The 55329-nt window shown below is 68.7% G+C and carries 53 protein-coding genes and 9 pseudogenes (2 of these 62 cut by a window edge); 39 read left to right on the top strand and 23 right to left on the bottom strand.

Annotation, left to right across the window (positions count from 1 at the left end):
- A pseudogene (locus OG259_RS40990) lies at positions 1-279 on the top strand (transposase family protein); it begins 440 nt to the left of the window's first position.
- 36 nt (positions 280-315) lie between these two features.
- On the opposite strand, the pseudogene OG259_RS40985 reads toward OG259_RS40990, so the two are convergent.
- Positions 316-603 (bottom strand): annotated as a pseudogene (locus OG259_RS40985) (IS5/IS1182 family transposase); the annotation flags it as partial.
- 198 nt (positions 604-801) lie between these two features.
- Between OG259_RS40985 and OG259_RS40980 the strand changes: the two are divergent.
- Together OG259_RS40980 and OG259_RS40975 are read left to right on the top strand one after the other, a co-directional pair.
- Entirely contained in the window at positions 802-1026 is a 225-nt protein-coding gene (locus OG259_RS40980) for a hypothetical protein (protein ID WP_328946911.1), read from the top strand.
- A 329-nt stretch (positions 1027-1355) separates the two neighbouring features.
- Complete coding sequence (locus OG259_RS40975; protein ID WP_328946910.1) at positions 1356-2105, top strand: transposase family protein; 750 nt, start codon at positions 1356-1358, stop codon at positions 2103-2105.
- Positions 2106-2831: 726 nt separating this feature from the next.
- Here the strand turns inward: OG259_RS40975 and OG259_RS40970 are convergent.
- Positions 2832-3353, bottom strand: a complete 522-nt coding sequence (locus tag OG259_RS40970) for a hypothetical protein (protein ID WP_328946909.1) — start codon at positions 3351-3353, stop codon at positions 2832-2834.
- Between the two features lie 253 nt (positions 3354-3606).
- Entirely contained in the window at positions 3607-4182 is a 576-nt protein-coding gene (locus OG259_RS40965) for a hypothetical protein (protein WP_328946908.1), read from the bottom strand.
- Positions 4183-4716: 534 nt separating this feature from the next.
- Between OG259_RS40965 and OG259_RS40960 the strand changes: the two genes are divergently transcribed.
- Together OG259_RS40960 and OG259_RS40955 are read left to right on the top strand one after the other, a co-directional pair.
- The gene (locus tag OG259_RS40960; protein ID WP_328946907.1) at positions 4717-5256 is read left to right on the top strand and encodes a hypothetical protein; all 540 of its coding nucleotides are present in this window, start codon (positions 4717-4719) and stop codon (positions 5254-5256) included.
- 48 nt (positions 5257-5304) lie between these two features.
- Positions 5305-5809: pseudogene (locus tag OG259_RS40955) on the top strand (IS701 family transposase); the annotation flags it as partial.
- A gap of 198 nt (positions 5810-6007) precedes the next feature.
- On the opposite strand, the gene OG259_RS40950 reads toward OG259_RS40955, so the two are convergent.
- Positions 6008-6622, bottom strand: coding sequence for a TetR/AcrR family transcriptional regulator (locus tag OG259_RS40950; RefSeq protein ID WP_328946906.1), 615 nt, complete (start codon positions 6620-6622; stop codon positions 6008-6010).
- Between the two features lie 105 nt (positions 6623-6727).
- Here OG259_RS40950 and OG259_RS40945 point away from each other — a divergent pair, with 105 nt between their 5' ends.
- The 4 genes from OG259_RS40945 to OG259_RS40930 all read left to right on the top strand — a co-directional run bounded on the left by OG259_RS40945 (position 6728) and on the right by OG259_RS40930 (position 8471).
- Entirely contained in the window at positions 6728-7228 is a 501-nt protein-coding gene (locus OG259_RS40945; RefSeq protein WP_328946905.1) for an alpha/beta fold hydrolase, read from the top strand.
- A 104-nt stretch (positions 7229-7332) separates the two neighbouring features.
- Positions 7333-7587 (top strand): hypothetical protein, encoded by a 255-nt coding sequence (locus OG259_RS40940; protein ID WP_328946904.1) that lies wholly within the window; start codon positions 7333-7335, stop codon positions 7585-7587.
- Positions 7588-7624: 37 nt separating this feature from the next.
- Positions 7625-7876, top strand: coding sequence for a hypothetical protein (locus OG259_RS40935; RefSeq protein WP_328946903.1), 252 nt, complete (start codon positions 7625-7627; stop codon positions 7874-7876).
- A 70-nt stretch (positions 7877-7946) separates the two neighbouring features.
- A complete protein-coding gene (locus OG259_RS40930; RefSeq protein WP_328946902.1) occupies positions 7947-8471 on the top strand; it encodes a GNAT family N-acetyltransferase in 525 nt (174 codons plus the stop codon).
- Between the two features lie 130 nt (positions 8472-8601).
- Here the strand turns inward: OG259_RS40930 and OG259_RS40925 are convergent, their stop codons facing one another.
- Positions 8602-9141 carry a hypothetical protein gene (locus tag OG259_RS40925; protein ID WP_328946901.1) on the bottom strand — a complete coding sequence of 180 codons (540 nt, stop codon included), beginning with the start codon at positions 9139-9141 and terminating at the stop codon, positions 8602-8604.
- 236 nt (positions 9142-9377) lie between these two features.
- Positions 9378-9698: a hypothetical protein gene (locus OG259_RS40920; RefSeq protein WP_328946900.1), complete on the bottom strand. Its 321-nt coding sequence runs from the start codon at positions 9696-9698 to the stop codon at positions 9378-9380.
- Between the two features lie 15 nt (positions 9699-9713).
- Here OG259_RS40920 and OG259_RS40915 point away from each other — a divergent pair, with 15 nt between their 5' ends.
- Positions 9714-9848: a hypothetical protein gene (locus OG259_RS40915; RefSeq protein WP_328946899.1), complete on the top strand. Its 135-nt coding sequence runs from the start codon at positions 9714-9716 to the stop codon at positions 9846-9848.
- A gap of 10 nt (positions 9849-9858) precedes the next feature.
- On the opposite strand, the gene OG259_RS40910 is transcribed toward OG259_RS40915, so the two are convergent.
- Entirely contained in the window at positions 9859-11433 is a 1575-nt protein-coding gene (locus OG259_RS40910) for a multicopper oxidase family protein (protein ID WP_328946898.1), read from the bottom strand.
- A gap of 676 nt (positions 11434-12109) precedes the next feature.
- Between OG259_RS40910 and OG259_RS40905 the strand changes: the two genes are divergently transcribed.
- The 5 genes from OG259_RS40905 (at position 12110) to OG259_RS40885 (ending at position 16091) form a co-directional block, all read left to right on the top strand.
- Positions 12110-13339 carry a hypothetical protein gene (locus tag OG259_RS40905; RefSeq protein WP_328946897.1) on the top strand — a complete coding sequence of 410 codons (1230 nt, stop codon included), beginning with the start codon at positions 12110-12112 and terminating at the stop codon, positions 13337-13339.
- A 511-nt stretch (positions 13340-13850) separates the two neighbouring features.
- On the top strand, positions 13851-14288 hold the full coding sequence (locus OG259_RS40900; RefSeq protein ID WP_328946896.1) for a cupin domain-containing protein: 438 nt from the start codon (positions 13851-13853) through the stop codon (positions 14286-14288).
- 70 nt (positions 14289-14358) lie between these two features.
- Positions 14359-14721: a hypothetical protein gene (locus OG259_RS40895; protein ID WP_328946895.1), complete on the top strand. Its 363-nt coding sequence runs from the start codon at positions 14359-14361 to the stop codon at positions 14719-14721.
- A 53-nt stretch (positions 14722-14774) separates the two neighbouring features.
- The gene (locus tag OG259_RS40890) at positions 14775-15344 is read left to right on the top strand and encodes a TIGR03086 family metal-binding protein (protein ID WP_328946894.1); all 570 of its coding nucleotides are present in this window, start codon (positions 14775-14777) and stop codon (positions 15342-15344) included.
- Between the two features lie 447 nt (positions 15345-15791).
- Positions 15792-16091 carry a hypothetical protein gene (locus OG259_RS40885; protein ID WP_063785821.1) on the top strand — a complete coding sequence of 100 codons (300 nt, stop codon included), beginning with the start codon at positions 15792-15794 and terminating at the stop codon, positions 16089-16091.
- Between the two features lie 16 nt (positions 16092-16107).
- Here OG259_RS40885 and OG259_RS40880 read toward each other — a convergent pair whose 3' ends face one another.
- Positions 16108-16989 (bottom strand): IS5 family transposase, encoded by an 882-nt coding sequence (locus tag OG259_RS40880; protein ID WP_328946893.1) that lies wholly within the window; start codon positions 16987-16989, stop codon positions 16108-16110.
- Between the two features lie 167 nt (positions 16990-17156).
- On the opposite strand from OG259_RS40880, the gene OG259_RS40875 reads away from it, so the two are divergent.
- Complete coding sequence (locus OG259_RS40875) at positions 17157-17417, top strand: hypothetical protein (RefSeq protein ID WP_328946892.1); 261 nt, start codon at positions 17157-17159, stop codon at positions 17415-17417.
- Positions 17418-17560: 143 nt separating this feature from the next.
- Here the strand turns inward: OG259_RS40875 and OG259_RS40870 are convergent, their stop codons facing one another.
- The 3 genes from OG259_RS40870 to OG259_RS40860 all read right to left on the bottom strand — a co-directional run bounded on the left by OG259_RS40870 (position 17561) and on the right by OG259_RS40860 (position 18902).
- The gene (locus OG259_RS40870; RefSeq protein WP_328946891.1) at positions 17561-17779 is read right to left on the bottom strand and encodes a hypothetical protein; all 219 of its coding nucleotides are present in this window, start codon (positions 17777-17779) and stop codon (positions 17561-17563) included.
- A gap of 64 nt (positions 17780-17843) precedes the next feature.
- Entirely contained in the window at positions 17844-18707 is an 864-nt protein-coding gene (locus OG259_RS40865) for an RNA repair domain-containing protein (RefSeq protein ID WP_443052101.1), read from the bottom strand.
- 54 nt (positions 18708-18761) lie between these two features.
- On the bottom strand, positions 18762-18902 hold the full coding sequence (locus OG259_RS40860) for a hypothetical protein (protein ID WP_328946890.1): 141 nt from the start codon (positions 18900-18902) through the stop codon (positions 18762-18764).
- A gap of 117 nt (positions 18903-19019) precedes the next feature.
- On the opposite strand from OG259_RS40860, the gene OG259_RS40855 reads away from it, so the two are divergent.
- Entirely contained in the window at positions 19020-19427 is a 408-nt protein-coding gene (locus tag OG259_RS40855) for a hypothetical protein (protein WP_328946889.1), read from the top strand.
- Positions 19409-21556: a hypothetical protein gene (locus tag OG259_RS40850; protein ID WP_328946888.1), complete on the top strand. Its 2148-nt coding sequence runs from the start codon at positions 19409-19411 to the stop codon at positions 21554-21556. Before OG259_RS40855 ends, OG259_RS40850 begins: the two co-directional genes overlap by 19 nt.
- Before the next feature lie 217 nt (positions 21557-21773).
- On the opposite strand, the gene OG259_RS40845 is transcribed toward OG259_RS40850, so the two are convergent.
- A complete protein-coding gene (locus OG259_RS40845; protein ID WP_328946887.1) occupies positions 21774-22928 on the bottom strand; it encodes a serine hydrolase domain-containing protein in 1155 nt (384 codons plus the stop codon).
- A gap of 678 nt (positions 22929-23606) precedes the next feature.
- On the opposite strand from OG259_RS40845, the gene OG259_RS40840 reads away from it, so the two are divergent.
- Positions 23607-26777: an AfsR/SARP family transcriptional regulator gene (locus OG259_RS40840; protein ID WP_328946886.1), complete on the top strand. Its 3171-nt coding sequence runs from the start codon at positions 23607-23609 to the stop codon at positions 26775-26777.
- A 403-nt stretch (positions 26778-27180) separates the two neighbouring features.
- Here the strand turns inward: OG259_RS40840 and OG259_RS40835 are convergent, their stop codons facing one another.
- Positions 27181-28665, bottom strand: coding sequence for an outer membrane protein assembly factor BamB family protein (locus OG259_RS40835; RefSeq protein WP_328946885.1), 1485 nt, complete (start codon positions 28663-28665; stop codon positions 27181-27183).
- Between the two features lie 560 nt (positions 28666-29225).
- On the opposite strand from OG259_RS40835, the gene OG259_RS40830 reads away from it, so the two are divergent.
- The 3 genes from OG259_RS40830 to OG259_RS40820 all read left to right on the top strand — a co-directional run bounded on the left by OG259_RS40830 (position 29226) and on the right by OG259_RS40820 (position 30460).
- Positions 29226-29729: an N-acetyltransferase gene (locus OG259_RS40830; protein WP_328946884.1), complete on the top strand. Its 504-nt coding sequence runs from the start codon at positions 29226-29228 to the stop codon at positions 29727-29729.
- Between the two features lie 93 nt (positions 29730-29822).
- On the top strand, positions 29823-30041 hold the full coding sequence (locus OG259_RS40825; protein ID WP_328947327.1) for a transposase: 219 nt from the start codon (positions 29823-29825) through the stop codon (positions 30039-30041).
- Entirely contained in the window at positions 29963-30460 is a 498-nt protein-coding gene (locus OG259_RS40820; protein ID WP_328946883.1) for a transposase, read from the top strand. Before OG259_RS40825 ends, OG259_RS40820 begins: the two co-directional genes overlap by 79 nt.
- A gap of 53 nt (positions 30461-30513) precedes the next feature.
- Here the strand turns inward: OG259_RS40820 and OG259_RS40815 are convergent, their stop codons facing one another.
- Positions 30514-30705 (bottom strand): hypothetical protein, encoded by a 192-nt coding sequence (locus OG259_RS40815; RefSeq protein ID WP_328946882.1) that lies wholly within the window; start codon positions 30703-30705, stop codon positions 30514-30516.
- 186 nt (positions 30706-30891) lie between these two features.
- Between OG259_RS40815 and OG259_RS40810 the strand changes: the two genes are divergently transcribed.
- From OG259_RS40810 to OG259_RS40800, 3 genes and pseudogenes are all read left to right on the top strand, one after another.
- The gene (locus OG259_RS40810; RefSeq protein ID WP_328946881.1) at positions 30892-31359 is read left to right on the top strand and encodes a hypothetical protein; all 468 of its coding nucleotides are present in this window, start codon (positions 30892-30894) and stop codon (positions 31357-31359) included.
- A gap of 14 nt (positions 31360-31373) precedes the next feature.
- A pseudogene (locus OG259_RS40805) lies at positions 31374-31508 on the top strand (IS5/IS1182 family transposase); the annotation flags it as partial.
- Positions 31509-31551: 43 nt separating this feature from the next.
- A pseudogene (locus tag OG259_RS40800) lies at positions 31552-31760 on the top strand (transposase); the annotation flags it as partial.
- 427 nt (positions 31761-32187) lie between these two features.
- Here the strand turns inward: OG259_RS40800 and OG259_RS40795 are convergent.
- The 3 genes from OG259_RS40795 to OG259_RS40785 form a co-directional block, all read right to left on the bottom strand.
- A complete protein-coding gene (locus OG259_RS40795) occupies positions 32188-32787 on the bottom strand; it encodes a DUF5959 family protein (protein ID WP_328946880.1) in 600 nt (199 codons plus the stop codon).
- A gap of 182 nt (positions 32788-32969) precedes the next feature.
- On the bottom strand, positions 32970-34229 hold the full coding sequence (locus OG259_RS40790; RefSeq protein WP_328946879.1) for a sensor histidine kinase: 1260 nt from the start codon (positions 34227-34229) through the stop codon (positions 32970-32972).
- Positions 34226-34882: a response regulator transcription factor gene (locus OG259_RS40785; RefSeq protein ID WP_328946878.1), complete on the bottom strand. Its 657-nt coding sequence runs from the start codon at positions 34880-34882 to the stop codon at positions 34226-34228. The genes OG259_RS40790 and OG259_RS40785 overlap by 4 nt, the downstream gene beginning before the upstream one ends.
- A gap of 191 nt (positions 34883-35073) precedes the next feature.
- On the opposite strand from OG259_RS40785, the gene OG259_RS40780 reads away from it, so the two are divergent.
- From OG259_RS40780 to OG259_RS40765, 4 genes are read left to right on the top strand one after another with little or no spacing between them, the layout of a single operon-like run.
- Entirely contained in the window at positions 35074-35601 is a 528-nt protein-coding gene (locus tag OG259_RS40780) for a hypothetical protein (protein WP_328946877.1), read from the top strand.
- A 2-nt stretch (positions 35602-35603) separates the two neighbouring features.
- Positions 35604-36752 (top strand): peptidoglycan-binding protein, encoded by a 1149-nt coding sequence (locus tag OG259_RS40775; protein ID WP_328946876.1) that lies wholly within the window; start codon positions 35604-35606, stop codon positions 36750-36752.
- A complete protein-coding gene (locus tag OG259_RS40770) occupies positions 36749-37453 on the top strand; it encodes an ABC transporter ATP-binding protein (protein ID WP_328946875.1) in 705 nt (234 codons plus the stop codon). The genes OG259_RS40775 and OG259_RS40770 overlap by 4 nt, the downstream gene beginning before the upstream one ends.
- Positions 37450-38643, top strand: a complete 1194-nt coding sequence (locus OG259_RS40765) for an ABC transporter permease (RefSeq protein WP_328946874.1) — start codon at positions 37450-37452, stop codon at positions 38641-38643. The genes OG259_RS40770 and OG259_RS40765 overlap by 4 nt, the downstream gene beginning before the upstream one ends.
- Positions 38644-39352: 709 nt before the next feature.
- On the opposite strand, the gene OG259_RS40760 is transcribed toward OG259_RS40765, so the two are convergent.
- From OG259_RS40760 to OG259_RS40750, 3 genes are all read right to left on the bottom strand, one after another.
- Positions 39353-40843, bottom strand: a complete 1491-nt coding sequence (locus OG259_RS40760) for a hypothetical protein (RefSeq protein ID WP_328946873.1) — start codon at positions 40841-40843, stop codon at positions 39353-39355.
- An 847-nt stretch (positions 40844-41690) separates the two neighbouring features.
- Positions 41691-43055: a glutamate decarboxylase gene (locus OG259_RS40755; RefSeq protein ID WP_328946872.1), complete on the bottom strand. Its 1365-nt coding sequence runs from the start codon at positions 43053-43055 to the stop codon at positions 41691-41693.
- 124 nt (positions 43056-43179) lie between these two features.
- Entirely contained in the window at positions 43180-43698 is a 519-nt protein-coding gene (locus tag OG259_RS40750; RefSeq protein ID WP_328946871.1) for a hypothetical protein, read from the bottom strand.
- Positions 43699-44032: 334 nt separating this feature from the next.
- Here OG259_RS40750 and OG259_RS40745 point away from each other — a divergent pair.
- From OG259_RS40745 to OG259_RS40720, 6 genes and pseudogenes are all read left to right on the top strand, one after another.
- Positions 44033-44787 (top strand): annotated as a pseudogene (locus OG259_RS40745) (transposase family protein).
- Positions 44788-44797: 10 nt separating this feature from the next.
- Positions 44798-44935, top strand: a pseudogene (locus tag OG259_RS40740) (IS5/IS1182 family transposase); the annotation flags it as partial.
- Between the two features lie 450 nt (positions 44936-45385).
- Positions 45386-46972: an N-acetylmuramoyl-L-alanine amidase gene (locus tag OG259_RS40735; protein WP_328946870.1), complete on the top strand. Its 1587-nt coding sequence runs from the start codon at positions 45386-45388 to the stop codon at positions 46970-46972.
- A 723-nt stretch (positions 46973-47695) separates the two neighbouring features.
- On the top strand, positions 47696-48748 hold the full coding sequence (locus OG259_RS40730) for a saccharopine dehydrogenase (protein WP_328946869.1): 1053 nt from the start codon (positions 47696-47698) through the stop codon (positions 48746-48748).
- A gap of 226 nt (positions 48749-48974) precedes the next feature.
- Positions 48975-49355, top strand: a pseudogene (locus OG259_RS40725) (integrase core domain-containing protein); the annotation flags it as partial.
- A gap of 406 nt (positions 49356-49761) precedes the next feature.
- Positions 49762-51369: a serine/threonine-protein kinase gene (locus OG259_RS40720; RefSeq protein ID WP_328946867.1), complete on the top strand. Its 1608-nt coding sequence runs from the start codon at positions 49762-49764 to the stop codon at positions 51367-51369.
- A 62-nt stretch (positions 51370-51431) separates the two neighbouring features.
- On the opposite strand, the pseudogene OG259_RS40715 reads toward OG259_RS40720, so the two are convergent.
- Both OG259_RS40715 and OG259_RS41920 read right to left on the bottom strand, forming a co-directional pair.
- Positions 51432-51914 (bottom strand): annotated as a pseudogene (locus tag OG259_RS40715) (transposase); the annotation flags it as partial.
- On the bottom strand, positions 51842-52579 hold the full coding sequence (locus OG259_RS41920; RefSeq protein WP_443052100.1) for a transposase: 738 nt from the start codon (positions 52577-52579) through the stop codon (positions 51842-51844). The pseudogene OG259_RS40715 and the gene OG259_RS41920, both read right to left, overlap by 73 nt.
- 88 nt (positions 52580-52667) lie before the next feature.
- Between OG259_RS41920 and OG259_RS40710 the strand changes: the two genes are divergently transcribed.
- The 4 genes from OG259_RS40710 (at position 52668) to OG259_RS40695 (ending at position 54533) form a co-directional block, all read left to right on the top strand.
- On the top strand, positions 52668-53048 hold the full coding sequence (locus OG259_RS40710) for a hypothetical protein (protein ID WP_328946866.1): 381 nt from the start codon (positions 52668-52670) through the stop codon (positions 53046-53048).
- Positions 53049-53317: 269 nt separating this feature from the next.
- The gene (locus OG259_RS40705) at positions 53318-53878 is read left to right on the top strand and encodes a bestrophin-like domain (RefSeq protein ID WP_328946865.1); all 561 of its coding nucleotides are present in this window, start codon (positions 53318-53320) and stop codon (positions 53876-53878) included.
- Between the two features lie 97 nt (positions 53879-53975).
- Positions 53976-54215, top strand: coding sequence for a hypothetical protein (locus tag OG259_RS40700; RefSeq protein ID WP_328946864.1), 240 nt, complete (start codon positions 53976-53978; stop codon positions 54213-54215).
- 69 nt (positions 54216-54284) lie between these two features.
- On the top strand, positions 54285-54533 hold the full coding sequence (locus tag OG259_RS40695; RefSeq protein WP_328946863.1) for a hypothetical protein: 249 nt from the start codon (positions 54285-54287) through the stop codon (positions 54531-54533).
- A gap of 381 nt (positions 54534-54914) precedes the next feature.
- Here the strand turns inward: OG259_RS40695 and OG259_RS40690 are convergent, their stop codons facing one another.
- Positions 54915-55329 carry the 3' portion of a hypothetical protein gene (locus tag OG259_RS40690; RefSeq protein WP_328946862.1) on the bottom strand. 146 nt of this gene lie beyond the right edge of the window, so only the last 415 of its 561 coding nucleotides appear in the window; its start codon lies beyond the right edge, outside the window; it ends in the stop codon at positions 54915-54917.

The following is a 55329-nucleotide window of genomic DNA, read 5'->3' as shown; positions in this document are numbered from 1 at the left end:
ACGGCCGTTGCCCGGCAACCGCAACGACTGCAAGGCATGGGAACTGTCCGGAGCCAAGGACGGTGTCGGCCGCACCGCCACGAGCGCGGACAACGAGAACTTCCGGCCTGGAAGGAAGAGCACAACACCTCCCACCGCCAGGTCCGCGCCCGTGTCGAGCACGCCTTCGCCCGCATTAAGACCTGGAAGATCCTCCGCGACTGCCGCTTGAAGGGCGACGGCGCCCATCACGCGATCAGTGGAATCGTCCGGCTGCACAACCTTGCCCTCGGCCGATAGGCGAGCAGCAGCCGATCACGGTCCCACTAGGCCTTTTCAGCGTTGCCTCTCCAGAGTGAGGACGACCTTGGTGATGACGATCATGCGGTTGGGGCGGATGCGGGATCTGCGGAAGATCTGAATGACTTCAGCTGTGCCATGCCGGGTTCGACCAGTGCTCGTGCCGCGGCCAGGGCCCGGTTGGCGGTGCGCTGGGTCAGGGTGAGTTCACCCCAGTGGCAGTTTGAGGCCGGTGGTGACCCAGGGGCCGGCGCCCTGGGAGGCGCGGCCGGCGAGGATCGGGACGCCCTGGCGTTCACAGATCCGGATGATGCGGTAGGTGCGCCGCGGCAGCTCGTAACGCAGCATAAGCTCAGGTCAAACGCCAAGTGGGGAGCATTCGTCTCAATGATTAGCGCACGCATTCGCCTCCCCGGGGTGGAGGCTGGCCGCAGCACTGGCCGACTCGTGTTCGCCATTGCGGAGTCCGCCGTCACGGCAATGTTGTCGTTGTGCTGGCTACTGCTGTCCCTAGCGATGTACATGGAGTCGTACGACCTCGACCCCAGCGCCGCGGGACAGCCGCGCGGCCAGGCGCAGCTGGCCTGGCTCGCGGTTGGCGCCCTCGCCTCCATCGGCCTCACCCGGCTTCTCAGAATCTCCCGGAAGTCCAACGTCCGGCTGACCGGCGACGGGCTCATCGCACTGCGGCTGCTCGTCGTTGTGGTCGTAACTGGATTCCTCACCGTCGATCTGCTCGACGGCTGAGGACACCTCACCGCCTCGGGCTAGGTGGGCCAACATCCGCTGGGCTCGAAAGGCGAATGGCATAGTCGGGGTTCCAAGGAATCATCCCCCGGGATTGCCGACTCGCTCTTGCATGAAGGGTCCGCCAGCTTGCTGGCGGACCCTTCCCCTCGTTCGACGTGGCCTAGAGAGTCCCGGACCATGAACCACCTGCTGCAGGCGAGCGCGACACAGTGAGCTTTTCAGAGCGGCCACTGATCGGGTGACGGGCGGAGGTTCCGCAACGCACGAGGCTCCTGTGCCGTTGAGAGAGAGGTTCGACGTCTCAACTCACCAGCGCAGGAGCCTCGTTGGTTCCCTATCCTGCCGCACTCGACCTGCCGCACGCCCTGGTCGAGTGGGCATCCATGCTCATCGTCACCCGTGAGGTTGACCGCCGCTGCAAGCTCCCGCCCCACCAGCGTGCCCTCGTCGGCCTGATCTACCTTCGCCGCCACGACACACTCGCGCAGACCGCCGCCGGCTTCGACATATCCGTCGGCACCGCCCACGCCTACGTCAAAGCCGTCGTCGAGCACCTGTCCCACAGGGCGCCCGGCCTGCTGCGCGTCCTCAGGGAGGCCGATCCTGATCACGTCCTGCTCGACGGGACCCTCGCCGAATGCGACCGCGTCGGCGACAGCCGGGCCGACTTCTCCCAGAAGCACCGCCGTCACGGCGTGAACGTGCAGGTCGTCGCCGACCCTGCGGGCAAGCTGTTGTGGATCTCGCCCGCGCTGCCCGGCCGCACCCATGACCTGACCGCGGCCCGCACCCACCGCATCATCCGGATCTGCGAACGCCAGGGCGTTCCCGTCCTCGCCGACCGCGCCTACATTGGCGCGGGCCCCTGGGTGACCACACCGATCAGGCGGCTCCCCGGCCGGAGCCTCACCGCGACTCAGCAGACGATCAACCGGACGCTGTCAGCGGCACGGGCACCGGTCGAACGGAGCATCGCGAGGCTGAAGTCCTGGCGAATCTTCCGCCGGGCCCGCTGCAGCCCCAACCGCATGACCGCCATCGCCGCAGCCATCCTCACCCTGGAGCGTCAACGCTGAAAAGGCTCCGTAATCTCCGGTGCTGTCGCAACGTAGTTGGAGGGGTTGATGCCCCACCCCTCTACGCGGCTCCATCCAGCGTTCGCCTCTGCATCGCGACCGTCCGCGGATGTTACGCGTAGCCATGCCGTGCACTGGTCCGCCCTTCAGCTCGGCTACCTGATCCCTCCATTACATCCAAATGTTCAATGGCGGCTCAATCGCTTGACGGAAGTGGTGCAAACAGTCCGATTGTTGCGCTTTTCCGTGCCAGTGGCGGTTATCTGGGTATGTAAACTCCCCTTGTTGTGACTTTCGGGCGCATTGATTCCTGACGAGCGCCGAGCCTGCGATCGTCGAGATTCGCGAACATCTACTTGGAGGCCTTCATGCCCCGGCAAGGTCCCGATCCACAGGCCCCCCGCTCCCATCCCGTCTGCCGTCGACCCACACACCGTGGAGCAGGCGCAGTGCCGGGCGTCGAGGTGGAGCGCCCAACTGGACGAACGACCTGGACGCCCGGTGCCGCGTCTGCTCGGCTCTGCCTGGGTCGACGTCAGACGGGATGGAGTCCCTCACCACCACACCCCACCGGTCGGCACCCGCGCACGGGCCCCTGGGTTCATGGGCGGATCGCCGCCGGAGTGAGGACGACACTGGGGCCTCACTTGAACGGCTGTGAACGGTGCTGAATGTGACGGAACTGAGTCGCCCGGCAGACCTTGAGGGCCACGCCGACTCTGGCGTTCAGTCCCGTGTCTGACTGTGTTCATCGCGGCTGGATGCAAGTGGGACGAACGGGAGCTCGGGAATGCCAAGCTCCTGACGCATGGCTGCTGCTGCGGCCTGGGCGGCCTTGTAGTACGTGTGCTGTGCGGACTGGAAGGCCCCGTCAGTGACTTGCGCACCGTCTGAGAGAAGGTCACGTTGCGCACGGACGGTGCGGAATGCATCGACGCCCAACTCAACTACACGCGGCGGAGCGAGCATCGTCAGGCCGAAACGCTGCTCGAACAAACCAGATTCGGAGAATGCCGCGCGGACTGCACGCCTGCGTTCTTCCGGCATTTCGTAGGTTCCCTCGGCGGCAAAACGCATGCCATCGGTCGCGCGGGCCAAGTGGGCGAGGTAGGTCACGAAAGTCTCGCGCAGAACGGTCTGCGCCTCAGCCTGTCGGGCGCGTTTCCAGCGGTCTCGGTCCACGACGAACGTTGCGACGATGCCGGCAATCGCACCGGCGATGGCACTCAGAGGTGCAGTCCAGTCCATGAGAGGCACTGTATTGACTTCACTAGAGCTTACCGAAAGCGAGAACCCTACCTGCGGGTGACGCTTTGAGCTTGGGAATCACCGATCTTGTACACATCATCCGGGCGTTGACCAGCAAAAATGGGTGTCAGCCCCGGACCAGCCAACTCGGTCAGGGGCCGTGGGCATGTGGGTACACCGTGATCGCCCATCGCTCCTCGTGCTTCCCCACGCGACCGGGCACACGAGGGGCACGGCTCAGTCAGAAGGCTCTCTAGCGAAGGGCTAGGGCGTGTCCGCGGGCACGCCCTGACTCTGCCGCATCATGCGGCGCATCTCGCTGAGCTGGTCCCAAAGCTCCACGATCTGAGTGTGCGCCTGCTCCAGGGACTCCCCCCCCGGCGTGGCGTGGCGCGATGCCGCCGTCGAGACGCTTGAGGACCCCATACATCCGGCTGAGCCTGCGGTGGACGTCATCAGCGGTGGCGAGCACGTTGTCGGGGACCCGCATCTGCGCCTCGGAATACTGCGCACGGTGTTCGCGCCGTGCGTCGTCCAGACGAGACCTCAGGTCATCCGTGACGCGGCTGGCCCTGAGTGCGTACCAGAAGTTGTTCAGCTCGGAGTGGTAGCCCAGGGAAGCGGTGTTCAGCGCGATGCAGCAGGCCCGAAGGGCATCCTCCATCGCGCGCTTCGTCTCGTACTGCCGCTCCTCGGTGCGCTGTCGCTCGGCACGATCCAACTCCTTGGATTTGGCCTTCTCCGCGAGCCGCTGCGTCATGAGTCCTGATACCAGCGTGCCGACGATTCCCAGGAACGCGATCGCCAGCGGAACCACCGTGCTGCTCATCTGGTACCACCCTCTCTGGACGCTCCGAGCATGGCGGTGCCACGCCGCCATGCCCTGCATCTCGCGACGGTCACAGAGAATCACCCAGGGGCGGAGATCGGCGCTGCTGCGTCAGCCTGGGGGTCTACGCTCGCTGGCGAAAGGCGGAACTGAGTACCGGCGACGACAGCTGATCCGTAGGTCTAGCCAGATCGGTCAACGACGGCCATACCGGCCGCTCTGAGGCCCCGGAGGGGCGCTGTCGGACGGGCGTGGTTGCTGGGGTTGCGGTACGCGACTGCTGTACTCCCCCAGCCAGGAAGAGGGGCGTTGCCGACGCTTAGGCGTATGAACCAGCCGCCCTTCCGGAAGAACCCCTCTGGGCAGCCTCAGCAGGCGGGAACTGTTAGCCCCGAAGATGATGGGGGCATGCCTCACCGCCGCTACGGCCTACGGCTCCGCCCCCGGGTGAGGCCCCGGAGAACCGCAGCACCAACGGACCCCGGCCGACAGCCGGCGCCCGACCGGTCACTGCGCCTGGCGTCCTGGGGCGCGGTGGTTTCGGCGATCGCGGCGGCGTTGGGACTGCTGTTCTCGGGCTCAGTGGCCTGGTTCAGCGTGAGCGCGACGCGGCAGCAGCTGGAGCAGAACCGGCGCCACCAGGCAGGGCGGGTGACCTTCTGGTACACCTTCACGGATACGCCAGACGGCGGATACGGCACCGTGGTGGTGAACCGCTCGCTCGACCCGGTGACCGGCCTCTACCTGGTGTTCCGCGCACCGAAGCAGGGCGACTGGATCGCGAACTACGAAAGCGTCTCACTCGGTTTCGGCACCCTGACGCCCTGCACCCGCCTGACGTTCCCCCCGAGCTCCTTCTACGGCGATCTCAGTCAGAGCCACCAGGTACCAGAGGACATCACTCCCCAGGAGATCCGTTTCACGGACGCCGACGGCAGAAACTGGACCCGGTCCGATGAAAGTCTGCAGCCCGGGCCGGACGATCCCACGAAGGACAGGGTCGTTGATTCCGCGAGCCCAGAGCTCGCGGTCCCTAACGTAAAGCGCGAGCCGGCCCAACACTGCGACGTGTGACAGCCAGGTAGTGCCGCCGATCAGCGACCGATGGGAACCTCGTAGACGATCGACCATCTCGTCGGCCAGGCCCCGCCAGAGGCCTGCCAACGCCTGTCCGCCGGATGTGGAGCAGAGGGCGAGCGCTTCTACGACTGGGCCGCCGCCCGCCTGCCGGCCGTCGGGGAGTTCGACGGCGACGAACCCACCCGACAGCGCTGGATGTTGGCCCGCCGCAGCATCACCAGACCCGATGAGATCGCCTACTACCTCGCCTGCCCGCCCCTGGAAGCCACCCTCGCCGACCTTGTCCGCGTCGCGGGCCGCCGCTGGAAGATCGAGGAGTGCTTCCAGAGCGCGAAGAACGAGTGCGGCCTGGATCAGTACGAGGTCCGCCGCTACGTGGGCTGGTACCGGCACATCACGCTCGCCATGCTCGCCCACGCGTTCCTGGCTGTGATGGCTGGCCAGGAACGCGAAAAAGGGGGTGCCGACCGGGACACACCCGGCCTCGTGGACCTCACACCGGCAGAGATCCGCCGTCTGCTGGCAGTTGGCCCCCGCCACCACCCTCCGGACCGCAGCCATGCCACGAGGTGGTCACGGTGGCGACGCCGCCACCAGGCGCACGCACGCGACTGTCATTAAATGCGGCGCGGCCACCCGTTGGTGGGACGGCCCGCGAAAGACCGTCCCACACCCGGTTCCACAGCACTACACTCCCCACACTCAGGCCTCTGACCAGCGAAAATGAAGAAGCGCTGCTGGAGTATCAGAGATCAGGTTGGGTCAAGGTTGTGCCGTGTAGGTAGGCGGCCAGGATCGTCTGCAGCGAGGCGGTCTCGTTGATGGCGGTCCGGTAGAACACCAGCGAGTCCGTGAGGGCGATCAGTTCCTCGACACGCGCGTCCGAGTCGGGGAGTCCCGTCCTGGCGAGGGCCGACGCCGTCACCTGTCGGGTGATGGCGTGGACCTCGGACTCCGCCGTCAGCTTCGCCCGAAGGTGCGGCGCGTCATCGAGTTCGAGGATGAGGGCGTACCGGGCCCTCATGTCGTCGCGGCGGGACGCAAGGGTCTCGACGAGCCCTGCGATCAGCGCGGCAAGCTCTTCGACATCGAGCCGGTGTTCGCGCTCGGACATCGTACTCAGGGAGGCGGCAAGCTCTTCGGCGTCCGCCTTCGAACGGGCGGCGAGCGCGTCGACGATGAGGTCCACGAGCGCAAGCCGCGTTTTCGCGTGGTAGGAGGTCGATCCCTGCGGTATCCCCGCCTCACGGTCGACAGCGCGATGCGTCAGGGCGCGAACACCGTCGCGGGCGATGATGCGAATCCCGCTGTTGGCGATCGCCTCCCGCCTCTCACTGCCACTTGGCGCTTTCGAAGACACGACTCGATGCTACAGGTGTAGAGTCCGGACCGTAGAAGCTCTACACCTGTAGTGACTGGGTGGGTCAGTCCGACAGGACGCAGTACGGATCAGGAGGAGAGCGCGATGATGATCGACTTCGTTCCCGACCCGAGCCTGTACCCCTTCGACTCACGATGGTTCGATTCCTCGGCCGGGCGGGTCCACTACGTCGACGAGGGGACGGGGCCGCCGATTGTGTTCTGCCATGGCTCGCCCACCTGGAGCTTCCTCTACCGCCACATCGTGAAGGGTCTTCGTGACCGGTATCGCTGTATAGCCGTCGACCACCTGGGCTTCGGCTTGTCCGAGCGCCCGGCCGGCTTCGGCTACACGGTCTCGGAGCACACGACGGTCATGGGTGAGCTGATCGACCATCTGCAGCTCGACGACTTCGTCCTGATGGGACAAGACTGGGGTGGCCCCAAGGGCTCGGTGCTGCGATCACGCGCGCAGAGCGCGTCAGGGGAATCGTGCTGGGCAACACCGCATTCTGGCCGATCGAACCGCTGGCGAATCGGGCGTTCAGCGTCATCATGGGCAGCCGCCCCATGCAACGGCGCATCCTCGAACAAAACCTTCTCGTAGAACAGTTCCTGCTCGGCAGAACCGGCCCCACTCTGACCCCAGTCGAGGCTGACCACTACCGAATGGTGCAACCCACGGAGGCAGCCCGATGTGGACTCACGGTCATGCCCGGGGAGATCCGCGCCGCAGGCCCACTGCTGAAGGAACTCGCCCAAGAGGTGCCTGCCCGCCTCGGCGACAAGCCGACTCTGGCGATATGGGGCATGCGGGACATGGTGTTCCGGCCGAAGTCGTGCATCCCGCGGATTCGCTCCTCATTCACCGACCTGGACATCGTTGAACTCCGTCAAGCGAAGCACTTCATCCAGGAAGACGCACCAGATCGGATCGTGGAAGCGATCACCGAACGATTCTCCTGATTCATCTCCATCGTTCCCTGCTCAGGATGACCCGCCCGTGCGGGTGGACGCCTCCGGGCGGCACATGATCACCCTGACAAGTGATGGACTTCTACGCCCGGTTCACGGCGAGGGCGGGCCTTCCCACCAGGCTCAGTCGAAGCTGCCGGGGGCACGGCAGGCGCCGCGAACCGCGATCGTCCGTGACCGGCTCGGCGACCCCGCCTCCGCCGAGGCGGCCTCCTTCCAGGCCCTGGCCGTGCTGCCGGACTCCATCCGCCGCAACCGGGCCCTCACCACCGCGACCTGATCACCCTCGCCCCCGGCTCGGCCACCGCACTGGACTGGGCCGACCGCTACCGCACCGAATGGAGCCGCCCATGACCCCCGCCTACGCCCTCCGCCGCTACGGACACACCGAGGCGGCCGAGATCCGGCAGATACTCATCGACGTCCACACCGATGCCTTCGCCACCGAGACCGACGAGTTCCACGACCCGGAGCGGTTCGCCTGGTTCGTAGACCACTGGAGCGGCCTGCCCGGATTCGACTGCGTCATCGCCTACGACGGCGACGAGCCCGCCGGCTACGCCTACGGCGCCCCGGCCGTCCACGAACGGGAGTGGTGGCGCGACTACCTCTCCCCCGCCGCCTCCGACGAGACCTTCAACCTGTCGGAACTGATGGTCCGCCCCAAGTGGCCCGCCACCGGCCTGTCGGAACAACTGCACGCCGAGCTCGTCTGTCGGCGGCCCGAGCCGCTGGCCGCCCTCCTCGTCGACGTCTCCCATCCCCGCGTCCAGGCCCTCTACGAGACCTGGGGATACCGCAAGATCGGCGAACGCCAGCCCTTCGCCGACTCCCCGCTGTACGCCGTGATGCTCCGCGGCCTCCCCGACGCATAGGACGAGTCGTCGTCCCCGGGGGGAACGCGATCACTGCCGGACCCACCAGGGGACAGCGAGCCCGGAGGTAGACCCGGTGGCCCTCTCCCACCGCCCGATGTGCTGGTCGCGATCACGCTCGCGCCGTTCGTCACCGCACTCGTGGCGTCCCTAAGTAGGAGCCCGGGCCAGCGGATCGAAGAAGCCGCCGCGCGCACCCTGCGGAACGTAACGCGGGCCGCGATCCTCCGTCGGTCACCGCGGTTTCTCCGGGCGCAGGCAGAGGTCGTGCCGACGGCAAGGCTCGGTCGAGGTCCTGGTCCTGGTCTTGGTCCTGAAGGTGACTCCCGGCAAGCGCGGCGAGCCGGATGCCGACGGTGCGGGTGAACCGGTCGGACCGCACGGCGTCGGCCTGGGCGTTCCAGGCGAAAGCGAAAGCAGCGTGTGGCTGCCCGAGGTCGCGGTGGATCTCGGTGGCGTCCGCCGACTGGCGCGCGTGCGTGAAGTACGCCAGCCACTCGGGGTCCGCGTCGGGGCGGACCCCGAGCAGGTTCTCGGAGAGTGCGAGCGCGGCGCCGGCGGCTTTGGCGTCGCCCGTCCGGCCGTGTGCCCGCGCCTCGGCGAGCTTGGCGAAGGCCAGAACCCGGGGTGCGGCCACGGTCTTGGCGCGCTCGTAGGTGCCTTCCGCCATGTCTGCGGCCTGCTCTGCTGCGGGTACCCGCGCAGCGTGGTCTGCAACGACATCGTGGTCAGTACACAGCAGCCCGCCTGGACATCCCCGGCTGCCCGGGCCAGTCGTAGTGCCTGGACGAAGTGCCGTTGGGCGGCCTCGTGCTGGCCGGTGTCGAAGGCGGACCAGCCCGCGACTCGGGACAGCTCCGCCGTGGCGGAGAACAGCTCCTTGCCGACGGCTTCCGTGGAGGTGCCTTACAGCAGCGGGGCGGCGCGGAGGCGGAGGCACTCGGTGACGGAGCTGGTCTTCCAGTTCCCTCCGCCGAACTTCGAGTCCCACAGCCGGGCCTCGTCGGCGGCCTGCCACAGCTCGTCGAGATCGCCGCGGCCGACGCGTCGGCCGCCGTCGTGGATCGTCGCGGCGTCGGCGGGCTGGGTGAGCCACCGGGTGACGGGCGTGGTGAAGGCGGACACGGCGAAGCCGTTGCGGAGGAACTCTCGGCGGTCCACGGTTCTCCAGTAGACGGCGGCGACACGGATGGCGCCGGAGGGGTCGCGGGGGAAATCCAACCCCATGTCACCCCCGACGCCGTGACGTTCGAACCTGCCGAGTTCCTCGACGGTGTCCCTTCGTCCGAGACGTTCGCCCAGCGCAGCAGCCAGAAACAGCGGGACGGGATCGCGGGGGATCACCCGAGGTTCACCCAATTGGCGACGCTGGTGTGAGCGTGTTGCTCTAACGGTCTACATAGTCGACGACTTGCATCATGCCGAGGTCTTCGTGGTGGAGCTGGTGGCAGTGGGCGATGGTGCGGCCGGTGAAGTCCTCGTACTTGACCAGGAAGGTGGCTGAGTCTCCGGGTTTGCCGCCGGTCAGCCCGATGGTGTCGTGCCAGATCGGCGGATCGAGCCGTTGGCCGTTGCGGTGGGTGAGGAGGACCTGGTTGGTGTGCAGGTGGAAGGGATGGCTGTGCGCCGGCACGGTTTCGTCAGTACGGATGCTCCAGCGCTCGATGGTGCCGAGGCGCAGGGTGTGGTTGGTGTGGTCGGGGTCGAACAGGCCGTAGGCGGGGTCGCGGGTGAGATCACCGTCGGGGTCGGCCGCTGGGGTGGCGCCGGTGCCCAGGATGCGGAAGGCATTCGGGAACGCCCCGGCGAAGACGCGCGCGTCGGCGTGGAAGATCACCTCCCGGTCCGCGTGGGGGTTGGCGATGTCCCTCTCGTCGAGGAACGGCTTGCCCGGCGGAAGCGAGGCAGGCAGTTCCATCGGCGGCTGGCAGGGCTCTCCCGCGACCTCGATCGTCATGAGCGGCCCGGGCACCCCTTCGGCCCGCAGCTCGTACCGGCCGGGGGCGGCGCCCCGGACCAGGACATCGGCGCGGTTGCCCATGGACAGGTCCAGCAGGTTCTGGGCGACGGGCCTGGCGAAGGTGACGCCGTCCTGCGCGATCTGGTGCATCTGCAGGCCTTCGCGGTCTCCGGCGATCCGGAGTCGCAGGGCGGTGAACGCGGTCGCGGCAACCAGCCTCCAACGCTGCACCTCACCGGGACGCAGCCGGAGGGTGGGGTTGACCGTGCCGTTGACGGTGAAGGTCGAAGGGACGCCGGCCACCCAGGCGCCCGAGGTAAAAGCGGGGATCTTGCCGCCTTTGACCTTGAGTTCGTTGATGCACACAACAAGGTCGGCGGCCGCCCTGATCTCGGGGACCTCGTCGACGTCACCCTCGACGATGATCACTCCGGCCATGCCCCCGACGATCTGCTCGGCAATGGCACCGTGCAGATGCGGGTGGTACCAGTAGGTCCCGGCGGGGTGGTCGGCCGGCACGTGGACGGTCGTCACGTACCGCGGCTCCGGGGCGCCGGCGGCGGCCTCGTCCGGGGTGCGTGGCGCGAACTCTCGCAGGACGTTGTCGGCGAGCCCTGACGGGGAGACATGCATCCCGTGGGTGTGCAGATTGAAGCTGTTGGGGTGGTGCGGTGTGTTGTGGCCGCCGGTGTGGGGCGGGTTGGGCGGAAGACCGTTGATGTGCGTAAGACGCAGAGTCTGCCCGCCGCGCACGCGCACGGTCGGGCCCGGGATCGTCCCGTTGTAGGTGCGCGTGGTGATCCGGCCGTATCCCGGCACCGAGACCTCTGTGAACCGGACGTCGAGCGTCTGCTCCAGCACCGGCGATGGCGAATCGGGTGCCGGCTGCGAGGTCGACACAGCAGGCTGCGGGAAGAAGGTCGACGCCGCAGCCTCGCGTCGCCAGCCCAGCGACCCGCTGGCCACCGCCGCCAGACCTGCGACGGGGATGGCCTTCAGCATCGACCGACGGGCGATTCTGTCACTTTCTCCCATAGCCGGGCAATCTAGATCATCTGGATCGCAGGATGCGGGTAACGCACCGTGGGTACTGCGGGCCGGCGCAGACGAGCAACCCCAGACGTTCAGTTCAGACCTCGGCTTGGGCTCTGCCGACACTGCCGAACAACTGCTGCCATTTTCATCTCTGGCACAACTTCTGTGCGCCATGCCCTCGGGCGCAGGCCTGGCTCGTAAGACGTGGGAAATCAGCAGGACAGCAAGATCACCCCGAGGCGAGTACGACTCGGAGACCGTGTCACCCCAGAAGTGGTCGTTCATGACCCTCAACTGGACCTCCGCGTACACCCGTACCTCGCCCCGCTCGAACGTGCGGGGTGGGGGCAGGGGCGGGCCGGCCTCCTCACGCGCATCCGCCCGGCAGGTCCGGGGCCACACAGGTATCCCCTATCCCCGAGGTGAAGACAATCGCCTCGACGCGAGACGCCGGGACCTTCGAGGATCGGCCAGGACGGCGGACGACTGTTGGGGCGGTCCAGATGCCGTGTCCCTTCGAGTGCGCGCCTCGTTCGCATACGCGGGCTTCGGCCGATCGAATACGAGGTGCCTCATGCGGGTCCGGATGGTTTCGAAGAGTGAGAACAGGTCCTGTGCCGGGACGGTGACCCGTACGGGGAGGATGAACGTCCTGGACCGCGCGTTCGCATTGTTCCCGGACCGCAGCCCCGCGCGAGTGACGGTGGTCCACGTCCTGGACTTTCCCGCGGGGGCGTTCGCGCTCGACGACCTGCGCGCACGCGTGGCCGAGCGGGCGCCCGGGCTGGAAGCCCTCAATGTCGCGGCGGTCGGAGGAGCTCGCTCCTGGACACGGACCGCGCCGCCCGAGGCCGGGCTGCATGTGCGCGCGGAGCACGTGGACGGCCGGCTCGGCGAGGCGACCGACGCGCTGCTGCGCGAGGCTCTGCCCACCCGTCCGGCCGCCGGCTGGGACCTGCGGATGCTGACGTGTCGGGTCGATCAGGTGCAGCGGGTGTGCTTCCGCATCGACCACGCCGTCACGGACGGCGTCGGTGCGGCCCACCTGGTGGCCGCGCTTCTGGCGGACGCACCCGTCGTAGGGCCGTACCCCCATCGGCCGCCCGTGCCGCGACGTACCTCGCGGGCGTGGCTGCGTACCTCGCCGTTCGGAAGGTTCCCCGAGCACGAGACGGTTCCCGCCGGGTGCGACACGGCGGGGAGCGGGCTGGCGACCATGGCGTACGCGGACGTCCCGGACGGCCGCCTGCGGGCGGTGGCTTCGCAGTGGGGAGTGGGCGCCAACGATGTGTACCTCACCGCGGTGACCGGCGCGCTCGCGGCCTTGCAGCTGCAGCAGGCGGGCCGAGCGCAGGACCTGCGGGTGGTGATGCCTATGTCGGTCCGTACGCAGGAGGCAAAACTCACGCCAGGGAACGCCGCTCTGCCGGCGATGCTGCGGTTGCCGTGCACCGCGACCGGCCCGGGAGCCCGTCTAGAGGCCGTGGCCGGGCAGACCCTCGCACACAAGGGTTCCGGGCTGCGGGAGGGCGGCTGGAAGACCCTCCTGCGCGTACCTCCCCGACTCCTCCACCGCTCGATGCAGCGCCCCGGTTTCCGCCTGGCCACCAGCCACATCCACATCAACGGCACCTACCGCGTCCTGGGCGCTCCCCCGCTCGCCGCCAGCATCTTCGGCCTGAACAGCCCCGGCATGCTCGGCTACTTCTCCCTCACCCGAACCATGACCACCGCCCGCATCACGATCGTCCACGACCAGTCCCATACTGCGGCCGCCGACCTCCCCCAGCTGTGGCTGAAGGCTCTGGACGAACTCTCCGAGCACATGGAGCCCGTCGGCACGATGCAGCGGCTCGCCCCGCCCGCCCAGTAACGGGCCGCCCTTGAAGCGTGTTGCAGCAGGTCGCATTGATCCCCTTCTTCGTCCGGCCGGCGGCAGTCCCACGCACGACGCACTCGCGGGCGCGGGAGTCGCCGGCCATGCGGACCAGAGCGATGAGGTCGAGGGCGCCGTACGCGCCCCGGTGCCCGCCGCACGAGAGGCGGCGCCGCGTGAGAAGCGGCGCCGCTTGGTTCTGCCGCTGGGGGCGGAAACCGGTGCGGCTCCGCACAGAGCGGCGAAGGAAGCCTCCGTCCACATCCGCTCGGGACTGAAGTTCTGACCCGGCCTCTGGGGAGAATCGGGATGGGGACTGCGGACCGGGAACGGTGCCGAGGGGGCCTTGTCGTAGATGGAGGAACTCGCCTGCGCCACACGGTTACCCCGATGCGGCTGTCGCAGTGAAACCTCCCTTGCTGTCGTGGGCCCCTGAGTAGACGGGGAACTCACTCCTTCGACCGGCCGCACGGGCTGGTCCGTGACCGTCGTACAGAAGGAGAAGTCCATGGCACAGCAGACCTTCGATCCCAACAGGCTCACGTTCGAGCAGGGAGTGGAGCGGATCAAGAGCGCTGTCCGCGAGAGCGGACTCGACGTCGAGGGTCGCATCATCACGTCGAGGGACGCGGGGGTCGAGAAGGCGATGAAGCTTCTCGAGGTCGACAATGTCCCACCGGGGTTCCGCAAGTGGCAGCTTCCGGTGTACATGGCCTGTGAGTCCCAGCTCTACATCACGGTTGCCGAGCCGGGTGCACAGGCGTCCCCGCACGCGCACAACGGCGGTGCCGGCATCCGGTTCATCGCGAGCGGGTCGATCGTCTACAACGGCTATGAGCTCACCGCCGGGGACTGGATGTACGTCCCGGCGGGCACGGAGTACTCCTTCGAGGTCGGGCGCTACGGCGCGCTCATGTGCTACTGCTACTGCTGTTCCTGCGCCTGATCAGGGGCAGAAACCAAAAGTCGGGCGAGCTGCGGCCTGTCAAGGCACCCGCTTCGAGGGAGTCCGCGAGGTGGACCTCGCCGGGTCCGGCCGCCTCGTCCAGAGCCTGCTCTCCGTCATCACCATGCGTGAGGAAGCGATCTCACGGCCTCAGGCCGCACCCGCGGGCCCGCCGTCGCCCTGGCACGGACGCGACGGCGGGGTCTCGTTCGTCGTACTCGACATGGCCTGCGCCCTCAGCGTCATCACGGCCGCCATCGCCATCGATCGTTCTCAGCCGGCCCGCTGTGCCCGCGCCGACCGTGTACGCCGCGCCGTCCACACGGCTTTCGCCTGCGGCCTTGGTTCCCGGTGGCTCGACCGGCGCGACGCCCACTCTCTCCGAACCGCCGCACCGGCGGCCGCCCCCTCCGGACCTTCGGCCCCTCCGTAGATGTGTCGGAAAAGTTCAAGACCGACGCGGGCCAGGTCCCTAGCGTGGGCTGCATGAACGAGATCCACGCACACCTCACCAACTGCGCCGCCGAAGCCGCCCGGGTCACCCGTGGCATCAGCCCGGAGCAGCTCGCCGGACCGTCCGGCTGCACCGGCTGGACCGTCCGAGAGCTCGCCAACCACCTCGTCCTCTACACCTCGCATGGCCTCGAACACCGCGCCATGCGCACCCAGCTTCCAGACGAGCTGGTCGCGCGCGACTTCGCTGCCGACGCCGACTGGCCCGAGCGGTACGCGGCCCAGCTCGATCGGGCACTCGCCGCCTGGGCGAAGCCCGAGGCGTGGGACGGCGACGTCGACTTCGGTGGCGGCAGCACGATGCCCGCCGGTGAGATCGCCGCCATGCTCGTCGCCGAACTCGCCCTGCACGGCTGGGACCTGGCCCGTGCGACGGGCCAGGACTTCACACTGCCTGAGGACACCGGCGTTTACCTCCTCGGCGTCGTCGAGCGCTACGCCGAGATGTACCGCACGTACGAAGGCTTCGCCGCCCCGACCTCGGTGGAGCCCCACGCCTCCGCCTTCACCCGCGCCCTCGCAACGAGCGGCCGCACGCCCTGAGAACCGTCACGCTCTGATTCGCCGGACGGCCACCAGGCCCCGTCCGACACATGGCAGCCACCGTTGGATCGCATGCCTCGGACGGTTCGCCCTCGGTCGTTCTGGGCAGCCACTGATGGCGAGCCGGAGCCCGCACGCCTCTGGCCTGTCCAACGGTCACTTGCCCGCGCCCCGGCTTCCGCTGTGGACATGGTGGAAGACGGGGCGCTGGTGAGAGCGGTCCGGGTCCCGGCCCGGTGCTGGGCCTATGATCCGAACTCCGCGGCCTCATCGGCCCTGGCGGAATGCTGACCGGGGCCGGATACCGTGGACACTTCCAAAACTGTTGCCTGCGCCTGGCACGCATCTGCGGCAGACGTGGCCCTGACGTTCACTGACAGCTACGCCTACGCGCCCACTAGGGCCTGTCCGATGGGTCAGGGCCGTGACTGAGCAAAGATGGTGCCCATGGCCAGCGAACCCGTGCAGATCCCGATCGATCAACTCCGTCGCGCTTTGGACGTGGCGCTACGGCACATCGAAGCGTCGGCCGGGCCCACCGTGACGCTCAAGGAAGACCTCTTCTGGTCTGTCCCGGTCGACGAGCTCTACGACGTCGCCAGCGAACCCCAGGACCTTACGATCGGACAGCTTTCGGAGTCATGGCAGCATCTTGAGGATCTGCTTGCTCGCCAGGACCAGGCCGTGGGTCACCACTTGGTGTGGCTTGCCGACGTGATCCGGGCGATCGGCCAGGACGTCCCCTGACAAAGCTGCTGACGGGTTACGAGCGGAGCCATAGCCGGAGCGATGCAACGGTCACCGTTCCATGGAAGACATAGGCGCGCTTGTCGAAACGGGTGGCTACGGCCCGGAAGCATTTGAGCGCATTGAACGTCCGCTCTACTTCGTTGCGGCGTTTATAGATCGCCTTGTCAAAGCCAGTGGGCCGACCGCCGGCGCTGCCACGGCGCTGGCGGTTGGCTCGCTGGTCCATGCGCTCGGGAATGGTGTGCTTGATCTGCCGCCGCCGCAGATAGCGGCGGTTCTGGCGGGATGAGTACGCCTTGTCGCCGCCGACGTGATCAGGGCGTGTTCGTGGGCGGTAGCCGCTGGTGCGTGGGACACGGATGCGTTCGAGGGTCGGGATCATCTGTGGAGCATCGCCCCACTGGCCTGGCGTTATCAGGAAGGCGAGTGGCCTGCGGCCGCCCTCTCCCGCTAGGTGGATCTTGCAGGTCAACCCGCCTCGAGAGCGGCCCAAAGCCTCATCGGCACGATGCTCAACAGGCTGGCCAGCTCGACCCGGGATGCGCGGCACTTCGGCACGGGCACCGGCGGCGTGCTGGTGGGCACGGCAGGAGGTCGAGTCCACGCTGACCATGCTCCAGTCGATCCGTCCGGCTGCATCGGCATCGGCCTGAACGGCCCGCAGGATCTTCTCCCATGTTCCATCCCCTGACCATCGCCGATGCCTGTCGTGCACCGTCTTCCATTTCCCGAACCGTGCTGGAATATCACGCCATGGAATCCCGGTTCGCTGACGGAAGAGAATTCCGTTGATCACCCTGCGGTGACTCTTCCAGCGCCCGCCCCGCCCTACGTTCGTCGGTAGATGCGGCTCTAACCGAGCCCACTCCTGATCCGACAGATCACCTCGCCCCACACCTGTCCGAACGATTCTCCGGATGGACAGGTCACCTGACCCATCGGACAGGACCTAGCACCTACGCGAGCAGCGCACAGCCAGCGGCCCTCATTGTCAGTGGCGGCTCGTAGCGTCGAAGCAGAGGCTCGGGAGGTACCCGAGCCCAAGCAACTCCGGGAGCGGTCATGGGTGAGATCACCGTCAGTGCGCAGGACATGGACCATCTCCTGCGTGACCCCTCAAGCGCGTATGGCACTCCGTACCAGCGGGCCTACACCGAAGTCGCCGAGACGCACCGAGGCCGACCGGTCGACGAGATCGTGCCGCTGCTCCGCGCGGCCGCCGACGCCGCGCTCCTCGGCTTCACCCGCGCCGACTTCGCCGAGCAGGCACAGGCGATCAGCAGCGGAGCACCGTACAAGCTCCGGGTCCGCGTCACCAGGTAGCCGCAGAGGCGTGCGATCACAAGCCGGGGCTGCCTGGCCTTGGATGTAATGGCTCACAGCTCGTGGCCAAGCTCGTAGCGAAGCGCGTGCCCGTGACCTGCTGGTCTTGAGGCCGTCTCACGCTGTGGCCAGGCTGATCAGTCTCAGAAGTGCGGCAATCCCCACTTCAGATGGCCTCGGAGTCCTACGTCGAAGGCCAGGCGCACGGTAGGTACGTCTTCGCTGGTCAGCGGTTCCGCCGACGGTGAGGAAAGAAGGTTGTCACCAGCTTCGGTGAGCCGGCGCACCGCCTCGACGGCGGCCCTCACGCCCCGATCAAGATCGGCGAGCGCCTTCTCGGCCGCGCCGCTTGCGGAAGGCATAGGTGCGTCCTCATGACTTCGTTGCAGGCCGGCTGGGCCGGCCGAAGCCCGTGACCGCGTCTGACTAGACGGGCGGTGACGGCGGAGGGTTGCCCGGAGGGGCTGGATTCTCCGGGTGATGTACGTCGCCGCTTCCTAGCAGGACGCGGGCCCGGACCCGCATCGGCTCGTCGCCGCGCCGGGAAAGCAGGACCAGCTCGTCGACTCGGGCCGTCATGGGGCCGAGGAGGGCCTCCGCCTTGCGGGCGAGGGAGTGCGGGTCCGGGGTACGGCCGAGGGACAGATGCGGTGTGAAGCCGTGCGACTGCGATCCGCAGAGCGGGAAGCGGAGCTCCAGGGACTCCCGCAGCCGCGCCCAGGGCTCGTGGTCGGCGGCGGCCGGGTCGAGCCAGACGGTGGCGTCCTCGCGGTGTCCGAACCAGTGGACGCCCGCCAGGCGGGCGGTGAACGGCGGCGTCTCGGCGAGCGCCGCGGCGACCAGCGGCAGAGCCCGGGCGAACTCGGCCTCGGGGACGAAGCCGAAGAGCACATTGGCATGCGGCGGCCATCGGCGGATCTGCCGGTCGTGTTCGCGGCGAATGTGCTGGATCGGCGGCCACAACTCCGCCGGCGGCAGCCAGGCGACGGCGGTGCGGTTCGTCGACGGTACGGCGAGGATGTCGCCGGGTGCCGGGGCCGGCACGGGACCGACCTGCCCGACGAGTGTCTCGTCGAGCCGGTCGACGCCGGAGGCGCGGTCCCAGACGACCTGGCCGTCCGCCTCGAAGAACAGCACCCGGTGCCAGGGGATCTCCCCGCCCGGCACGAAGTCGCCGAGCAGAACCCGCTTCGGCGGGGCCCCACGCTGGGCGATCCCCATCACGAACCGCTCGGGGTCGAAGCGCGGGTCCCAGAGCACCCGGTGGTAGATCTCGTCGCTGGTGTGCACGTCAGCACCTGCCCTCGACTATCAGGGTGACGCGCGGAAGGCCGGCCCTGCAAATCAGCGCCCGGCCCACCCACCTCGCTGCGGTTGCAGCCGTTCGGCCGGTGATGCGTGAACCGCGAGCCCCTTCTCGGTGTCGATCATCGCCATCCAGGACGCCAGGACACCAGCTTGCTCGTTCTCGACGATCAGCGGCACGGACGGCCGCGTACGGACGACGGCGCCGACGACGGCGTACGGACCGCTGTGTACGGAGCGCCGTGTGCGGACCGTCGCGGACTCCTCTCGCCCTCGCGCGGCTGACGCGGAGCAGGCATGGGGCGAGCTCCAGGGCCCATCCGTTGTGCGGCAGAAACGGCCGTCCGTGAGTACGCGGAGTCGTTCACGTCCCCCTGGAATCAGACTTCTCTCGCGCGCGAGGCGGCCTATCACCTGAGTCTGCTGAGGTGGGCGGCGACGCTCCTGCCCCCTGCCGATGCGGCGCGTGTCGGCGATGAGCTCGATGCGACAGGACTCGCCTCCGCGGCCGTGCCCTTTCTTCCGGTCGTTCGCGATGACGACGGCGAGCGTGGCGCGATGCCGTCCGCGGAGCTTGTCGTCGCCCTGCGCGGCGCGCTGACGGTGCCGGACTGTGACGCGTTGCTCGACGCCGGGCCGTTCGATGGGGAGGCGATTGCCGTCGAGCACGGGAGCCCTTCGGCTCCGTGGCGTCGCGTGGCCTGATAGCCCGCCGGGACTGTCCCGACGGGCTGACCCTGGCGCTGCTCTCGCCCTGGCGGCGGGAGGTCGCCGACCGCCTCGCGGCCCGGCAGAAGGACCGGCCGGCCAAGCAGCGGCCGATCGACATGCTCCGGGAGCAGCGGTGGGATGGCCCACCGCCCCCGCCTCCTCCGTACGAGCTGCCCGATCCCGTCCGCGCTCTGCTTCTGCCGCATCTGTCCTGGCTGCGGACCCCGCTGCTACGTCTGCTGCTGACCACGGACAGGACGAGCGAGGTGATGTGTGCGACGACTCGGCTCGACCGGCTCCTCGCAGCCGTCGATAACGGTGACCGGAGCCACACCGAGAAGGGTCTGGCGTTCTGGGACTCGGTCGGCGCCCAGTTGCGGGCAGCTCTGGGTTCGGATCGGACGGCGTGGGCAGCCGTCGCTGAACGACTTCCCTGGCACAAGGGCAGCCTGCGCGAGCTCATCGACGGGCTCGGCGAGCCGACGCGGTCCCGGTGTCGTCCTCCCGATCTGCGCGTCCTGGTCCAGGCACCGCCGGAGCTCCTCCCCTCCCTCGTCGCCGGCCTCGACGACGAGGCCCTCGCGCGGGGCGCCGAGGCATGCGCTGGACGCCGTGGGATCCGCACGGGACATGCTCTCCTCGCCACCGCCCTGTCGAGACTCGAAGCGGGCGGCGTTCCTCCGCGTCCGCTCTTCGCCCGTTGGGCGCGCGACGGCCTGTACTCCTGGAACGGTGAGATCGCGGGGGCCGGGTGGTTGTACGGACTGGATGGTGCGCTGGACGAACAGCTCGACCGTCGCGCCCTCACGGACGCGGGCCTGCGCCGCCTCAACTCCGCCCGACTGCCGCAGCAGCCCCGGGCCGAGGACCTGGCGACCTGGCTGCGCGCGCACCCCGGCCCCCTCCAGGCGCAGCTCTCGCTCGACAGCGAGGGCGGCGGGAGCACGCCATGGGACGAACTCGTCGAGGCGCACAACACCCTGCCGCTGCCGAACTCGGTGCTGTGGGTTCTTGCCGCCCGGCCCGGCTGTCCCGCTGCCTTGCTCCAGGTGCTGTCGGGGGAAGGACGGCACCATCACCTGAGTGACTTGGCGAGCCAGGGCCCCGAGTGCGCCCGCATCGCCCTCACCCGTCTTTCGGAGTCCGCCCCCGTCTCCCATCACACCTCTGCCGGCACGTCCCGGCCGACGATCCACGCGGTCCGTTCCGCCCGGTTCCTCGACGACCGCACGACCCTGGCGACCGCGCGACCCGCCACCGCGGCCCTGCTCTACGGGCGGGACCTGCCTGCCGGCGCTCCGGACGGGGACGCGTGGAGCCGGCTCTGCGGTGAACACCTCACATCCGCATCACGCCGCTTCGGCCCCGGCTTCTGGCAGCTCCTCGCCCGGCGGCTGCCCACCTTCGAGGGCACGCTGCCCGAACTTCTCGCACCGGCACCGGGCGACGCCACCATCTCCGCGCTCCACGCCTACGCTCAGGATGATCCCGAGCCGGCCGGGGCGAGCCGCCTCTGCGCGCTCCTCGACCGGCACGAGTCCCAGGTACGCGCCGCCGTCGCCCACCTGTACGACGACGCACAGACTCCCCCGGCGCCCGGAGTCACCGACCGTCGGGCCGCCTCGGGATGGCTGGACGCCGAGTTGACCACCCTGCTCGCCCTCGCCCGAGCCGCGACCACCGTGCGCCCCGAGTTCACGGTCTCCCTGCCGGCGCTCCCCTCCCCCTACCTGGACTCGCCGGACCGCATCGCCGAGCTGATCCCGCTGACCGCACTCGCGCAACGGGCCGCGGCCAGGATCGGAGACCGGCACGGCGAGGCCGTGGCCTGGGCCACCGCAGGCCTGGCCATGAGCAGAATACGACGGTACGAAGAGGCCACGGCCGTCCTGGAACGCGCTCGTGCTCTCATCGGCACGTCGAGCGACCTCGAACGGCAAGCCCGCATCAACCACCACCTGGGCCGTGCTCTGAGGAGTCTGTGCCGCGGCCGAAAAGCCGCCGTCGCCTTCCGCGAGGCCGTCGCGCTCTTCGAGAGGACCGGACACGAGCAGGAGCTCCGCGAGGCGGCCTCCGATCTGACACGACTCACCGAACGGATGGCCTCCCGCCCGCCAGGCTGAGCCAGGAGGACGCCGGTCACCGGGCACTCGAACGTACCCCGTCGACCAGCGGGCACACCCGCTCGGTTCCTGTGACGGGCAGTTGTGGCTGTCATGTCCCCCGTGCACTTCGGGGTGGGCCGTCGCATGACACCGCGACGGCCCGTCGAACGAGGTGCATTCGACCGGCCGTCTCGGAAGACCGAGGCCTGTACTGGGTCGAGCGTGCGGGAGACCGTCAGAGGGCGCAGAGGGCGTCGAGGGCAGCGTTGGTCAGGTTCGCCACTCCGGCCCCCGCAGGGCCGGCCATGTTGTACTGGTTGGTGGCGACGGCGGCCTGGGTGCCGTCCTCACGGGTGAGGACGGCGGTGTAGTAGCCGTAGATGGCGCCGCCCTTCGTCCAGACCTTGCCGCAGTCGCCCGGGCCGTTCACCACTTCGTGGGCGAGCCCGAAGGACAAGTTGGGCTGGTCGGGGTAGGGGACGAGGGTCTTGAGCTGTTCCGTCATCGCCGGGGAGAGCAGGGTGCCGTCGAGCAGCGCTTCGTGGAGAGCCGCCAAGTCGTCCAGGGTGGACACCATCGCACCCGCCGCACCGGAGAACTGGACGTTCAGGGTGGTGACGTCGACGTAGGGGCGCTCGCCCCAGTAGTAGAGGGGAACGGAGTACCCCCGGACGTGGTTGCCGTACAGCTTCGGATCCGACGTCGGGTAACTCGTGCCGGTGAGGCCCAGCCGGTCGATGAGGCGGGTCTGTACCTCGACGGCCGGCTCGTTCCCCGTCACCGACTTGATGATCATCCCGAGCAGGATGAAGTTGGTGTTGCTGTACTTGACACTCGTGCCCGGCGTGAACTGCGGTCCTCGCTGCATGGCCAGCTGCACCAACTGTGCCGGCGGGAAGGGCTTGTTCGGGTTGTTGTACGCGTCCGCGTTGACCCTGTCGAGGTATTCGGGCACGCCTGAGGTGTGGTTCAGCAGCTGGCGGATCTTGATCTTCTTGCCGTCGTTGCCGTTCCCGGTCACCACGCCCGGCAGCCATCGGTCCACGGTGTCGTCGAGTGACAGCGACCCCTGATCGGCCAACATCATGGTGACGGCGCCGATGAACGGCTTGGTGTTGCTCCCGATGCGCACCTGCGCCTTCGGGTCCGTCGGCGTCCGGGTGATCCGGTCGCCGACACCCGCCGACAGGTACCGGCTCGCTCCGTCCTTGCGGAGCAGTGCCGTGGCACCCGGGTACCCGGCAGCGACTGCCGCGTTGAGTCCATCCTGCATCACCTGGTCGGCAGTCCGGGTCGGCGCACTGTGAACCGGCCCGGCAGCCGTGACCGTGAGTGCGGCCGCCACGGCCAGGGCCGCTCCTGCCTTGCGAGTGAGTAACGAATTAGCCATGGGAATCTCCTTGGTCCGCTGTGCAGCCGCTCTTGTAAAGAGGCTTGCTGTGAATGCAATGCAGGGTGAGATGACATGAATCACATTGCCTCGAAAGGCCGCCGCAGTGTCGGACGGGACGGCACCTACCCGGCGAGGCGCCTGCTAGGGCATGAGCGGAAATTCGCCCACACCGAGCGCCCTCCTACTGCGATCCCACGCCGTGGTCGAGCTGTTGACGCAATTCGTACAGGGAGTCAGGGGTTGCGACGCGGACGAAGCGGTCCAGGAGGCGGTCGGTGTGGGCGTCGTCACCGGCGCGTACGGCATCGACGATGCTTGCTATGACGTCGCACACAGGGGGCGGCAGAGGATCTGCCGGTGTATCCCTGCGGGCACCTGGATCAGGGGTGTTCATTCTTGCTCCCGCGCATGGGGCCACTGCTCTTGGTCGTGTCCGTCCATGCCCCAAAGTCCCTCATCTCTTCGCCGGTTCGGCGGGGCGCTGACGCCGGATCTGTCGGGTCCCGGTCGCTGCTCGTACGTGCCGGGCGATAATTGGTGCGGCTCCTGACTGCACGGCTCTCACGGGCCTGACAGACTCTGTCGTGGCACGCTGCATTTCTGATGAAGTCCCGTTGAAGCAATGGGGCTTCTGCGGCGGGCAGGCACTGGACGCACGGGGCATGAGGATTCGGCGTGAGCGTGAATTCATCGGATATGGGTACTGCCGATGCCGGGGGTGATCTGCAGATCGATCTGCTCGGGCCGGTCCGGGCCGGCCGCGCCGGCGCGCCGCTGGTGCTGGGCCCGGCACGACGGCAGGCGGTGCTCGCCGCTCTGGTCCTGCGCTCGCCCGACTTTGTGACCTACCAGCAGCTCCTGGACGACGTCTGGGGGGCCACTCCCCCGGGCACCGGACACCGGGTCCTGCCGAGCTATGTCTACGCGCTGCGCAAGACTCTGGACGAGCCGGGCACTGAAGGGGGCCGGTCAGTCATCCGTGGGCAGCGCGGCGGCTATCGCCTCATGCCCAGCGGGGTCCGGACCGACACTGCCGAGCTCGCCAGGGAGGCCGGGAACGCCCAGCGGGCAAAGGCCGCCGGCGACCTGGATGCCGCACTCGATCACGGCAGCAGGGCCCTCGATCTGTTCCGCGGGGAGCCTCTGCCCGGTCTGCCAGGTCCGCTCGCTGTTGCCGAACGGCAACGTCTGGTCCGGCAACGGCGCGTGCTGCTCCAGGACCGGGCGGAATGCCTGGTGTTGCTCGGCAACTACCCGGCTGCCTTGGACACCCTCCTGTCGACGCCCCTCTCACAGCCGCACGATGAGCCGCTCGCCGCCCTGCGCATGCGTGCGCTCTACGGCAGCGACCGCCAGGCCGAGGCGCTCTCCGTCTACTCCGAGACACGCCGCCGGCTCATCGACGAGCTGGGCGTAGAACCCGGCGAGGAGCTGCGCCGCATACACCAGGCCGTCCTGCGCCGGGACGATCTGCCGTTGCTCGGCCGAACCGTCCGCCCGCGCCCGGCCGCAGCCTTCGACCCCGAAGGAAACGGGCCCCAGGACCCCTCGCCCGGGCACTCGGCCTCCGGTGGCCGAGACGGCCTCCCCAGCGGAACCGACCAGCCTCACGACCCCGCCGGGTCCGATCGCACCGACCTCCCCGGCCGGGCTCGTCCTTGGCCCCGTCGCAACGAACTTCCCGGCGACATCGCCTGCCTGGTCGGGCGCGAAGAAGAGCTCGCTCTCCTCACCACCCCCGTGTCGCCGGACGCGGTCTCCGTGATGACGGTCGATGGCACGGCGGGCGTGGGCAAGACCGCCTTGGTGGTGCGTGCCGCCTGGACTCTCGGAGACGCCCACCCCGACGGGTGTCTCTTCGTCGACCTGCACGCCCACGGCGCCGCCCACGAGAACGTCACCCCGCAGCGGGCCCTGCGCCGGATGCTCCGTGCGGTTCGCGGCGAGGACGACGTGCTCCCGGAACTTGCGAACGGGCCTCACGGACCCGACGACGCCGACGACGCCACAGACGTCCTGGCAGATCTCGTCACAGCCTGGCGCGCCGCCACGAGTGGCCTGCGGCTGCTGCTGGTCGTGGACAACGCACGCAGCGCCGAGCAGGTCCGCCCGCTGCTGCCGGCCGGACCGGGCAGTCGGGTCCTGGTCGTCGGCCGTCAGCGGCTGACCGGCCTCGACGCCGACCTGCGGCTCACGCTGGAGCCGCTGGGTACGGGTGCTGCCGTCGGACTGCTCCGCGAGCTCGTCGGGGGGTTGCGGACCGTCGGGGAGCCTGAGGCGGCGCGTGAACTTGCCCGGCGGTGTGGCGGCCTGCCCTTGGCACTGCGGATCGCGAGCGCCAGGCTGCAGAGCCGCCCGTCCTGGACCCTGGCCTTTCTCGCCCGCCGGATGTCCGACGACGCGCACGGCCTCGCGGAGCTGCGGGCCGAGGACCGCAGCGTTGAGGCCGCATTCCGGGTCTCATACGACCAGCTCGGCCCGGAACTGCAGCGTGGGTTTCGCGCGTTGGGAACCAATCCCACGGCCCGCTTCGACCGGCTCACACTCGCCTGGATGCTGGGCAGCTCTCGCGAAGAGGCAGAGGATGTCCTGGAGGATCTGGTCGACGCCAGCCTGTTGCAGCAGCCGCATCCTGGCCAGTACGGGCTGCACGATCTCGTCAAGGCGCATGCGCGGCGCGTGGCCGGCGAGGCCCCAGAAGAAGCTGCCGAAGATCGCGACGCCGTGCTGCACCTCTACACCGCGGCGGGCCGCATGGCCAGCGACTGGGGGCCCGGCAGCTTTCCCGCACTCGCCACCGGTGCGGCCGTCCCCAGCTCGACCACTGCCCGTTCCCCCTTCGCCGGGTGGCGGGAGGCGTCGGTATGGCTGAGCTCGATGGGTGGCGAGCTCGTCGATGTCGTGGCCTTCGCAGCCGCCGGCGGCCACGCCGACCACGCGTGTCTGCTCGCAGAAGCCCTCGTCGACCACCTGGCCGGACACGGTCACCACCACGAGTGCCGTACTGCCCTGGAGCTCGCCCTGGCGTGCGCGGATGCCGCCACCGATCGGCGGATGCCCGCAGCGCTGCGCAACTGCATGGGTGTCCTCGATGTCTACCAGGGACGGTTTCGGCAGGCTGGAGCATGGTTCGCTGAGGCGCTGCTCTACAGCCGCGCAGGGGGCGACGTGCGAGAAGAGGCCCGCGCAATCGCCGGGACGGGCGTCGTACTGGGGCAACTGGGAGACACTGAGAAGGCGCTCTCCGGCCTGGAAAAGGCACTAAGGCTGGCATCCGGCCTTGCCGACGACTGGCTGACGGGGGTGTCCCACTGCAACATCGGCTCCCTCCATCACCAGCTGGGACGGCACGAAGAAGCGCTCTGGCACTACAGCACTGCCCTGGCACTCGCGGAGAAGAACGGCCGCCCCAGGACGATCAGCAGCACCCTGTGCTTCGTGGCCGAGATCGAGCTGGCCCTCGGCCGGTACGAGGCGGCCACGAACCTGCTGAGGCGGGCCGCCGCGCTGGCCGACGAGGTCGAGAACCTGCCGCTGCGCGCGGCGACCCTGTCACGGCTGGCTGCCGCGGAGCACACCCGAGGTGACCTGCGCTCGGCCGTCGATCTCCACCATGAGGCGCTGTCGGCGCTCACCCCGCACACGAGCACATGGCTGGAGATGGGGGTTCGCATCCGGCTCGGCAGCACCTACGCGGCAATGGGCCGCCACACCGATGCACAGCAGGAGTTCCGGGCCGCTCTGGCCCTGCCCGGAGCCGACGACCATGCTCGCGAATTCGGGATGGCACGTCAGGGACTGGAAGCCACAGACGCCGTCCGGCGACACCACCGGCCGGACTCCTGACCTGAAGATTCCAAGAGACGACGTGGCGCGACACGAGCAGTGACCGATCGTCAGCCAGACCCGTGAACCCCCTGCCAGGCACAGCAAGGCTGTGACCCTGCGATTCATGCTCCCTGCAGTCCGATTTCAGTGCCAAAACCTCGATTCCGAACTCCCGGTCTTCTGGACCGTGGCCAAGAGACTGCACGAAGCCCGGTGTGCTGAGACCGTTCCACCAGCGGGAGCGGGCGACGCTCGTACAGCCGTAGACGCAGAATCGGACCCGCCTCTCGCGGCAACACGCTGTGGAGCACCGGCGCCCCCGCCCCCTACGGCGGCGGGGGGGGCTACCAGCGAGAGATCAACCGCATGCGGCGGGTCATCGACAACGTTGGGGTGCTCGTCGAAGTCGACCGCGTCGATGTCAGGGGGCGAAGGAGAGCATGCGGGGCTCGTGCTGGGCGTCGTTGCCGCTCAGACCGGCGGGCGTGATCACGAGCCGGTCACCCACGTAGGCGTTCTCACCGACGGTCCCCATCCCGAACTCCACCTTCGCGGTGGATGCGGGGAGCTGCAGCACGTCCTTGATCGTGTCCACGCCGCCGGGACCGATCCGGAAGACCCGCCCGGGGGCCTGGAGTGTGCCCACCTGGTAGACGATCCCCGTCCTGCCCGGTCCGACGCGCAAGGGGTAGTAGCCGTACGAGGTCTCCTCGGCCTTCACGCCCCAGACCAGCTTCCCGGTGCCGAGGTCGTAGGCACCGACGCGGTCGGTGCCGCCGAGGAGCACGAGGCCTCCGCCGACGACGGCCTCCCGGCAGGCCTGGGCGTTGTCACTGGTGTCGATGGTGTCTCCGCAGTGCTTGAACCCCTTCGGCCGGGGATCGATGCTCCTGCGGACCTTGCCGTCAGGACCGAGGGCGACGACCCTCCAGTCCTCGGCATGGGTCTCCCGGTGCGCGGTAGTGATCACGGCCGGTGAGACGGAGAGCACCTGGCCGATCCTCCGGCCCGGCTCCGTCCGGTGGCGCCAGCGGACCTTGCCCGTGGCCGGGTCGATCTCCCGGACCTGGTCGTACGCCTTCTCCATCGAGGTGATCGCGCAGTCGGCGAGCACCAGGAGCCGGCTGCCGCCGGCCACCCTGCCGGGGTAGCACTTCCCGGGGTCCTCCATGGGGATGTCGTACAGCTTCTTTCCGTCGGCGACCTTGTACGCGGCGGCCTTCATGCTCTGCACGATCACGACAGTCCCCCCGCTGATCGCGCTGTCCACGATGATCGTGCCGTCCCCCGCACCGGTCTCGGTCAGCTGCTGGTGCCAGCCCGCCCTGCCGGTGCGCAGGTCGATCATCTGGAGCTGGTTGCACCGGGTCCCGGTCCAGCCTTCGACGTTCTGCAGGACGATGACGACCTTGCCGTCGGGGGTCGCATTGACCGGGGTCTCGCAGACGGGGGTCGGGAGATCGACGCTCCACAGCTGGGCGCCGTCGCTGAGCCGGTGGGCGACGACCCTCTTGTAGACGGCCTGGACGGCGGTGTCGCCGATGATCCAGAGGTCCTCGGTCGGGATGTTCCGGCGGGGCAGGTCGGTGCGGTCGTCGACGATCCAGGCGGCGGCCTCGCCGGCCCGGCGCTGCCGCGCGATCTCCGCGGTGGTGGGGACGCGGGAGGGCGTCGGGGTGGGGCGTGCGCTCGCCTTCGGCGGCGCCGTGGCCGATGGAGCGCCGCTCTCTGCTCCGGCGTGGTCCGCCCGGGCACTGTCCGCTCCGGAACGCTCGACGAGGACGTACGTGCCGGCACCGAAGAGCAGCAGCAGCGCGAGGACCGCGGCAACCAGCGGCCAACGGCGGCGGGGTGGGCGGGGCGGTGGCGGGCCGTACCCGTCGGGGGCGTACGGATTGTCCGGCACAGGCCAAGGCGGCGGGCGGTGTCTGTACCAGGGCTCGTGCGACTGCGACATGCGGTTTCCCTTTACGAAAAGGCGGGCGGCCTCCCCGTGGTGCTGGGCTACGGGGAGTGGTCTGAGCAATGGCTAGTGCGGTCTGCTCCGCCTGGGAAGCACGGGTTGTCCGCTGCGGCGGGTCGGCGAAGGACCGGATGTTCTGCTGGTCTGAGACACAGTGACTGACCTTCCTCAATGGCAGGTTCGACCGTTGGGCGAACCTCACTGGGGTGTCCATGACGGGCTGGCGAGGCGCCCTGGGGCGCACCCGAGGCTTCGGTGCCGAGTCGGGTTGCCGGGGGCCGGTCCTCCACTGCGCTCGCACGGGCCGGGGAAGGCACTGAGACCTGACTACGCAAGGCCGCCTACAGGCCTGACGGACTCTGGTGCAACGTGCTGCTCTTTCGATGAACTCCTGTTGAAAGGCTGCAGCTGAGGGACGGCGACGGCCCGGCATGAGAGCAGCTGGCGGTATACGGGGAGAATCCAGAGGAGCGGACGGCCGCGCGCTGCTACGGTCGGGCGCCATGAGCTGGCTTCCCGATGACTTCGTCCATCCCGTCCTGGTACCGCTGCCGGGCGGTGGCCATCACTTGCGGCCGATCCGGGAGGCAGACACCCCGCTCGACTATCCGGCTGTGATGGGTTCGCGCGAGCGGCTGTGGACCATCTTCGGCCCGGCCTGGGGCTGGCCCGCGGCCACCATGACCTACGAGGCCGACCAGGCCGACCTGTTGCGGCACGAGAAGGAGATCGCCGCACACCAGTCCTTCAACTACGCGCTGTTCGACGCGGCGGAGACAGCTCTGCTCGGCTGTGTCTACATCGACCCACCGGAGAGGGCCGGCGCGGACGGCGAGATCTCCTGGTGGGTGGTGGACGAGCTGGTGGACAGCAAGGTCGAGCAGGCCCTCGACGAGCTGGTGCCGCAGTGGATCGCCGCCGACTGGCCGTTCGAGCAGCCGCGCTTCCTCGGCCGCGAGATCTCCTGGTCGGACTGGCTCGCCCTGCCGGAGTATCCCGAGACGTAAGTGGTTGTTGCCCGTATCGATCTCGAAGGCTGTCGATCGAACGGGAGCCTTGATCGGGTGACTGCGGACCGAGTGCGCCGGTATCCGTCGGACATGACGGACCGGGAGTGGGCGGCCGTCCGGCCGTTGCTGCCGGTACCGGCCTGGTTCCAGGGGCGGGGTGGATGGCCCGAGGGCTACTGCCACCGGCAGCTGTTGGACGCGATCCGCTACCTGGTCGCGGGCGGGATCTCATGGCAGGCGATGCCCGCGGACTTCCCCGCATGGGCCCGGTCTACGCCTCCTTCCGCCACTGGCGCGAGCACGGGCTGATCGCCGAGTTCCACGACCGGCTGCGCGAGACGGTCCGTGAGCGCGAGGGCCGCGAGGCCGAGCCCACTGCGGGGATCATCGACGCGGAGTCGGTGCGGGCCGCCGCGACGGTGCCGGCCGCCTCACGCGGCTACGCCGGCGGTAGGAAGGTGCCGAGCCGCAAGCGGCACATCGTGACCGACACCCTCGGCCTGCTCCTGGCCCTCGCGGTCACGGCTGCGAACATCGGCGACCGGGACGCCGCGGCGGGCCTGCCGATGCAGCTGCGCCGCCTGCACCGCGACATCACCCTCCTGTGGGCCGACGGCGGCTACACCGGCTCCCTCGTCGCCTGGTGCCTGGATCAACTCGCCTTGACCTTGGAGATCGTCAAGCGCACCGACGACATGGCAGGGTTCGTGGTGCTGCCGAGGCGGTGAGTGGCAGAGCGCACGTTCGCGTGGTTGATGAACTCCCGCCGTCTGGCCCGGGACTACGAGACCCTGCCCGCCACCAGCGAGGCGACGATCCGGTGGTCGATGGTCACCGCGATCACCCGCCGGTCCAGCTCGATCTCGGCGGACTCCAACACCTCAGCCAACCGGGCGACTTCCTCCCGTAGCCCTTCCACCCGCACACGGGCCGCTGTCTCCCGCTCCTCCAGCATTCCCAGCACTGACGCCATCGCGCACCCCTCGCCCACGGAGCGGAAACAAGACGCCGGATGTCTCTCTCATTCCGAGCTACACCATGCCTGACCAGCAGAAATCAACGGATCACGTTCGGTTGAGATACGGCTTCCTATCTCAGTTGGTGAGTCTGTGCGATGATTCGGCGGCCAGTGGGAGGTCATGGGCGGGGGCGAAGGTCGATGGAGTACGTCAATCTCGATGCGCAGATCGGCGACCTGTCAGGGGTCTTGGACCCGGCTCGCTACCTGAGCCACCTACCCTCGATCTCCGGTGACCTGCCGCCGGGCGCCCGGGCTTTCGCCACTGACCCGGACCACTACGACTTCCGCAGCAGGCGATGTATGAAGGACCTGACGCTTCGGGCCGTCCGGGGTGCCGGCGGTGAGGAGATGGAGGTCGAGTTCCAGCACAACTGCTGGAAGCACGACCAAGACCTGCTGATCCGCTACGCGGGAGTGTCCGGCTTCATCATCGATCCCGTCGACGAGGACCGAGGGACGGACCTCGGGGCTGTGATTCTCGACGAGATCCTGCCGCACAGGGACGGCTGCAGCCACGAGATCGCCTGCTGGGACGGCACACTCACCATTGTCTGCCGTGACCTCCAGGCGACTTGGACCGAGACCATCTGCTCAAGCAAGGCGTAGGCGCGCTACAGGTCGTGGGGATTGTTGAGCGGCTGGTGCCGGATGAGCTGTGGAGACTGTTCCAGCGGGTGGTGCCGGAGGCGCCGTCTCGGCCCCAGGGCGGTGGTCGGCGTCGGCGTGGCGACCGGGAGGTGCTGGCGGCGATCGTGTTCGTGACCACGTCGGGCTGCACGTGGCGGCAACTACCGACAGCGTCTTTCGGGCATCACCCACCGCATCGCCCGCAAAGGAATCGAGTCCTCACAGCGGCGGGGCCGCCACCGCTGGACCATCGAACGCACCATTGCCTGGCTCGCCGGCTGCCGCCGCCTCCACCGACGCTACGAACGCAAGCTGACCACTTCCTCGCCTTCACCAGCATCGCCTGCACTCTCCTCAGCTGCCGCAGGTTCACCGAATGAGATGACGTCTCAACACGAACAGCACTCCGCCCCCGGCCGTACGGCCGGGGGCTGTGTGCTTCCTGGAGGAGTTCACCGTGCCCACGTACGAGGACCTGCCCAGCTTCAACGCCGACATGGACCGCCACACCGCGGAACAGCGACGCCGCTTCCGACAGACCGTGGCGGCCTTCGTCGACGACCTGCGCACCGGCCGCTTCCGCGCCGGTCTCCGCGTTGAGCGCGTCCAGCCCGTCCAGCGCGTCCAGCGCGGGAGTACGGGCCCGAGCGCCGCCCGGCGTGTTGACTGGACTGACTTGTGCGAATTCTCAGGTCAGAGATTGGTCGCTGCTGGGCGAAGGAGCCACGTAAGTGGCATGCTGCGCCCGGTCACGGTCGGCCTGGGTTCGCCGAGAGGTTGCGGTACTCCGCTGCCGCACCGAGGCAGCTACCGCAGTGCGGTCGGGTGCACGTGCTTCCAAGCCTCGCGGATGCCATGGAGCAGCTCACGTTGTTCCTCGATCCAACCGCGGTTCACTTCCATGCTGATGGCCACCCGGGTCGTCTGCTGGTCGGCGACCGTGACAGTGATCTGGTCCTGGTCGTCTTCCCTGTCCACGAGCTGGATGCCGATCTCGGCTACGCGGGCGTGCTCGCGCCACACCGCGTCTCGGCCGGCCTCGACCTCGTCCAGCACGTGCTCCCAGGGAGCGAGGTCGTACGGCTCGACGTAGGTGCGAGTGAGTCCGGCCACGAAGTCGTTGTGCACGATCAGCTCGCCGCTGGTGTCCGGAATGCCGGACGCTCCGGATTCATCGAGTTCAATGGCCACGCTGCCGCCGTACTTGCCAGTGATCCGCAGCAAAGTGAACCGCTCACGATCTTCCATGTCCCGCCCCAGGGTGTTGGCTACCCAGCTTTTTTGCCGTGCAGCGTACAGGTGCTGCGGTCGGGTGACGGCGCGAGGCCGCAGAAGCTGCTTTGGGCTGGAGCGGCCAAGGAGCATCGCGTCCTGTGCCGACCGCGGTGATCCTTCCGTCGGCGTCATAGGCGAATGCCTGCGCCCACGGCCGGTCGCGGTCGAGCCTGTAGACCTCGGCGTTCACGACGACCGTAGCCCGCGTCCCGTCGGCCGTCGCGCTCGTCCTTCCGGCGTACGACGACAAGGCTGTCACCAGCAGGGAGGCCACCAGTGCGGAGGCCAGGCGGCGTGGTTACACAGCGCTGAGCCTACGGCGGTGGCCGCGTCGCGGCCCGGTGTGGCAGGTCGACGCGGACGGTGATGCCCCCGCCGGGGCGTGGGACGGCGGTGATCGTCCCGTCGTGGGAGAGCGTGATGGCGCGGACCACGGCGAGGCCGAGCCCGACACCGTTGCCGGGGCGTCCTTGGCCGCGCCGGAACGGTTCGAACAGCGGGGGGATGTCCCGCTGCTCCAGGACCGGCCCGCTGTTGGCGGCCTCGAGGAACGCGCGCCCGGCCACGATGCCGGTCGTGATCGTCGCCGTACCTCCGGGGTGGTTGTGCCGCACTGCGTTGGCCATCAGGTTCACGGCCACTTGGGCCAGCAGTGCGGGGTCGCCGGCGACGGGGGCCGGGGCGAGCGCCGTGGTGACGCGGACGCCGGCGGCTCGCGTCTCCTCGGCCAGGTCCCGCACTGCGTCTCGCGCGGCGTCCGCGAGGTCGACCGGATGCCGCACCTGGGTGCCGCTCTCACCGCGGGCCAGGGTCAGCAGGGACGTGATCAGGCGCTCGGTGCGGGCGTTGGCGTCCAGGGCACTCTGGAGGGCGGGTTTCAGGTCGTCGGGGACGCGCCCCTGGGCCAGTGGGATCTCCAGCGCGGTGCGCTGGAGGGTGAGGGGGGTGCGCAGCTCGTGCGAGGCGTGGGCTGTGAACTGCCGCTGCGCGTCGAAGCTGCGGTCGAGCCGGTCGAGCATGGCATCGAAAGTGTCGCCGAGTTCGCGGACCTCGTCGTGGGGGCCGGTGAGGGCGAGTCGTTCGTCGAGGCTGCTGCCGGTACTGATGCGGCGGGCCGCCGAGGTCACCTGGTTGAGGCGGTGCAGCGAGCGGCGGGTCGCCCACCACGCGAGCAGCGCGGCGAGTGCGGTGAGGACGAGCAGCAACAGCAGCGATCGCGTCAGGACCTGTGTGAGGACCTGGTCCTGGAAGTCCTCGAATCCCTCGGCAGGGGTGACGGGCGCCGCCGGGGCCACGCTGGGTGCCGGCAGGGTTGGGTCGGTAGGCAGAGGGGCTGCGGTGGTGTCCGGCACGGCGGGATCGACCGGTTGCACGGGCACGGTCGCTACGGCGGGGACGACGAGGTAGCGGTTGTCCTCGATGAGTTGCCGGGCACTGAGCCAGTTGAGGAGGACCAGCCCGCTGCCGAGGATCAGGAAGACCAGCGTGGTCACCAGGGTCAGGCGCCCGCGCAGGGGCAGCCGGTGCGGAAACGCGAGGCGTGCGGCCGTGCGCCCCGGCTTCGGCCCCGTCACAGCCGGTATCCGTAGCCGGGGGTGTGGCTGATCAGCCGGGGCTCGCCGAGTTTGCGGCGCAGGGCGTGCACAGTGACCCGGATCGCGGTGGTGGCGGGGTCCAACGCCGCATCCCAGAGCCGGTCCTTGAGCTCATCGGCGGTGACGGGGGCGCCGTCCGCGGCCAGCAGGATCTCCAGTACACCCATTTCCCTGGGGGTCAGTTTGAGCGGGCGCCCGTCGCGCTCCGCGACGCGGCGGACGGTGTCCAGATTGACTCCATGACGGCTGAGCACCGTGGCGGAGCTGCCTGGGGCGACGCGGCGGGCCAGTGCGCGCAGCCGGGCGACCAGCTCCAGGTAGGAGAAGGGCTTGGACATGTAGTCGTCGGCGCCCTGGCCGAGGCCGTCGACCAGGTCGGTCAGGGCTCCGGCGGCGGTGAGCATGAGGATTCTCGCCGGGTATCCGGCCGCGTTCAGCGCCCGGCAGACGGCGTCGCCGCTCAGCTGGGGCAGGTCCCGGTCAAGTACGAGCACGTCGTACTCGGCGGCGGCCGTCATCTCCAGCGCCCGAACACCGTCGTGTGCAACGTCGCAGGTCATCCCCTCACCGCGCAGGCCCTCCGCGAGCATCGCGGCCAGTTCTTCCTCGTCCTCGACGATGAGCACACGCATGTCGTCCTTGCTCCGCCTCTCCGGTCAGCTGACGTCGGGTATTGAGCCCCGACCCGGTCCAGGATGCCGCCGGGTGCGTTAGCCAGGGGTTAGGCAGATGATCACGCGTGTCTCACCGGTGGCTGCGTAGAACGGTTTCGACGCCGTGGTCGAGATCGGCGTCATCGTCGAGATCAGCGAGGAGCAGAAACATGTGCGAGCGCATCGGGCGGACGCTCATAGCGGCGGCCGCCGTGGTCGCGACCCTGGTGATGAGCGGTTGCTCCGCCTCCCCGGACGAGGCCCCCAAGGTCGCCGGAGACGACGGGTCGGGCGGCGGCAAGCCGCAGGACGACGCCGCGATCAAGCAGTCCTGGGTGAGCTGTATGCACGCCCAGGGGCAGACCCAGGTCTTGATCGACAAGGAGGGCAATATCTCCGTCCCCGCGACGGGCACCGGTTCCGCCCCCGTCGGCGGATACGACGCGGCAGCCAAGGTCTGCGACGAGAAGAACCCCGGCATCCACCAGGTCCAGGAGAAGAACACCAAGAAGTTCGTCGACATGGCGCGCGCCTTCGTCGCGTGCGGCAGGAAGAACGGCTATCCGGACATGCCCGACCCCGACCCGAAGGACGGCATCCTCGTCTTCACCAACCAGTCCTTCGACCCGGCCAAGTGGGACGCCATCCAGCCCGCTTGCAGCAAGCTGCCCATGCCCGGCTACCGGATCGGCCAGTGACCATGGCCCGGACCACGAATACGCCCGCCGAGGCGCCCGCCGGGCCCGCACCCACCCCGCAGGGCGGGCGCCGCAAGCGCCGGAGGGTCGTCGTGCCGCTCGTCCTGACCGCCACGATCACCGGAGCGGCGGTCCTGGGCGTGACGCGCCCGTGGGAGCAGAAGGAGTCCGGCGCCGGGAAACCGCCCGTCGAGTACGGCACCGTCGTGGTGCAGAAGGGGTCGCTGTCCAGCGGCATCCAGATCGCCGGGACGCTCGGCTACGACGAGCCCACGCCCGTCGTCGCCGCCGGCCGCGGCACCGTCACCGCGCTCCCCGCCGTCGGCGCCGTCGTCAAGCCCGGCGGGAAGCTGTACGAGGCCGACGGCAGAGCCGTCGTCCTGATGCGGGGCAGCCGCCCCCTGTGGCGCGACCTGGGACCCGGCGCCGGCGACGGTCCCGACGTGCAGCAGCTCAAGCGGAACCTGGCCGACCTCGGGTACGCCGACGGGCTCGGCCTTGCTATCGACGAGAAGTTCACCAAGGGCACCGAGATCGCGATCAAGCGGTGGCAGAAGTCGCTGGGGGTGAAGCAGACCGGGACGGTCACGCTCGGCAGCGTGGTCATGCTGCCGCAGGCGAGCGTGCGTGTGCAGCAGCTCGGCGTACAGCTCGGCGCGCCACTGGGGTCGGCCTCGGTCATGACCGTGAGCGGCACCGGCCTCGTCGCCACCGTGCGGCCTGCCGACAACCAGTTGTCCCGGTTCAAGCCCGACGGCAAGGTCGAGGTCAGGCTGTCCGACGGCAGCACGGTCACCGGACGCGTCCGCTCCCTGATCCGCGGCGGCTCCACCGGCCAGGGCGAAGGCGACAGTGGCGGGGGCGGCGATCAGCAGAAGACCACCGTCACCATCGGCCTGGACAGCCAGCAGCAGGCACGGAAGGCCGGGCCGTCCTCCGTGACGGTCACCGTCGTGGGCGACAGCGTCAGCGACGCCCTCATCGTGCCCGTCACCGCGCTGCTCGCGCTGGATGGCGGAGGCTACGGCGTCAAGGTCGTCGACGGCACGGTCACCCGTCTGGTCAAGGTGCGGCTGGGTCTGATCGCCGACGCCCAGGCGCAGGTCTCCGGGGGTCTCCAGCCCGGCACCCAGGTGGTGATCCCCAAGTGACGCCCGTACTGGAACTGACAGCCGTCACCAAGGAGTACCCGGGTTCCCCGCCGCTGCGCGTGCTGCACGGCGTCGACCTGACCATCGAGGCCGGGGAACTCCTCGCTGTGGTGGGCCCGTCCGGGTCCGGCAAGTCGACCCTGCTCGCCCTCCTCGGCTCGCTGGACCGACCGAGCGCCGGGCGGCTGCGCTTCGAAGGGCGCGATCTGTCGGGGCTGTCGGACGCCGAACTCGCCTCGGTGCGCGCCCACCGGATCGGCTTCGTCTTCCAGCAGTTCTTCCTGCTGCCGGGACTCACGACGGTGGAGAACGTCGCCACCGGCCTCCTCTACAGCGGCGCCCCGGCGGCGCGGCGGCACGCCGCCGCCGTCGAGGCCCTGCAGGAGGTGGGCTTGGAGCACCGACTGGACCATCGCCCCGACCAGCTCTCCGGCGGCGAGAAGCAGCGCGTGGCCATTGCCCGCGCCCTCGTCGGGCGCCCCGCGCTGCTGCTCGCCGACGAACCCACCGGCGCACTGGACAGCGTCTCCGGCACAGCCGTCGTCGAGTTGCTGCGCGCCCTGAACGCCAACGGCACCACCGTCGTCGTCATCACCCACGACCGCGATCTGGCCGCTTCCTTCCCCCGGCGGGTGGGCATCCGGGACGGCCGGATCGACTTCGACGAACGCAGCCCCCACCCGGCGGGAGTCGTCCGATGAGCGCCCGCACCCGCCGGACCCGGCTGCGCCTGATCGACCTGCTGCGCCTGGGCATGATCGGTCCGCGTACACGGAAGACGCGTTCCGCCCTGTCGGCCCTCGGCATCTCGCTCGGTATCGCGGCCGTCGTCGCCGTGACCGGGATCTCCTCCTCCAACCAGGCCCACCTGCTGGCCCGCCTGGACCAGCTCGGCTCGAACCTGATCACGGTCGCCGCCGGGAAGGACGCCACGCAGCAGCTCGTACCCCTGCCGTCCACAGCCGAGAAAATGCTCGGGAACATCGCCCCGGTGCAGCAGGTCACCGCGGTCGGGGCCACCAAGGCGGAGGTCTACCGCAACAACCTGGTGCCCAAGCAGCAGACCGGCAGCATCACGGTGCTGGCCGCCCGGCCGAACCTGCTCGACGTCCTGCACGGCTCGCTGCGGAGCGGGAAGTGGCTGGACCGGGCCGGCGAACGGCTCCCCGTCACCGTGCTCGGCGACCAAGCAGCCCAGCGCCTGGGCGTGACCACGCCCGGCGAACGGGTCTGGCTGGGCGGCCAGTCCTACGCCGTCGCCGGCATCCTCGCACCCAACGAACTGGCCCCCGAACTGGACACCGCCGCACTCGTCGGCTGGCCCCAGGCCACAGCCCACCTGGACGCCGACGGCTCCGCCGCCACGGTCTACGTGCGCGCCCACCCCGAACGCGTGCCCGACGTCCAGAGAGTGGCAGCAGCCACAGCGAACCCGGCGAGTCCGAGCACCGTCGCCGTCAGCCGCCCCTCCGACCTCCTCCTGGCACGCGACGAGGCCAAGGGCGCGCTCACGGGACTGGTGCTCTCCCTGGCCGGAGTCGCCCTGCTCGTCGGCGGCGTCGGCATCGCCAACACCATGGTGGTGGGCGTGATGGAACGCCGCGGCGAGATCGGACTGAGGCGCGCACTGGGCGCCCGCGGAGGGCAGATCGCAGCCCAGTTCCTGCTGGAGGCCATCCTCATGGGCTTCATCGGAGGCATCGCAGGCCTGACCCTGGGCAGTCTCACCGTCTACGGCTATGCCCTGGTCCAGGGCTGGCCGGTCTCCATTCCGTACTACACGGTCGGCGGCGGCCCGGTGGTCTCCGTACTCGTCGCCGCCGTCGCCGGGATCTACCCGGCCATGCGCGCGGCCAAGGCGTCTCCGACGGACGCCCTGCGGTCGGCCTGAGCGATCGGCCTGAGCGATCGGCCTGAGCGATCGGCAGGCTCGCCCCCGGCGGGGGCGAGCCTGCACCCCGTCACGATCCTCGGAGCCCCGCAGGAGCCCGGCGGCGCACCACGCCGGATCCCCCAAGGAGCAGCACCGGCCGATCCCGATGTCAGGGTCATCCGTCTCGCCCACCAGGTACCAGGCCAACGCTCAGCGGACGACGAGGACACAAGCCGGGCTACCACCACCGCTGGACCGTACGGATGCACAAGGTCCGCCAGTGGTACCCGAGTACCCAGGAGCACCGTGTGATCTGGCGGGGCCCTTACATCAAGGGCCCTGCCGACGCCCCATTCATGGTCGGAGAGAAGGCCTACACAGTCGATTGAGTCCGGTCGAAGGCATGCCTGGGCAGAGCGGGGGCTACCTGTGCCCCTGTAAGCGCCCCTGGAGCTGCTGTGTCGACCCTGTTCGTGTCACAGGTGCCTTCCAAGGGGGAGCCGTGCGCGAGTGCCTGTTGCAGGAGAGCGCTGTGTGTGGGCGGTGTGTGTCCTGATTACCTGGTCGGGAGGGGTCTTGAGCCGGTGGTGGCGCTTTGTGACACCTGTACGGCTCAGAGGAGGGGCGGATCGGGCGCGTGCCTCGGACCGGAGGGTCAAGCGCGCGGGAAGTTGGGGGCAGGGCGGGGCGGCAGCCTGTTTCGGCGGTCCAGTCGCGTCGTAGTGGGTCAGTCCTCAGCGGGCCGGAGAAAGTCGGCGCCGACGGACCGGGCTGTGTCCTCGACCGCGTCTCGGTTCATGTCTGCAGCCGTGAACAGGACCATGCCGATACTGCCCTTGTCGCCCCACACGCACATCGCCCGCAGCGTGCCGGTGGCCCTCTCGGTGTACGTGAGGCACTGCATCCAGGCGCCGTGCGGACCGGCCCCTGCCCGCCAGGTGTCGTGGACGGTGCCGACCCGTTCCGTCTCTTCGGGAAGGAGCCCGCCGTCGTACACGTACGACTCCCGCATCTCGTGGAAGTCTCCGGTCGTCACAGCCACCAGGTACTCGGCAGCGGCGTCAGGAGCAGCGTCCTGAGCGACGTACACCCGGGCGGTCGACCCTTCCTTCTCCCCGTCGGGCACGGCGTCGAACGGGTCGAACTCCTCACGGAGGTCGAAGCCTTGCAGGCCCCGGAAGGTGTCGTGGGCGACGATGTCGTAGCGGGGATACGTGAGGGAGGAGGCGTACGCCGTGACGCCAATGCATAGCAGGAGCGCGAGTCCGGCTCCGGCAAAGACGTACTCACGAGGAGTGACGCGCGGCACGGGCGGCAGCTCCGGCGCCTCGACGCCTTCGGCCCCGGCGCCCGCTTCGTCGCCGGATGCGGCCTCGGTAGCGATTGCGGCCATCCGCTCGGCAGCCCGCTCGCGGGCGGTAGCCAGCTGTCTGCGGAGACTGAGGAACGGCAGGCCCAGCAGCAGCCCCACTCCCGCCGCCACGCCGTACGGCACCGCCGGCAGGACGGTGATGCGCAGGACTATCAACGCAGCGACGACCACGCCCGTGGCGAGGCGGTATTCGAGGCCTCGACGCAACAGCAGGCGCGGCCAGGTCCGGCCGGGGGCGGCGAGGGCGGCCGTTGTCTCGGCGAGCACGGCGAGCCGCAGAACGTGCGGGGCCGCGGCGGCCCACTGCGCGGCCTGAGCAGCGGCAGCCTGAGGCGTGGGCGCTGAGGCGAAGGCACGGGCCGCGTCGAACGACTGCACCCGGCGCACCGAGGCACTGTCCTTGCCGTTGGCAGAAACGGAGCTTCCCGCAGCCTCGGCCCGCAGCAACTCCGGTGAATGCGGCGCAAGTTCTCGCAACCGGGCCAGGAGCGCGGGGCCCCGGGCATGTCGCCCCGGCCGGTCCAGCGCGTCAGTACGGGCGCAGAGTTCGGCGTACCCGGCAAGCAAGCCTATGTCGTGCGGGAACGTGTCCAGACCCTCACGGAAGACCCGCTCGGCCGCGTCGTCATGGTCGTCGTCATCCTCTGCCACATGGGCGCGGGCCAGTGCGAGGAAGAGTCCGGCGTCGGGCCCGGCGGTCTCAAGCGCGGCCCGCGCGGTAGCCCGAGCCTCGGCCGGCCGGCCCACGGAGACGAGCGCATCGACCCGCCCTCGCACATCGTCGCGCACCTCGTCGCGCACGTCGTCACGCACGTCGTCACGCACGTCGTCCTTGTTGTCGTTCAAGAGTCCCCACCCCTGGTACAGCAGGCCGGACTGAAGCGGCCGCGACCGTCACTATCACCCGTACCGGAACCCTGGTCAACCAGAAATTTCCCCTCCTGACCTGTCCTTTTGCCGCACTACAGGGTGCAATCGGACGCACCCCGGACCCGTGCCACCTGAGCTCCGGCGCATCGTCGTAAGGCGGCGTGCAGGACCGCCGGTGGAGTTCGACGGTCGGTGGCCGGCAGCCGGCCTGCTGAGGATCGGCAACCACGCAGCTGACCGACGTCACCACTCCCCCGCCCCTGGCTCGCCTCGAATACGGGTGGCAGGAGCGGCCCCAGGCTCGGCACGTGATGCGGTGGGCCCGCCCAGACCTGTGACTGTGCTGCCGCCGGGTAGCGGGGCCTCCGGCGGGCAGAGACAGGAAGGCGGGTGGATGGAAGGGGGCCGAGTCTGCCCGCACTGCCCGGGGCGACTCGGATAGACCGGATCGCCTCTCTCGGACAGCCGCCGTCCTGGCTCAGGAGCTGCGACGGGTGGCGGAGCCTGGTCCCCGCGCGAGCGGGGAGAAGCCACCAGGAGACTCGACCAACTCCCGGATGTGGGCCCCCCGGTCGGCGGGGAGCAGCCATGGAGGGGCATGCCGTTGTCATGGCGGGGGCGGATCGTGGCGGCGTTCATGCCGGAGGTCTACAGCCGCCTCGCCTCCCCGGAGCGTCGGCGGTGGCCCCGGGAAGGGTTGCCCGGACGTTCGGGCACAGTGGCACGAGGGGTGCCGTAGCGCACTCACTCGGATCGGTCGTCACCTACGAAGCCCTGCGTGCCCTGAGCGCGAGCGGGTGTGTGCGCGGGTGGCGAAGGCGCGTCAGTATCCGGTGCCGCGCTTGACCTGGGCTCGCTCGGCGTCGTGGGTCGCGCCCTTGGCGTCCAGGGTGCGGCACGCGTCGGCGATGTCCTGGCTCAGGCGATCGATCTGTTCGCGGCTCAGGGTTTCCTTGACCAGGGCACGCAGGATCTTCACCCGTTCCGCGTTGGGCGGGAGCGTGTACGCCGGCACCATCCAGCCGCGTTCGGCGGCGAGTTGCCATGCGATGTCGGACTCGTCGTAGGAGTGCTTGCCGGCGAGGCGGAAGGCGACCAGGGGCAGTTGCTCGAGGTCGGCTCCGATCAGTTCGAAGCGTCCGCTGCTTTGCAGGTTGTTCGCCAATACGCGGGCGTTCTCCTGCATCATCTTCATGACGTAGGTGTAGCCCTGGCGGCCGAGTCGTACGAAGTTGTAGTACTGCGCGAGTACCATCGACGCACCGGTGGAGAAGTTCAAGGTGAACGTCGAGTCGGTCTTTCCCAAGTAGTTCTCGTAGAACACGAGGTCTTCGGGCAGGTCCGACTCCTCACGGAAGATCAGCCAGCCGATGCCGGGGTAGACCAGGCCGTACTTGTGGCCCGAGACGTTGATCGAACGGACCTGCTCGAGCCGGAAGTCCCACTTCGAATCCGGGTAGAGAAAAGGCCAGACGAATGCGCCGCTGGCGCCATCTACGTGGATGGGAATGTCGAGGTCCCGCTCTTTGCGGACGTCTCGCAACAGCTTGTCGATCCCGACGACGTCGTCCTTGTGGCCCGTGAAAGTGGTGCCGAGTACGGCGACGACGCCGATCGTGTTTTCATCGAGGTGGGGCTCCACGTCCTCAGGGCCGATCGTGTACTTGCCTTCCGCGAGCGGCACGATCCGCGGCTCGACGTCGAAGTAGCGGCAGAATTTCTCCCACACGACGTGGACGTCCCCACCGAAGATCAAATTGGGCCGATCGATCGACAGGTTGGCCGCCTGGCGGCGCTCGCGCCACTTCCACTTCAGTGACAGTCCTCCCAGCATGATCGCCTCGGATGAGCCCTGGGTCCGGCATCCGGTCGTACTGCCAGGCGCATTGAAGAGATCGGCGAGCATGCGCACGCAACGCTGCTCGATCTCGGCGGAGATGGGGTACTCCGCATGGTCGATGAAATTGCGGTGGAGGTTCTCGGCGATGAGCCGCTGCGCTTCCGGCTCCATCCACGTGGTGACAAACGTGGCGAGGTTGCGTTGCGGGTCGCCCTCCATGGCGAGATCCACATCCACGAGCCTCATCGCGTCCGTCGCGGCCATACCTTCTTCTGGGAAGGTCTCCGAGGGAGCAGGTACGGTCAGGAATCGATTACCGAAAAGAGACTCATCGTCACGCTTGGTCATGCGGGGATTCAAACAGCCAGGCTGTCCGGCTTCGCGAGGGACACGCCGAGGCACAACAGCTGGGCGCCGTGGTGCTGAATGACGAAGCTCCTGGCAGAGCAATGACGAGGCCTTCACCAGCCCGTCATAGGTCCCGGAGCACGGGTGTCCTGAGCAGGTCCTCCAACCCGGCCCACTCGAAGAGACAGACGGCCAGTACGGCGTGATCCGTGGGGTCCGGCAGCTCCCACTGATTGCTGAATGACCGGAATCCGATCTCCTCCCCCTGCTCGACAAGACGAAGGCTGAACGCGCGCGGCACGATCCGGACATCGATCGTGGGTCCTTCGTACGTGACCGACCGGCGAGAGCGCCGTAGCGCGGACGTGCCGGTGAAACGGAACGGTTCCCCGTCCACCTCGCCCTCGAACCCCTTCCAGAGCCGCCACCGCATCAGCAGCGGCTCTGGCACGAGCCGGTGAACCTTGAGCGTGACTTCTCCGTCTCGCAGGGACACCGTCCAGCTCTCCACCGCATCGGCGTGGTCCTCCGGACGGGTCCGTGGGCCGCGTTCCCGGACCAGGGTCACCTCACCGCGAGGAGTAGTGCACCTCGCATAGACCTCGGCAGCGATCGCCGGGTTCCTCCACTCCACAAACGGCATTTCTCGACTCACGCGAAAGTCGCCCATCTATGCCCCCCGGCGGCCCACTTCTTGATTCCGGCTACGCCAGTATCACTGGCATCACCACAGAACGCCGTACACGCGTACGGGTACGGCGTGGAATCCGAGCAGCCGAGACGCCTTGCTGTCCACTGCGCGCGTCTCGCGGGCGCGAGGCTGGTGGCAGCGGCCGGTCCATGCATGTCCGGGAACAGCGAGCCCCTTTCCAAGCTGGGCTGGCTGTTGGCCAGTTGGCCAGTTGGCCTGACAACGCAGTGAAGCCCCTGGTAGCTCGGTTTTCGACCAAGAGAACCGTTTCCACCAGAGGTTTCGCATGCTTGTCTACCCGTCCGGGACCGACATGTCCAGCTCGTCGCTGCGGTTGTTGTCCGCCCGGCTGCGGGCCCACCGTCGGCAACGCGGTACCCGCTGGCGCCGACTGAATGCGGGCCGCCAGGCCCTGCTGGCCCTGGCTCACCTGCGGTGCGGCCATACCTACGGCCAGCTCGCCGCCGGCTCCGGGATCGGCACCATCACTGCCTACCGGTACGTCACCGACGCCGTGGAGCTCCTGGCCGCGCTCGCCCCGGACCTGGCCACCGCGATGAAAACCGCCACCCAGAAGGCGTTCGCGATCCTGGACGGCACCCTGCTGCCGATCGACCGAATCACCGCCGACCGGCCCTTCTACTCCGGAAATCACAAGAGGCACGGCATGAACGTGCAGGTCCTCGCCGATCCACACGGCCGACTGCTGTGGCCCTCGCCGGCGCCGTCCATGACATCAGGGCGGCCCCCACCCACGGCATCATCGACGCACTTGCCGACACGGGCCTGCCCTGCTGGGCGGACAAGGGCCACCAGGGCGCCGGCGGTACCGTCCGCGTGCCCTTCCGCGGCCGATGGGACCGGCTCTCCCCAGGTCAGCAGGCCGTCGACCGCTCCCATGCGCGCATCCGGGCCCTGGGCGAGCAAGCCATGGCCACTCTGAAGGCCTGGCGCCTCCCGCGGAAGTTGCGATGCAGCACCGTCCGCATCACCAACATCGTCCGAGCCGTCCTCACCCTGCATCTGACCTGCTCAAAGTGAGGTTGGAAAGGCTCAATGGCTTGGAATTTGCACACCAGTGGCGGACCGGATCGCTCACCGTCTCGGGCGGACGTGCGCGCCGCGGCCCCGCAAGCGGTTCGCGAAGGACACCGTGTTGATCGCCGACGGCACGCTGGTCCCCACGCGTGGGATCGCTGCTCCGGTGCGGTGACGGGGCTCTGTGTGTTGGGCGTGTCGATGGGGCCCGGAGGCCGCCTCCAAAGGATTGTGACGGCCGCAGCATCGGCCCTGGACCACACCACGACCGCCACAGCGAAATGGACATGGGATGACCAGAAGACACCGGCGGCACCAAGGTTTCGGCGCTGCGGGAGTGGCGGTAGCCCTCATCTGGGGATGTGCCACCGCCGGGAATGCCCGGCCCTCCGACGCGGCACCCGGCGGCTTCGAGCGGGCGGCCGAGCAAGCGGCGGCAGAATTCGGTGTGCCGAAGGAAGTACTCCTCGGCGTCAGCTACGAGTCCTCCTGGTGGGAGTCCCATGACGGCCGCCCGAGCACCAAGGGTGGCTATGGTCCGATGCACCTGACGGACACGACGTCGGGGAGAACGTACGACCATCGCCCAGGCGAAGGTCCAGTGGACGCAACGGGCACCGACGACCCGTCCGAGCACACGTTGCAGGCCGCCGCCGCGATGATCGGCGTCGCACCCCAGACGCTCCAGCGAGACGAGCTGCAGAACCTTCGAGGCGGCGCTGCACTGCTCGCCTCGTACCAGCGGCAGGTCACCCGCGAGATGCCGCCCGACCCGGGTGGCTGGTACGGAGCTGTGGCGCAGTACAGCCAGGCCGCCGACACCGCCGCGGCCGGACGGTTCGCCGATGGCGTGTTCGCGGTGATCCGCACCGGCAAGCAGAGGGTACGTAAGGACGGCCAGAGGGTTTCCTTGACGAAGACGCCGTCCGTCCGTCCGACGAGGTCGCAACTCGCGTCCCTGGGGCTGCGGACGACGGTCGCGGCGGCAGTGCCGGAGTGCCCCAGCGAGCTGAATTGCCGGTTCGTTCCCGCAGCTGCCTCGAACTACCAGGTGTCCACGCGGAACTCGAACGGCATGGATGTCGACTTCATCGTCATCCATGACCTCGAAGGGTCCTACGACGGGGGAATCAGCTGGTTCCAGGATCCCGTCAGCGGGGCTTCCGCGCATTACGTGATGAAGGCCGACGGCAGTGCGGCAACGCAGATGGTCGCCACCAAGGACATCGCTTTCCACGCCGGAAACTACTGGACCAACCTGCACGGCGTCGGTATCGAACTGGAGGGATACGCTGCCCAGGGGCCCACCTGGTTCACTCCGGCCCAGTACAAGGCGACTGCCGCGCTGGTGGTCTACCTGGCACGCCGCTTCGACGTCCCGCTGGACCGCAAGCACATCATCGGGCACGACAACGTCCTTCCGCCGAGGCCGGCCCGCGTGCCGGACGCGCACTGGGACCCCGGCCCCTACTGGGACTGGGAGAAGTTCATGGCTCTCCTCGACACCGACCACCGCCGGGAGCGCGAGGCCGAGGGAGGAGAGACGGGCGGGAACATCGGAATCGGACAGGCGGTCACGATCGCCCCGGCCTACGGCCGGAACGCGCAGACGGTCACGGTCTGCGCCCCGACGTGCCGGTCCCAGACACAGCCTTCGAACTTCCTCTACGTGCGCACGGAGCCCCGCGCCGACGCTCCGCTCGTCTCCGACCTCGCCCTTCGCCCCGACGGGTCGGCAGGAAGCCAACGCATCGACGACTGGGGATCCACCGCCATGTGGGGGCAGGAATTCGTGGTCGCGGACATGCGAGGGGACTGGACGGCCATCTGGTTCGGTGGCCAGAAGGGATGGATCCACAACCCGGCGGGCACGAACACTCGCCCCGCCCCGAACGCGCGGATCGTCCGTCCCGCGAGTGGGGCGAAGTCCGTCTCCGTCTACACAACGGCCTACCCTCGAGCCGACGAGTACCCCCAGGGAGTGCGTGCATCGGAACAGACGCGGTTCAGCATGTACACGTTCCCTCAGGGGCAGGCGTACGTGGCCGCTCCCACATCGGTGGACGCCGACGACTTCTTCCCTGCCACGCCCACGCGCCCGGAGGTTGTGGTCACCGGTGACCAGCAGTACGACGTGATCCAGTACAACCGGCGTCTGGCTACCGTGAACACCGCCGAGACTGACTGACAGCTTCGGAGTCGGCCCGCGCCTCAGAGTGCTGTCACGGCAGAGCCGTGGCAGCACTGCCATGTCTTCCTACTGTGAACGGCGCCTGACGCCGCAGCGCAGGAGGCCCGGCCCTTCTTCCCCGGCGCGCCGCTGCCCACCCGACTGGCGGGCGGGCTGGCCGGCGGGCTGGCCCCCGGGCTGGCCGCCGGGCTGACTGTGTCGCCGTCGGCGCAGATGACGCTGACGATGTGGAAGCGCAGGACGGCCGCCAGCTCGTTGTCGATGATGCGCTCGCCGAGTGCGTCGATGTCTTGCGGGAGGCGTAGTGAGACAACGCCGAGGAGCGAGTCTTCGACCTCGAGGAACGGACGCGGTTCATGTTGATGCCGTGCGCGATCATGCGGGGTGCAACGGCGCTGGTCCGGGCTGCGCGGTGTCGCCAGGCTGTCGGGGTGGCAGAAGGAGTGCGCGTCCGCGCGATTGATGGCGACGAGGGGCAGCGCCTGTTGGGGATCGTCCGCAAAGGTACCGGGCCGGTGACCTGGCGGCGTGCCCAGAGGTGCTGCTGTCCACGCAGGGCATGTGTGACCGGGAGGTCACCGGACCGGTGACCGGGAGGTCACCGGTCCCTTGTTGCCCCCCTCGGGCTGCGCCGAACGGTAGTCACGCGAACGGGCCACGTGCATGCCATGGCGGTGAGCCGCGGCACACAACCCGGCGGGCACATCGGACACTCGTCCGATGCCCGACACTCTGAGCCTGTGGATGCGACACGAGACCCGGCCGAATGAGCAGCGTGCCGCCCTTGCTCCAGAAGACGCCCGCAGGCTGATCGAACGCGGGGTCCTCCTCACCGTCGAGGAGTCCACGCAACGCGTCTTCCCGATCCACGAGTACGCCGCTGCCGGCTGCGAGATCGTGCCTCAGGGCAGCTGGGTGAGCCTGTGCCCCGCAGAGGAGCACGTCCTCGGCCTCAAGGAACTTCCCGACGAGCCTGCCCTGCTGAGACACCGGCACATCTTCTTCGGGCACGCATACAAGGGACAGGCGGGTGCGGGGCCCCTGCTGCGGCGGTTCGAGGCCGGAGGGGGCGTGCTGCTCGACCTGGAGTCCCTGGTGGACGTGGACGGCCACCGTCTTGCCGCGTTCGGGCATTGGGCGGGCTACGCGGGTGCGGCTCTCGCGGTTCTCCACCGGAGGGGCTTGCTCACCTCACCGCTGGTCTCGCTCTCCCAGGGCGCGCTGGACGCGACGCTGCGTCCGTCCCCTGCCGGCGAGAGCCTCACGGCCGTGGTGATCGGTGCGTATGGGCGTGGTGGGCGAGGGGCCTGCGATGCGCTGAGGACCGCCGGTGTCGAGGCGAGCCGGTGGAACAGCGCGGAGACCCGGGCGCTGGACCGCGACGCGCTGCTCGCGCACGACATCCTTGTGAACGCCATCGGCACCGACCATCCCGTGGCCCCGTTCCTGACGAGGGCCGATCTGGACGACCCGCGGCGACGCCTGTCGGTAATCAGTGACGTCACCTGCGATGTCGGCTCGGACCTCAACGCGCTCCCGGTCTACGACCGGGCCACCGACTGGGAGCATCCGGTGGAGCAGTTGCGCCGACACTCCCGGCCGCTCGACGTCATCGCCATCGACAACCTGCCCTCCCTGCTTCCCGCCGAGGCCAGTCGCGCCTTCTCCGCCGACCTGTGGCCCCTTCTCCTCGCGCTGAGGGAGGGATCACCGGTGTGGGAGCGCTGCCTGCACGACTTCCGGCGAGCCGTCGCCTCCGTGGACGGCGGATGACCGGCCCAGGCCGCGTTCCGGGCGGATACAGGGGAACTCGGCCCGCCACAGGGCGTAGAACGCAGCCTCCTCGTCCTCCGACGCCATGCACGTCGACAGAGCAGCGGTCAGGACGTGGCGCTGCCGGCCGACAATAGGGCGAAGGTTGCCTGATGCGGCGCTAGGCATGAGATTGCTGGACGTTGGTTACACATGGGTCTCCGAGTAGACGGAGATCTGTCATGCCCCTCGGTGCGACCAGAAGGCTGCTATGCAGTTCCTCGACTACGTCCTGAAGCGTCTGCCGTTCCGCGTCGAGGTGATCCAGACCGACAACGGCGCGGAGTTCCGCTCCGCCTTCCACTGGAACGTCCTCGACAGAGGCATCGCCCACACCTACATCAAACCGGCCTCACCGCACCTCAACGGCAAGGGCGAACGCTCCCCCCGCATCGACGCCGAGGAGTATTACCGCATGCTCGACGGCGTCGTCATCGACGACATCGGTGTCTTCAACGACAAGTTCCGCGAGTGGGAGGACTACGACAACTGCCACCGCCCCCACGGCGCCCTCGGCGGCCAAACGCCCTACGAACGCCTCAAGCAGAAGGCCCAGACCCCGCTTTAACCAAGCGCCGGCAGGTGCACACCTAGCGCCAGTCTCCAGTCGTGATCACCTGGTGGGGCGGAGGCTGCGGAGAGCCGGCTGCGGCTTCAGCCGGTGAAGACGGTGTGCACTGTGTGCCAGGGATGCCGAAGCCCTCTCATCTCGACCAAAGCAGATCGAGTGGGCCGTCGTCTGCGGGAGCAGTGACTGCGTCCGTGATGAGGCGGCGTGGTCAGGGCGCTGGCACATGTGAATTGCCTGCCTCGAATGTCGCCCGGGCCGCTCGCTTCAGGGGCTGAACTTCCGCTGCTGCTCGTTCGGTGTGCTCGACCAGGCAAACATCGGGAACCGCCCTACACCTCCAAGCGTGGTCCGTAACACTGGTGTCCGTCAGCTACATGGCACAAGACAGGCGATTGGAGTGCAGGTGGAGCACGGCACATTGATCGCGGGCAAGTACGAGCTGCGCGAGCGGCTTGGCCGGGGCGGGATGGGCGAAGTCTGGGCCGGCCGCGACCGTGATCTCCACCGCAACGTGGCCATCAAGCTGCTTGTACGCGACGACGACGCCTCGCCGGACCTGCTCCATCGGTTCGAGCGCGAAGCCGTGGCCGCCGCACAGATCAACCACCCCAATGTGGTCTCCCTCTACGACCGAGGCATCCATGACGGCATGCAGTTCTTGGTCATGGAACACATCGACGGCACCACGCTCGCCCACCACATGCACGAGCAGGCCCCCATGCCCGTCGCACGGGCGCTGGAGATCACCCAGGAGATCTGCGCCGCCCTTGTCGCCGCCCACCGGGCCAAGGTCATCCACTACGACATCAAACCGTCCAACGTCATGCTCACCGCTGACAGCCGCATCAAAGTCGTCGACTTCGGCATCGCAGGCTTCGCCCACACCCACACCTTCACCGTCGCCCCCACCTCCATGCTCGCCCCCGTCGGCACAGCCCCCTACGGCGCACCGGAACAGTTCCTCGACCAGCGCGGTGACGAACGCTCCGACCTCTACGCCCTCGGCAGCGTCCTCTTCGCCCTGCTCACCGGCAAGCCTCCTTTCAGCGACGGCTCCCCCCTCTCAATCATCCGTCGCAAACTCGACGACGAACCACCGCTGTTGAGCAGCCAGCGCGGGGATGTGCCGAAGGCCATTGCCCAGTTGCTCACCGAGCTGCTGCAGCGCGACCCGGGCCGCCGGCCCCAAAGCGCCTCGGTCGTCTACGAACGCCTGGAGCAACTCCGGCCCTCCGTCACCACGTGCAGCGCGGGAGCACGCGAACCCGACACCGAGCGTGTGTCACGGGCCGCACCGACCCGGACCCTCACACGTGAGACGCCAGACAACGAAGATGCCTTCGAGATCACCTGGACCGGACAGGACCCCATTTCCAGCTATGCGACATATAGCCGTCGTTCCCTGAGACGTCACTGGCTTCTCTTCTCCGTCCTCGCATGGCCGTTTCTCCACGCGTGGCTGGTATTCGTGCTGCTGGCCAACTCAAACGACCCCCACGACATGCAACTCTCTGACGTTCCGGTGGCCGTGTTCGTCGGCTCCGTGCTCTATCCGATTCTGCTCCACCTCCTGTACGGACGGCACCTCGGGGCGGCCACCCTGAACTGGGGGCGACACCGGCGTGCGCTCAAAGACAGACGCCCTTGGTCACTCCGCGTCGACGCCGCTGGAATCACCACCACAGACCCACGCCATGCCACGCCCGCCACCGGCCGTGCGGGGCACCGGGTGTATCCCTGGGGCCTCGCATCGACCGTCTCGCTGGAGCACGCCGCGGAATTCCGTTGGGGCCCCAGCTACACCGTGCTGCACATCCAGCCCGCGGGAATGGGTCCGCAGCTCAGTCCCATAAGACCCGCGGGCGTGGTGCACCCTCGCTCCCCCCAAGGCACGGCAGGGCGCTGGCCGCTCTGCGCCCTCGGTCCAATGACCGAGCAGCAGCACCAGGCACTCATCTCTGCCCTCGCCCGCCACGCGGGCTCGCGCTGGAAGCCGGAACTCAGTAGGTAACAGCCCGACCGGCCCTGCAGAGGTGTGAGCTGCTCCGGGTCTTGGCCTGCCCTCAGTCGTGATCATGTGGTTGGGCTCAGGTTGCAAAGCCAGATCAACGCCCCACGCAGGTGAAGCCCAGCGAGGTAGCTCTCAGGTGTCTTGCCGTAGCAGGTGGCGAGCCCTCGCCACGCCTTGATCTTGTTGATGCAGCGTTCCACGGTGTTGCGGCCTTTGTAGAGTTCGACGTCGTGCGCGACGGGCCGTCCACCCCTGCTGCCTCGCTTCTTGCGGTGGGTGGCCTGGTCGACTTTCTCCGGTATGACGGCCTTCATGTTCCGATTGCGCACGTACGCGCGGTTGGCGCGGGAGCTGTACGCCTTGTCGCTGGCGACCGCGTCAGGTCGGGTGCGCGGGCGGCCAACGCGGCCGCGAACCTTGACCTTGTCCAGGACCGGGATGAAGCGGGGGCTGTCGGCGGCCTGACCCTCGGTCAGGACAAAGGAGAGCGGGCGGCCGCGGGGGTCGGATTCCGAACAGCCAGGAGATCGGCCTCTCGATCTTCCATCGGTGCCTTCCGAGGCGTTCGGAGGACTCCCTGCCAGGCCGGCCGATCCGTGGGGTGATGTTGCGTTCGCGTAGCCAGGCCAGGTTGCCGGCCGAGTGGTAGGCCTTGTCGGCCCTGACCTTGTCGGGGTGCCGCCGACGGGGGCCGCGGCGTGAGCGGACGGCCGGGATGGGTGGGCGGGCGAAGCGCCTGGACATCGTTGACGTTTGCGGCGGACACCCCGACGACCACAGGCAGCCCCTGCACGTCGGTCAGATCGTGCAGTTTGCTGCCCGTTTTGCCCGGTCGACCGGATTCGGCCCCGCCAGCGGACCCCCTTTTCGCGCGTACCGAGGCCGCGTCGTCGATCACGGAGCTCCCGTCCAGTCCGCCGCGGGCTCCGATCTCGTCCAGAACCACCCGGTGCAGCTGGCGCCGCACTCCGGATGTCGTCCAGACGGAGAACCTTCGGTGAGCCGTCGCCGGCGACACTCCGAACGTCGGTGCCTGATACCGCCACGCGCACCCGCTGGTCAGCACGTACACGACGGCCGTGAACACGGCACGTTGGTCGATCGGCGTGACGCCACCGCCTTGCGGGCGCGAGCGGAAGGACGGCAGTACCGGCTCGCCCATTGTCCAGAGATCATCCGGCACGAGCCGCTGCGACAGATCCCCACCCATGAACGATCATGACGCCTCTGCCGGGCGGCCCCCGGCGAGGTCGGTGTAGGCGTTGGGCTGATGGCCCCCGCCGCCTCAGAATGGGCACATGGCTCCTCATTCCGTCGACCCGCGCCCGGTGAACGCCGACGAGCACGCAGTGCTTCAACACGTACTGTCAGCGGAGTTCGTCGGCGCGTCGCAACTGCGGAGTCAGCTGGACCACACCGACGTGATCGCTGTCTGGGGGCCCGACTCCGTGAGCGTCGACCTGCAGGTCCGGGAACCTTGCGAGCATGCGGCACTGCCGAAAGAGCTCGTGCCTGTAGACGCACAAGTCCATGACCCGTCCGGCGCCTACGTCGGCAGGATCCTCGTATGGACGGACCAGGGAGCCACGCTCTCAGCCCTGGAGTTCGCCTGGGTCACCGACGAGATGCCCACGTCTCTACCGGTCATCGTGGACGGCCGCCTCAGCTGGCCAGCCTGACAGGCTGGCCGTCGCCACCCCGAGCGTCTATGGCCGTACAGCGGGCAAGATCGCCACGTGAGACACCGTCTTAGTGATCCAGCGGCGACCCATAAGGCGTGCCAGCAGGCTTTGTCGACGGGCCCTGGCCTTTCTGCCGGCCAGGTGGGTGGGCCCACTGCTGACGCTGACGGTCCTCCTGCTCGCCTTCGTCCTGGTCACGGCCAAACGGCTCTTACGGCAAGGCCGAGGTCGCGTCACGCGGCGAGGCCCGGGCTCTGGACCAGCTCGTGGAGACCGCCGAGTACGCGCCCGAGGCCCAGCACGCACAGATCCAGTCCGCCGCCGTCTGCTACGCACGCGCCGTCCGCACCCAGGAATGGTCGGCCATGGCAGACGGCAAAGGCTCCCCGGCGCCGAGCGTCTGGTCGGCGGACTTCCGCACAACCTTCCGAACGCTGGATGGCAAGCCGGTCTTCGGCATGCTGATCGCCGCCGACAACAAACGCTCCGACGAACGCGAGGAACTCCTCACCCAGGCCACCGCCAGCATCCCCAGCGCCATCCTCTGGTTCCTCCTCGCCACCCCGACCATCACCGTGGTCGCCCTCGGCGTCTGTCTGCCCCACAGGAACAACCGAGGCCAACTGATCACCCTCGTGGTGATCACCGCCTTGCTCACGACCGCCCTGTGCATCATCCGGGACGTCGACCGCCCCTTCGGCGGCATCATCAACGTCGATCCGGTCGCGACCACCGAGGCCGAACGGCAGGCCACCCGGGACTTCACGGCCAACCACCCGGCCTCCGAGCTGCCCTGCGACGCCGAGGGCAACCGCCGGGCCGCCTGAGCTCGGGCACACCCCGGACGCAGGGGGTGCGAGCGCCGTGCGGGGGATTCGCTCCCGTACCCCGTGACCAGGAGCCCTGGCAGCCGGTTGGCGAACCGTGAAGAAGATCATCGCCATCACTGCCCTGGCCTTCACGGGCCTCGCGCTCGCCTCTCCGGCCCACGCCGACAACGACAGCAACTTCGGCAGCGGCGTCAACGCCGCCAACAACTGGAACTTCACCGCCGCCGACGTCTGCATCCAGGAGCTCGCGGTCGTACCCGCCCTGAGCGACTGGACAGGCAACCACAAGAACAACTGCTCCAACGGCAACGTCATCGATCACAGCACCGGCTGACCACTCGGTCCAGCAACCAGGGACTGCGGGGCCGATTCCTTTCGGAGTCGGCCCCGCAGCAGTCCGGAGATGGGCGGGCGCCAGGCGTTGCCCAGGCCCTCGGACGGAGGCAACTCACCACGGGCTCCCGAGAGAGACACGCCCTGGCAGATCGGGCCGGTCTCCACCACGGCGGTACCCTGCGGCACCACCGAAACCGGCAACCCAACGACAGACAGGCAGGAAGAAACCATGGACAAGCTGGCCAATGCCGAGGCCAAGGACCTGTTCGCGACGATCGACACCGACGGTGACGGGAAATCCGGCTGCGGGAACTGAGGGACTACGGCCAGACCCACGGCGCACCCTCCAGAACATGAAGCTCGCCGACTTCGTCCGGGGCGCCGACTCCGATGGCGACCGGAGGATCATGCCGGCCGAGTTCACGTCCTTCTTCGCCTGACGCCGCACGGCACCGGCCCGGGCCACTCTGGGAGCAGGCCCAGCCGCCCTCCCCTTGCCAGGAGCGGTCCTCGCTCTGCCGGGCAAGAAGAGCCGGTGTTCGACACCGCCGTTGCCCCAGGACTCGGTGTCGACGGCGCGACCACGGTCGTCGCGGAGAGGCGCGGAGGGGCGCTGTTCGAGAGCGGTGAGCGTTCGCGCAGCTCAGCGTCAGTGCGACGTACAGGGTGCAGTGCTGCAGTGCCGGCCTGCGGGCAGTCAGGATGGACGTCGCTGCGGTTCCACAGCCCTGAGCAGGCACTCGCGGTCGTCCACGCTGATCAGTCCGTTCGGAAGGGTTCCCTCCTCCAGCAACGCGTGCAGGTCGGACGCGTGTGCGGCGAAGGCCGCCCTGCACCACTCGCGTTCCGGGTGATCGCAGTCCTTCCCGAGCAGCAGCACCTGGCGTTCATCGTCGGCGTCGACGGGCAGAGACAGATCCGCGGCGAGGACCAAGAATTCTACCAGGTCGGACCGCACCGCGATGTCGGGGACAGCTGCCAGGCGGATCAGGAAGGGCAGGACGGCCGGCATCACGGCGCTCACGTGGAAGACGCTGTTCATCAGGACGTTCTCCAGTACGGGCAGAGCCGCGGGGCCGGCTACCTCATCCAGGAGACCGCGGAGCAGGACC

The organism is Streptomyces sp. NBC_00250 (assembly GCF_036192275.1).
In the GTDB taxonomy this organism is placed as follows: Bacteria; Actinomycetota; Actinomycetes; order Streptomycetales; family Streptomycetaceae; genus Streptomyces.
The sequence above is the reverse complement of the archived record's forward strand: the minus strand, read 5'-3'. Positions and strand labels throughout refer to the sequence as shown.

What these genes read in the sequence shown, in the direction of transcription:
- OG259_RS40925 (WP_328946901.1), bottom strand. Translation starts at nt 9,141, where the DNA reads ATGGCGGAAGGCACCTACGAGCGCGCCAAGACCGTGGCCGCACCCCGG.
- OG259_RS40920 (WP_328946900.1), bottom strand. Translation starts at nt 9,698, where the DNA reads ATGGGGTTGGATTTCCCCCGCGACCCCTCCGGCGCCATCCGTGTCGCC.
- OG259_RS40980 (WP_328946911.1), top strand. Translation starts at nt 802, where the DNA reads ATGGAGTCGTACGACCTCGACCCCAGCGCCGCGGGACAGCCGCGCGGC.
- OG259_RS40825 (WP_328947327.1), top strand. Translation starts at nt 29,823, where the DNA reads ATGACGGACCGGGAGTGGGCGGCCGTCCGGCCGTTGCTGCCGGTACCG.
- OG259_RS40905 (WP_328946897.1), top strand. Translation starts at nt 12,110, where the DNA reads ATGAACGTCCTGGACCGCGCGTTCGCATTGTTCCCGGACCGCAGCCCC.
- OG259_RS40730 (WP_328946869.1), top strand. Translation starts at nt 47,696, where the DNA reads ATGCCCGACACTCTGAGCCTGTGGATGCGACACGAGACCCGGCCGAAT.
- OG259_RS40755 (WP_328946872.1), bottom strand. Translation starts at nt 43,055, where the DNA reads ATGACCAAGCGTGACGATGAGTCTCTTTTCGGTAATCGATTCCTGACC.
- OG259_RS40775 (WP_328946876.1), top strand. Translation starts at nt 35,604, where the DNA reads ATGGCCCGGACCACGAATACGCCCGCCGAGGCGCCCGCCGGGCCCGCA.
- OG259_RS40875 (WP_328946892.1), top strand. Translation starts at nt 17,157, where the DNA reads ATGGGTGAGATCACCGTCAGTGCGCAGGACATGGACCATCTCCTGCGT.
- OG259_RS40890 (WP_328946894.1), top strand. Translation starts at nt 14,775, where the DNA reads ATGAACGAGATCCACGCACACCTCACCAACTGCGCCGCCGAAGCCGCC.
- OG259_RS40965 (WP_328946908.1), bottom strand. Translation starts at nt 4,182, where the DNA reads ATGAGCAGCACGGTGGTTCCGCTGGCGATCGCGTTCCTGGGAATCGTC.
- OG259_RS40845 (WP_328946887.1), bottom strand. Translation starts at nt 22,928, where the DNA reads ATGGCTAATTCGTTACTCACTCGCAAGGCAGGAGCGGCCCTGGCCGTG.
- OG259_RS40870 (WP_328946891.1), bottom strand. Translation starts at nt 17,779, where the DNA reads ATGCCTTCCGCAAGCGGCGCGGCCGAGAAGGCGCTCGCCGATCTTGAT.
- OG259_RS40820 (WP_328946883.1), top strand. Translation starts at nt 29,963, where the DNA reads ATGGCAGGCGATGCCCGCGGACTTCCCCGCATGGGCCCGGTCTACGCC.
- OG259_RS40855 (WP_328946889.1), top strand. Translation starts at nt 19,020, where the DNA reads ATGGGGCGAGCTCCAGGGCCCATCCGTTGTGCGGCAGAAACGGCCGTC.
- OG259_RS40750 (WP_328946871.1), bottom strand. Translation starts at nt 43,698, where the DNA reads ATGCCGTTTGTGGAGTGGAGGAACCCGGCGATCGCTGCCGAGGTCTAT.
- OG259_RS40900 (WP_328946896.1), top strand. Translation starts at nt 13,851, where the DNA reads ATGGCACAGCAGACCTTCGATCCCAACAGGCTCACGTTCGAGCAGGGA.
- OG259_RS40780 (WP_328946877.1), top strand. Translation starts at nt 35,074, where the DNA reads ATGTGCGAGCGCATCGGGCGGACGCTCATAGCGGCGGCCGCCGTGGTC.
- OG259_RS40695 (WP_328946863.1), top strand. Translation starts at nt 54,285, where the DNA reads ATGGGCGGGCGCCAGGCGTTGCCCAGGCCCTCGGACGGAGGCAACTCA.
- OG259_RS40765 (WP_328946874.1), top strand. Translation starts at nt 37,450, where the DNA reads ATGAGCGCCCGCACCCGCCGGACCCGGCTGCGCCTGATCGACCTGCTG.
- OG259_RS40795 (WP_328946880.1), bottom strand. Translation starts at nt 32,787, where the DNA reads ATGACGCCGACGGAAGGATCACCGCGGTCGGCACAGGACGCGATGCTC.
- OG259_RS40815 (WP_328946882.1), bottom strand. Translation starts at nt 30,705, where the DNA reads ATGGCGTCAGTGCTGGGAATGCTGGAGGAGCGGGAGACAGCGGCCCGT.
- OG259_RS40710 (WP_328946866.1), top strand. Translation starts at nt 52,668, where the DNA reads ATGGCTCCTCATTCCGTCGACCCGCGCCCGGTGAACGCCGACGAGCAC.
- OG259_RS40940 (WP_328946904.1), top strand. Translation starts at nt 7,333, where the DNA reads ATGCCCGGGGAGATCCGCGCCGCAGGCCCACTGCTGAAGGAACTCGCC.
- OG259_RS40930 (WP_328946902.1), top strand. Translation starts at nt 7,947, where the DNA reads ATGACCCCCGCCTACGCCCTCCGCCGCTACGGACACACCGAGGCGGCC.
- OG259_RS40810 (WP_328946881.1), top strand. Translation starts at nt 30,892, where the DNA reads ATGGAGTACGTCAATCTCGATGCGCAGATCGGCGACCTGTCAGGGGTC.
- OG259_RS40970 (WP_328946909.1), bottom strand. Translation starts at nt 3,353, where the DNA reads ATGGACTGGACTGCACCTCTGAGTGCCATCGCCGGTGCGATTGCCGGC.
- OG259_RS40945 (WP_328946905.1), top strand. Translation starts at nt 6,728, where the DNA reads ATGATGATCGACTTCGTTCCCGACCCGAGCCTGTACCCCTTCGACTCA.
- OG259_RS40830 (WP_328946884.1), top strand. Translation starts at nt 29,226, where the DNA reads ATGAGCTGGCTTCCCGATGACTTCGTCCATCCCGTCCTGGTACCGCTG.
- OG259_RS40885 (WP_063785821.1), top strand. Translation starts at nt 15,792, where the DNA reads ATGGCCAGCGAACCCGTGCAGATCCCGATCGATCAACTCCGTCGCGCT.
- OG259_RS40910 (WP_328946898.1), bottom strand. Translation starts at nt 11,433, where the DNA reads ATGCTGAAGGCCATCCCCGTCGCAGGTCTGGCGGCGGTGGCCAGCGGG.
- OG259_RS40785 (WP_328946878.1), bottom strand. Translation starts at nt 34,882, where the DNA reads ATGCGTGTGCTCATCGTCGAGGACGAGGAAGAACTGGCCGCGATGCTC.
- OG259_RS41920 (WP_443052100.1), bottom strand. Translation starts at nt 52,579, where the DNA reads ATGGGTGGGGATCTGTCGCAGCGGCTCGTGCCGGATGATCTCTGGACA.